Below are 57,671 nucleotides of genomic sequence, written 5' to 3' on the forward strand. Positions count from 1 at the left end.
CCAGGCCTGGTACTTCTCGAACACGTTGCCCAGCTCGCCGGCCAGCGCCCAAGGCTTGAGCGCATCGCCATCGGACAGATACCCGGCCAACGGCGCCAATGCCGCATCGCTGCCCAGATCGGCCTGCAAGGCGTCATACAGGCGCCACTGCGTGGTCGCCATGTCCAGATCGTCGTCGGCCGGGCCGAGATTGCACTCCAGCGCGCGCGCGACGAACTCGCCGGGAGTGAGGAATTCCAGATTCGCTGCAACACCGTGCTCGGCCGCCAGCGTGGACTGCAACCAGCGCCGCATCGCCACCTGCGGAATCAGCACCACCTCCGGCTGCAGCAGCGGTTGTTCGGGCACCGGCCGGCGCAGCTCCTGTGCGAGCAAGGCGGCCAGCGTATCCAGCGCGTTTGACGGATAGAGGCGAAAATCTGGCGCGGAAGTGGCGTGCATGCGTACGTGCATTGTGCCGGATGCAGGCGCACTGCGTTGTTTGCGCATGCGCTCGGCGACCGCACGATGGCGATCGGCGCGGCAGACAAACGCGATGGGCCGAGCGTTTCCGCCCGGCCCATCGCATTGCCTCATTGCATGACGCTCGCCGCGATCAGTATTTCTTTTCCAGATTGATCATCCAGGTCTGATCGTCGTTGTTGTCGCCATCGGTAATGCCGCGGTATTCCAGCCGCGTCGACAGGCCCTGCTCGGTCAACAACGCCGCACCGATGCCCACCATCAACCGGTTGCGATCGAACGCGCTTTGCCCGGCGCGATAGAACGGCCCGCCGTTCAAATCGGCGTAGCTCAGCGTCGCATCGCCACGGCCCTGGAAGTCGCGCTGATATTCCACACGCAACTGCGGGGTCAGCCGGCCCCAGGCGACGTCGCGGCGCCATTCCAGCCGCAGGCCCAGGTTGCCGGTGGTGGTGGCCACGTCCATGTCGTCATAGCGCAGTGCGAACGGCGCCACGCCGTCTTCCACATAGCCATCCAGCGTGGCACGCGCCACATCCACACGCGCATACGGGGTGATCTGCAGATCGCCACGCTGCAGGTCCGCACCGGTGGACACCGACGCGATCCACTGCTTGCCGTCGCGGTTGCCCTCGGCCATCGAGCTATCGTCGGTGACGAAGCGACGCAGGTCGTAGGACAGCAGCTGGTAGCCGACCAGGGTGTCGAAGAAGAACGCCTTGCCCGGATGGAAGCTGGCATACAACGCCATGGTGTAGGCGGTGGCCTTGGAGTGGCTGCCGTTCCTGCCCACATCGCTGTCGTCGCGACCCCAACCCAGGCCCGCACCGATCGCCAGCGACTGCGCCACCCGGTAATCGGCGCCCACGCTCAGGCCGTCGGTCTGGAAGTCCACCCCGGTGCTGTTGGACTGCTTGTCCAGGCTGCCCGAGCGGATCGCACCGCCTACCCACAGACCCAGGTCGCCCTGACCCTGCGCAGTGCTGTTGCCGCTGCTCGCCACTGCCGGCGCATCGCGGAAGTCGTTGTCGGCCTCCTGCGTGTCCGGGCTGCACGGCTGCGCACTGATGCCGCGGTCGGCCTGACGGCAATGCGAGGTCGGCTGGAAGCTCACCGCGTTGCTGAAGGTGCTGCCGCCGCGATGGGTGGCTTCCAGACGGCGCTGGAAGTTGTCGATCTGCGCCCGCGCAAAGCGCCGCGTGGACTCGGACTGCGCATCGATCAGGCCGCGCACTTCCGCATCCACGCTCGGGTCGCGGCGCGGCGCGATGGTGAACACCACGCTGGCCGGCACCGACGTGGCGAACGCATTGGACAAGGTGAACTGCACCGTGGCCTGGCCGACGAACGCCGGGTTCGGGGTGAAGGTCAGCATGAACGTGGGCGTCTCGGCCATCGCAGCCGCCGCCGGCGATGGGCCGGAGGCACGCGCCGCCGCCGCAGTGGCGGTACCGCCAGTCCGGGTGATGGTGGCGGTACCGGCCGAGGCCGGCAGCACCGCGACCACGGCCGCAGCCACGAACGGCCCGCCGGTGGCATTGCGGGTCAGATCGACCTGCTGCGCCTCGCCCGGCACTGCCGCGGCAGTCACCGACACCGCCACCGGCCGCGCGTTGACCGTAATGGTCAACGTGACCGGGGCCGAGGTGCCGCCGCTACCGGTGACCGTGTAGCTCACCACATCGGTGCCGACGAAACCGGCAGCCGGCGTATAGACCAGCTCCAGCCCGTTGACCACGGCGGTGCCGTTGGTTGGCGCAGTGGCAATGGCGATCGATGCGATGTTGCCGGTGTCGTTGGCGGTCACCGCCACCGTCACCGCGGTGTCGGACATGGTCGCCGCCACATCGGCCACGGCCACCGGCGCCGCATCGCTCACCGTGAAGCTGTAGGCCTGCGTGGCGCTGGCATTGCCGGCATCGGCCACCGCGATGGTGAAGGACGAAATGCCCTGCGTGGTTGGCGTGCCCGACAGCGTGCCGTCGCTGGCCAGCGTCAGGCCAGCCGGCAAGGTGCCGCTGGCGATGCTGTAGCGATAGGGCGCAACGCCGCCACCGGCCGTGAGCACCTGGTTGTACGCGCTGCCGCGCGTCGCCGGTGGCAGGGTGGGCTGCGCCAGCACCAGCGTCGCCGCTGCAATGGTGACCGCATAGCTGCGGCTGGCCTGGGCGGCCGGGCTGGGCGTGCTGTCGGTCGCGGTCAGGGTGAAGTTGAAGGTGCCCGACAAAGTCGGCGTGCCGCTGAGGCCGCCGGTTGCCGCATCCAGGACAACCCCCGTCGGCAATGCACCAGCGCTCAGTGCATAGCTGTAGGGCGCAGTGCCACCGGTGGCCGGAGCAATCGTCGCCGCATACGCCTGCCCGGCCGTACCTGCCGGCAAGCTGCTTGCGGGCAACGCCAGGTTCGGGCCGGCCACCGTCAGCGCATAGGCCTGCGCAGCGGTGAAATTGTTCGCGTCAGTCGCCGTCACGGTGAAGTTGAAGCTGCCTTCCACCGTCGGGTTGCCCGACAACGTACCGTTGCTGGCCAGGGTCAAGCCAGCCGGCACGTTGCCCGCGCTGATTGCATACGTGTATGGCGCGGTGCCGCCGCTGGCGCTCAAGGCCTGGCTGTAGGCCGTGCCACGCATGGCGGCCGGCAACGCGGTGGGCGCGATCACGACCACAGGTGCCGCGATGGTCAGCGTGTAGCTGCGGCTGGCCTGCGCCGCCGGGCTGGGCGTGCTGTCGGTCGCGGTCAGGGTGAAGTTGAACGTACCCGCCACGGTCGGCGTGCCGCTCAGTGCACCGGTCGCCACGTCCACGACAACACCCGTCGGCAACGCACCGGCGGTCACTGCATAGCTGTAGGGCGCGGTGCCGCCGGTAGCCGGCGTAATCGCCGCGGAGTACGCCTGCCCGGCCGTACCTGCCGGCAAGGTGCTTGCCGGCAACGCCAGGTTCGGGCTCGCCACCGTCAGCGCATAGGCCTGCGCAGCAGTGAAGGTGTTCGCGTCGGTCGCCGTCACGGTGAAGTTGAAGTTGCCTTCCACCGTCGGGTTGCCGGACAGCGTGCCGTTGCCGGCCAGGGTCAGGCCGGCCGGCACGTTGCCCACGCTGACTGCATACGTGTATGGCGCGGTGCCGCCGCTGGCGGTCAGCACCTGGCTGTAGGCCGTGCCGCGAGTCGCAGCTGGGAGCGCGGTGGGCGCGACCACGATGACAGGTGCCGCGATGGTCAGCGTGTAGCTGCGGCTGGCCTGCGCCGCCGGGCTGGGCGTGCTGTCGGACACGGTCAGGGTGAAGTTGAACGTACCCGCCACGGTCGGCGTGCCGCTCAGTGCACCGGTCGCCACGTCCACGACAACACCCGTCGGCAACGCACCGGCGGTCAGTGCATAGCTGTAGGGCGCAGTGCCGCCGGTGGCCGGAGCAATCGTCGCCGCATACGCCTGCCCGGCCGTGCCTGCCGGCAAGGTGCTTGCCGGCAACGCCAGGTTCGGGCTCGCCACCGTCAGCGCATAGGCCTGCGCAGCGGTGAAATTGTTCGCGTCGGTCGCCGTCACGGTGAAGTTGAAGCTGCCTTCCACCGTGGCGGTACCGGACAGCGTGCCGTTGCTGGCCAGGGTCAAGCCAGCCGGCACGTTGCCCGCGCTGATTGCATACGTGTAAGGCGCGCTGCCGCCGCTGGCGCTCAGCGTCTGGCTGTAGGCAGTGCCACGCGTGGCGGCCGGCAGCGTGGAGGGCGCGACCACGATCGGCGGCGCGGCGATGTTCAAGGTGTAACCGCGTGTGCCCTGCGAGGGCGTGCCGCTGGTGCTGTCGGTGGCGGTCACGCTGAAGGCAAAGCTGCCCACGCTGCCGGGGGTGCCGGTCAGGGCGCCGCTGCTGCCATTGAGCGTGATGCCCGCCGGCAGGGCGCCGGCGGTGACGGCGTAGGTATACGGCGCAATGCCGCCCGTGGCCGGATTGAGCGCGCTCGAATAGGCCTGGCCTGCAGTGCCGGCCGGCAAGCTGGTCGCCGGCAAGGTCACCGTCGCGCCGGCCACGGTCAACGTGTAGGCACGGTTGCCGCTGGTGGGGCTGCCGCCGCTATCGGTGGCGGTGGCGGTGAAGTTGAAGCTGCCGGTGGCGGTGGGCGTGCCGGACAGCACGCCGGCAGCGCTCAGGGTCAGCCCGGCCGGCAACGCACCGGCAGTGACGGCGAAGCTGTACGGCGCGGTGCCGCCGCTGGCGCTCAGGTTCTGGCTGTAGGCGCTGCCCGCGGTCGCCGCCGGCAGCGATGCCGGCCCGACCGTCACCACCACGTCGTCGTTGAGGATGGTGCCGGCGCCGGTGGCGCGCGCGATGCTGGCATTGCTGGCACCGGACAGGCCGACGCTGAAGGTCTCGTTGGGTTCGACCGCGGTGTCGCCATTGACGGTGATCGCCACGCCCTGCGCGGTGGTGCCCGGCGCGAACGTCAGCGTGCCCGAGCGCGCGACGTAGTCGCTACCTGCGGTGGCAGTGCCGTCGGCAGTGGCGTAATTGACCGACACGGTCTGGCCGCTGGCCGCGCTCAGGCTCACCGTGAAGGTGGCCGTGGTGGTGCCGCTGTTGCCTTCGTTGACGCTGACGTCGTCGATCGACAACGCCGGCTGCGCATCGTCGTTGACGATCGTGCCCTGGCCCTGAACGTCGCCGGCGCTGGCGCCGCTGACGTTGCTGACGTTGACGAAGAAGGTCTCGTTGGGTTCGCTGAGCGTGTCGCCGTTGACCAGCACGGTGAAGGTGGCGCTGCTGCTGCCGGCGGGAATGGTCTGCCCGGTCAGGCTGGAGGCGACGTAGTCCACGCCCGCGGTGGCGGTGCCATCGGCGGTGGCGATATCGAAGCTGACGCCGCCGGCGCCGGCAGGCTGGCTCAGCGAGACAGTGAAGGTGGCATTGCTGGTACCGGCATTGCCTTCATTCACGGACACGTCGTTGATCGACAGCGTCGGCTGGTCGTCGTTGGCAATGGTGCCGATGGCGCTGTTGGGCGAGCCCACGCTATAGCCGCTGCCCGCAGCGAGACTGATCACCACGGTCTCGTCCGGTTCGATGGTGGCATCGGCGGTGGGATTGATGGTGATGGTGCCGCTGATCTGGCCGGCGGCAATCGTCAGCGGCGAACTCACGGCCGCGTAGTCGCTGCCCGAGGTCGCGCTGCCGCCGACATTGAAGGCGACCGACACCGCGCTCTGCGCGGCCTGGTCGAGCGTGACGGTATAGATCAGATTGCCTGCGCCGTCCTCGGGCACGCTGGCCGGAGACACCGTGATCGATGCGGTCGGAAAGTCGTCGTTGACGATGGTGGCGGTGGCGCTGGACGGGCTGCCGATGGCATAGCCGCTGCCGCTGGCCACGCTGATCACCACCGTCTCGTTGGCCTCCACCGTGGTGTCGGCGACCGGGGTGACGGAGAAGGTGGCCGTGGTGGCGTTGGCGGGCACCACCACGCTGTTCGGCGCACCCGTGTAGTCGGTGCCGCTGGTGGCGGTGCCGCTGCGGCTGAGGTTCACCGTGGTCGCCGAACTGCTGCTCTGGCTCAGCGTCACCGTGTAGGTGAAGGCGGCGCCGCTGTCTTCGTTGCGGCTGGCCGGGCTCACCGCGATGCTGGCCGACAGCGACGGGGTGATGGTGATGTTGACGGTGATGGTGTCGCCCCGGCCATCTTCCAGGGGGAACGTGTCGCTGGTGGCGCCGTCACCGTTGTGGGTGTAGGTGACGATCTGCGTGCCCTGCGCGCCGCTCGGATTGGGCACCACGATCGTGCCGTGCGCGGGTTGCACACCGTTCCAGCCAACGCCGATATCGTCTGCTCCCGTGCCATCGCAGGTCGTCACGTCGATCTGTACCGAACCGCCCTGCACCACGGTGGCGTTCAGCGTCGGGCAGTAGGTCGAGGCTTGCGCCATCGCCCAACCTGGCGCCAGGAGCGTCATCGCGAACAGGACAAACATCACGGCCAAACGTGCGCGGCCGCCGGTGGCGTCCGCTAGAAACCTACGTTGCTTATTCACTGTCCACACCCCTGGAGAGCGCCATCCCCGGCGCCGGCAACGATCCTCGTGCCTGAAGACAACGTCGCCCTAGTGGGATTGCTCCCTTCGACATTGCGAGGGTATTTGAACAGGAACTGACTAACGAATAAAGAACAAAAACTTAATACTTCATTCCAATTCTGAATAGTTGAGACTTGCTCTATTCAAAAATGACATGTATCTGTGCAAATTATTCCGACACGCAGTCGGCGTTGCACTTACGGGAAGGAAGTCCGCATGAGTGAGTTCTTCTTGGGTCAGATCATGATGACCGGCTTTGCGTTTGCGCCCAAGTATTTTGCGCAGTGCAATGGCCAACTGCTGCCGGTCAATCAGAACCAGGCACTCTTCAGCCTGCTTGGTACGCGTTTCGGCGGCAATGGCAGTACCACTTTCGCGCTGCCGGACATGCGCGGGCGCACGCCGCTCGGCTTTTCGCCTTCGGCCGATGCAAACTGGCAGCCCGCACCGCTGACGATCGGCCAAAGCTCCGGCGCTGAGAACGTGTCGCTGCTGCCCAGCAACCTCCCGGCGCACAATCATTTGCTGGAGTGTTCCAGCACTGCCGGCAACAACCGGGGTCCCAGCGGTCGCTCTTTCGGCACCAATGCCAGCACGAGCGGTCCGGCCACCGCGCTGTATGCGGCGCCGGGGACACTGGTGGCGATGAATCCGGCAACCGTGGCTCAGGCCGGTGGCAGCCAGCCGCATCCGAATCTGCAGCCGTACACCACGCTCAATTTCTGCATCGCGCTGTCCGGCATCTTTCCTTCGCGCAGCTAAGACGGCGCCTGCACCTCATAAGCAGCGCGCCACCGGCGGCGCGCAGCGCACCCATCGACCAGATAAGGACACCATGGCCACTCCATTCATCGGTGAGATCCGCATGTTCGGCTTCGGCCGTACTCCGCAAGGCTGGCAGGCCTGCGACGGCAGCCTGTTATCGATCTCCGAATACGAAGTGCTGTTCATGCTGATCGGCACCACCTACGGCGGCGATGGGCAGAGCACCTTCGCGGTACCGGATCTGCGCGGGCGCGTACCGCTGCATCAGGGCCAGGGCCCGGGCCTGAGCAACTACGTGATCGCCCAGAAGGCTGGCGCCGAGACGGTTACCCTGACCGGGCTGCAGTTGCCGGCGCACACGCACACGCTGGTCGCTACAACCACCACCGCGACGGCCACCGCGCCATCCGGACTGTTGCCTGGCACGGTCGTCGGCGACGTGTTCTACGCGACCGACACCACCGGCGCCACGGCGACGCCGATGGCCACCGAGTCCACCACGATCACCGGCGGTGGCCAGCCGCACGAGAACACCATGCCGACCTTGACGGTGCAGTACTGCATCTCCACTGCCGGTATTTTCCCGCAGCAGAGCTGAGCCCATTCGCCGCGCCGCGCTCGGTGCGGTGCCTGCACGTTCTACAGAAGGACCGCGTTCATGACCGAACCCTATATTGGCGAAATCCAGCTGTTCGGCTTTGATTTCAATCCCGTCGGCTGGGCGCTGTGCAACGGCGCCACGCTGCCGATGCAGCAGAACATCACGCTTTACTCGCTGCTCGGCATCGCCTATGGCGGTAACGGCTCGACCACGTTTCAACTGCCGAACTTCTGCGGACGCGCCGGCTGCGAGCAGGGGCCGGGCCCGGGATTGACCAGCCGGCAGTTGGGCAATAGCTTCGGCTCGGCCACAGTGAGCCTGTTGCCCACGCAGATCCCGCCGCACCAGCACGGCATCAACGCGTTCACGCAACCGGATTCGACCAAGAAAAGCGGCACGCCCGCCAACGGCGCAGCGCTTTCAGCGCTAGGCAGCAGCACGGCACGACCGTTCGTGACAGTGGCGCAACCCGACACCCAGTTCTCGCCCACGGCGCTGCTGCCGACCGGCAACGGCTTGGCGCACGATAACCAGCAACCGTATCTGGCGGTGAATTTCTGCATTGCGTTGTCCGGCACCTATCCACAGTTCGATTGACGCCATGCAACACGATGCCTGCGTTGCGCTGGCGAGCGAGCAGCCCGGCATAGTCCGTCCGCGTGCGCTGATCGCACGCGGCATCTCGTTGCGACCTGAGCGTGACGACGATCTGCCCTGGCTGCGGGATCTCTATGCCGACACACGCAGCGACGAACTGGCGCACGTACCCTGGCCGGAGACGACCAAGCGCGCGTTTGTGGATCAGCAGTTCACCCTGCAGCGCACGCATTATCGGCAGCACTATCCGGACGCCGACTTTCTGATCGTGCAGACGCCGGACGAACGCATCGGCCGGCTGTATCTTCAGCGCGCAGCGCTGCGGCACGTGCTGGTCGATATCAGTCTGTTACGGGGTTGGCGCGGCAAGGGCGTGGGCACCGCATTGATCGTGCATGCGCAAACCCTGGCGCAGGCCGCAGGCTGTGGCGTGGCGTTGCACGTCTTGCATGCCAATCCTGCGGCGCGCCGGCTTTATGCGCGCCTGGGCTTTCTCGCGGGCGACGCCAGCAGTACCCACCTCGCGATGCACTGGCAGCCCGCCGAGATGGCGGCCACGCCGCTCAGTTGAAGATGGCCTGATACAGAAAGCCATCGCGCTCGCGTGCCACCGGCACCAGAAACACCCCGACCTCGCCCAGCCGCGTGTGGCGCAACTGATAGATCTGCTGCGGAAACAGGAATGCCGAGCTGTTGCGGAACAGCAGCGAGAATGGCGCGCGATGGACTGCGTGCTTGGTGGGCAACGGCCGTGCCTCCACCAGCACGAATGGAACCTCGCCTTCGTTCAATGCGGCAGAGAACGTTTCGTTGACGCTGCCTGCGAAGTGCTCCAGGGTCAGTAAGTCCATTTTGTGCTCATGGTCGGCAGAGAGTTCGATCATCCACATCGGGCATACCTGCCACAACAGCTGTGCGCTCGAACGCTGCATTGGGTCATGCATGAGACGGCTTGTTGCATTCGCATTAGCCGCAATCCGTCTGCTGCGGTACAGGCGTCATGCGACAATACTGCACGCGCCGGTTCGGTTATGTTCAGCCGTGTGACGGTTACTCTATCGCGTTGGAATTCTGTTAAAGGCTTCGATGACGGCGTCCGCATCTCCTGTCGTGCAGTTGTCCGGTGTCCGCATCGATCGCGGCGGTCGCACGATCCTGCGCGACGTCTCGCTCGACGTGCCACGCGGCAGCATCACTGCCGTGCTCGGTCCCTCCGGTAGCGGCAAGTCCACCTTGTTGGCCGCGCTGACCGGCGAGCTGCGTCCGGTCGCCGGCACCGTCACCCTGTTTGGTGAAGAGATCCCGCGCGGCAACCGTGCGCTGCTGGAGATGCGCCGCAATGTCGGCGTGCTGCTACAGGGCAATGGTTTGCTGACCGACCTGAGCGTGGCCGACAACGTCGCACTGCCGCTACGCACGCATACCCGCCTGCCGGCACCGGTGCTGCAACGCCTGGTGCAGATGAAGCTGCATGCAGTGGGGCTGCTCGCCGCCGCCGATGCCTGGCCGCGCGAGTTGTCCGGTGGCATGGCGCGGCGGGTGGCGCTGGCGCGTGCGCTGGCACTGGACCCGCCACTGATGATCTACGACGAACCGCTGACCGGCCTGGACCCGATCGCCTCGGGCGTGATCATGAGCCTGATTCAGCGCCTCAACGACAGCCTGGGCCTGACCAGCATCATCGTCAGCCACCACGTGCACGAAACCTTGCCGATCAGCGATCAGGCCGTGGTCATCGCCAATGGCGGCATCGTGTTCGCCGGCACGCCCGCGCAATTGCAGGACAGCACCGACCCGCTGGTGCAGCAGTTCCTGCATGGCCAGCCGGACGGCCCGATCGCCTTCGATGCGGCGCCGCGGCGCGACCGGAGTGCTGCCTGATGGCCATGGTCGAATCGATCCGCGCCTTCGGTCGCGCCGGGCTGTTCTCGCTGACCGTGCTGCGCGGCTCGGTGCCCACGCGCGACTTCATCGCCGAGTTGGTGCGCGAGATCTACAAGGTCGGCGCGCGCTCGCTACCGATCATCGCCGTCGGCGGCGCCTTCGTCGGCCTGGTGCTGACGCTGCAGGGCTACCGCACGCTGACCACCTACGGTGCCTCCGATGCGCTGTCCACCCTGCTCGGCCTGTCGCTGTACCGCGAGCTGGCGCCGGTGCTGACCGCGCTGCTGTTCATCGGCCGCGCCGGCAGTTCGATCGCCGCCGAGCTCGGCCTGATGCGCGCTACCGACCAGATCAAGGCGCTGGAGCTGATGGCCATCGACCCGATCGCCAAGGCCGTGGCGCCGCGCTTCTGGGCGGCGGTGCTGACGGTGCCGTTGCTGACCGGCGTGTTCTGCTCGCTGGCGATCACCGGCGGCTACTTCGAGGCCGTACACGTGTTGGGCATCGACAACGGCACATTCTGGTCGGGGTTGAGCAACAGCGTGGACTTCTGGGACGACTTTGGCGTGGCAATGCTCAAATCGGCGATCTTCGGCGGCACTGCCGCACTGGTCGCCGCCTACGTGGGCTTCCACGCCGAGCCGACCATCGAAGGCACCTCGATCGCCACCACCCGCGCGGTGGTGAACGCCTCGCTGCTGGTGCTGATGTTCAACTTCGTCCTTTCTGCAATGTTGTTTAGGTGAGTGGAATAACTATGGCCATGCGTGGACCACGACTCGAATTCGCCGTCGGCGCCTTTTTGCTGCTGACCCTGGCCTCGCTGCTGGTGCTGGCGGTGGCCTCGACCAACCAGCGCTGGGGCTTCGGGTCCAGCCAGTACACGCTGACCGCGCGCTTCAGCCAGATCGGCCAGCTGCGTGCGCAGGCGCCGGTGAAGATCGGTGGCGTGACCATCGGCAAGGTCTCCGACATCAGCCTGGATCCGACCAAGTTCGATTCGGTGGTGACCTTGTCGCTGGACAACAAATACAAGGATCTGCCCGCCGACACCTCGGCCGGCATTTTCACCAGCGGCCTGCTGGGCGAGAGCTACATCGGGCTGCAGCCGGGCGGCGACCCGGAAACGCTCAAGCCGGGCGAAGAAATCGGCTTCACCCAGCCGGCGGTGGATCTGCTGCAGCTGGTCGGCAAGTACATGTTCAGTGGTGGCGGTAGTGGTGGCAGCAATGCCCCGGCCGCCACCGATGGCCAGGCCCCGCCGCCTGCCCCGCCCGCTTCTCCCTCTACGGAACCTCACCACCAATGAAAACCACCCTGCTCTCCGCCCTCCTGGCCTCGACCCTGCTGGTGTGCGCACCGGCCACCGTGCTGGCACAGCCGGCCGCCGCCAGTGCGCCTGCACAGGGCGCGGCGACCAAGACCGTCATCGATAGCAGCACGCGCATCCTGAGCACGCTGGACCAGCGCCGCGCCGAGTTCCGTGGCAACCCGGCCGCGCTGCGTCAGTACATCGATGGCGAATTGAACAAGGCCTTCGACCGCGACTACTCGGCTCGTCTGGTGCTGGGCGTGAACGGCCGTGGCGCCTCCGATGCGGACGTCAAGCTGTTTGCCGATGCGCTGGCCGACAACCTGATGCAGCGTTACGGCACCGCGTTGCTGAACTTCGAAGGCAAGCCGACCTTCCGCGCCAAGTCCGAGAGCGCGCTGCCGGGCAACCGCGGCGTCAAGGTCTCCACCGACCTGCTGCGCGCCGGCAACGACCCGACCCCGGTCGATTACATGATGCGTAACGTCGGCGGCCAGTGGAAAATCTTCGACGTGATGATCGAAGGCATCTCCTACGTGCAGACGTTCAAGACCCAGTTCGACGGCCCGTTGCGCGAGAAGGGCATCGCCAAGGTCGCTGCAGAGTTGCGCAGCGGCAATCTGCAGGTCGGTGCGGCACCGGCCAATGGCAAGTAACAGCTCCGTGCAACGCAACGGCGACACGCTGGCACTCACCGGCGTGCTCGACCGGGCGGCGGTCACTGCGGCCTGGCCGCAGGCGGTCGCGCAGCTGGACGGCATTCGCACGCTCGACCTGTCCGGTGTACAACGCCTGGACAGTGCCGGCGTAGCGATGCTGGCCGAACTGGCTGCACGCGTGCGCAGCACTGGTACCGTTACGGTGGTGGGTGAGGCGTCCGGTCTGGACGAATTGCGCGCCGCTTATCGCTTGTCCCCTACTTTCGATTTTCAGGCGTGAGCGCCACCCCATGACCCAGTTACGCCCCCTCTCTTTGTTGGCCGCCTGCCTGCTGCTTGGTGCATGCGCCAGCCAGACGCCGAAGTCCGCCCCGCCCGCAACTGCGACCAGCATCGCGCCAAGCGCTGAAACACCGGTCCGCGACGATGCTGGAGTGACCGCGCAGCCGGCCGCTGCCGGAGTCCCTGCACCGGACGCGTTGCCGGCCACTGCCGTCACTGCCGCTGCGCCTAGCGACCAGGCCAGCGCCGATGCCAGCGGCAGCAGCTCTGGGGCGCCTACCGCCGCTGAAGACGACTTCGACGCGCTGTATGGCCCCACCACGCCGCAAGCCGGCGGCAACGGTGCCCCGGCACAGCCTGGCGCGCCGACCTACGACCCGTGGGAGCGCTACAACCGCGGCATGCACCGCTTCAACATGGCGGTCGACCGCGGTGTGGCGCGTCCGCTGGCGACCGCCTACACCAAGGTGGTGCCGAGTCCGGCGCGCCTGGGCGTGACCAACTTCTTCGACAACCTCGGCACGCCGCTGACCATGGTCAACCAGCTGCTGCAGGGCCACCCGGTGTATGCGGTGCAGTCGCTGGGCCGCTTCGTGATGAACTCCACGTTGGGCGTGGCCGGTCTGTTCGACCCTGCCTCCGCAGCCGGCATTCCGCGCCGCAGCGAAGACTTCGGTCAGACCCTGGGTGCCTGGGGCTGGCGTAACTCGCGTTACTTCGAGCTGCCGCTGTTCGGCCCACGCACCGTGCGCGATACGGTTGGCTTGGGCGGCGATATTCCACTGTCGTGGGTGCGCCAGGTCGACGATGGCGGTGCGCGCTTTGCCCTGCAGGGCTTGCAGCTGGTGGATACGCGTTCGCAGCTGATGTCGCTGGATTCGCTGCGCGACCAGGCACCGGACGAGTACGCCTTGACCCGCGATGCCTGGATGCAACGCCGCAACTACCAGATCGTGCGCGATCTGCGCAGCCATCGCGAAAAGAACACCGAGCTGCCCGACTATCTGCGCGAAGACAAGGACAGCACTGTGCCGGTGGACGCGATGCCGATTCCGCAATGGATTCGTTGATCGGTTGAGTTTGCGGTTTGAAGTCACTACGAAAGCCCGGGAGCGATCCCGGGCTTTTTGTTTTTAGAGCGGCTCTGAGTGCGACAGCTCTGGCGAAACTACCGAGCATTTCAAAAGCGCCCTCTACCGCATTCAATACCGACCCCAACCTGGGCCATTACCAGGGCCGTAGCACGCAGTCGGTAATTGATCGGGAAACAGCGTAGGGTGACGCGGCTTGAGCGCAGCAACCTTGTGGCCTCGCCTGGTCGGCTCACCTCCGGTATCTCGGCATGTCGAGGCCGTCACCGAGATACGTCTTCATGGCCGTCACCGCTTTGGACCAACAACTCATCCGATTCGAACCGAGTGCCGATGCGCGAGCGGCCTGGTCCGAGGTCATGCTTGAGCGGCATGGTTTGTATTGTGCGTTCGACGCATCGAAGTCGCTACATTCCACGGCGCAACACTGGAATCTTGGGAATGTGGTGTTGACCCTGGCAGACCTGAGCGCCATGGCCCTGGCACCGGCTGGCGAAAAGCAGGCCGCGTGGCAGGGGGAATGGCTGTATCTGAAACTCATGACCGGCGGTGAAGTCGATATTGAAATGGCCGGCGTGCAGCAGCGCTTTGCGGCCGGCAGCATGTTCATGCTCGATCCGAGTGGTGCGTTCAGCGAGTCATTTGCCTTACGCAGCCAAATGACGGTGTTGCGGATTCCAAAGTCGGGTTTACGCGATCGTGGCCTGCGCCACACGTTGAACGGTTTGCTGGTGCCGGATATGGAGTCGGCGGACATGCGTGCCACGCGTGATCTGATTCATTGCATCGCCGCGCAGCACGTTTCGCCAAGCACGCACATGCGGTATCTGATGGAGCAGCAGTTGCTCAATCTGGTGGACGCGATACTTGCCACCCCCACCGAGACGGTGAAGCAGCGCAGTAGCGCGGCGGTGGTGTTTCGTGCAAAGCGCTACATTCGTCAGCATCTGGGCGATCAGCAGCTCGATAGCGCCGCAGTTGCCGCAGCGGCGCACGTGTCGGTCAAACATTTGCAGCGCCTGTTCCGGGCCGAAGACAGCGGTGTGATGCGGTATGTCTGGCAGGTGCGCCTGCAGCACGCGCACCGCCTGTTGAGCGAGAGTAATGGGCAGGCGGCGAGCGTCCAGGAAATCGCCTGGCGTTGCGGGTTTGCCACTGCCGCACATTTCAGCCGTGCGTTTCGGGCCTGCTATGCCATGTCTCCTTCGAATGCGCAGGTACAGCGCCTACGTTGAGCAGGCATGCTTTAAACAGACGCGTTTGCCTCGTTTCAGAAACGCGCCTTGCGGACATGTACCACGCGCCTTGCAGATAAAAGAATCCGACGGTACGCGGCATAGAATCGATCCGTTGTTGAACAACTGATTCATGCCCGGAGCGCGCAATCGGATTGCGCCCATTCCTTTTTTTTTCATCGCCGACTTATCGGCACGTATCGTCGCGCCTGGCGCTTGGCGATGCTGCCCGCACACGTTTCAAGGATTTCTGCATGCAAGCGCACCGCACTGAACTCTATACCGCCGAGTTTGCTCGGCGGGTCGACGATAATCAACGTCACCTAAGAAACAATCTGGCCGCCGAGTACGATTACATTATCTGTGGCTCGGGCACGTCGGGCTCGGTTGTCGCACGCCGCCTGGCGCAAAACCCTGACATCACCGTATTGCTGCTGGAGGCGGGCGGCAGCGACGATGTGGCCAGCGTCAGCGACGCTTCGGTCTGGTTTACCAATTTGGGCAGCGAGCGTGACTGGCAATTTCAGGCGCAACCCAATCCGCATTTGAATGACCGTGCGATCCCGCTCTCCATGGGCAAGGTGCTCGGCGGCGGTTCGTCGATCAACGTCATGGTCTGGGCACGCGGGCACCGCAGTGATTGGGATTACTTTGCCAGCGAGTCGGGTGATGCTGCCTGGAATTATGAGGCGACGCTGGCGACCTACCGGCGTATCGAAGACTGGCGCGGCGAGCCGGATGCCGAGCGCCGGGGTACCGGCGGTCTGGTGCTGGTGCAACCGGCGCCCGACCCGAATCCGGTGGCGCCGGCCATGTTGTCTGCCGCGGCGCAACTGGGGATACCGACATTCGACGACCAGAACGGTGCCTTGATGGAAGCCGGCAGTGGTGCCGCCATCGCCAATCTTTGCATCGAAAACGGGCACCGCCGCTCGATCTTCAGACGCTACGTCTATCCACTCATGGCACAGCCGAACCTGACGGTGCTGACCCATGCCCATGTCTTGCGTGTGGTGCTGGAAGGCAAGCGGGCCGTCGGTGTTGAAGTGCTTCATGCAGGCAAAGTTGGTCGCATCAAAGCCAGGCAGGAAGTCGTGCTTTCGGCTGGTGCGCTCCACACCCCGAAGATCCTGATGCATTCGGGTATTGGCGAGGCCGGTCATTTGCTCGAACACGGGATCGAGGTGGTACAGGACCTGCCGGGCGTCGGCCAGAATTATCAGGACCACATGATGGTGTCGGGGTGCATCTGGGAATATGAGCAAGCGTATGCGCCGCGCAACAATGCCGGCGAATCGACCTTTTTCTGCAAGAGTCATCCAGACATGGACACGCCGGATCTGCAGACATTCCTTGCGGAAATCCCGATCGCCAGTGCCGAGGCGCAGGCGATGTTCAACCCGCCTGCTGCTGCATGGTCATTGCTGCCGGGGCTGGTGCGCCCCAAGAGCCGTGGATCGATCACCTTGAGCGGATCCGACCCGATGGACCCGTTGAAGATCAATACCGGCGCATTGTCGGCACCGGAAGACGTGCAGGCGCTGGTTCGCGGTGTGGAGATCTGTCGCGACATCGGCAACAGCGCATCCATGCGTCCCTTCGTGAAGCGTGAGGTCATGCCGGGTGCCTTGCACGGGAAGGGGCTCGAAAACTTCGTGCGCAATACCGCCTCCACCGTGTGGCACCAGTCTTGCACGGCGAAGATGGGCCGCGATGCGATGTCGGTGGTGGACGCGCAACTGCGGGTCTATGGCATCGACGGGTTGCGAATCGCAGATGCCTCCATCATGCCGCGAGTGACGACCGGCAATACCATGGCGCCGTGCGTGATCATCGGCGAACGCCTGGGCAGGCTGTTGACCTGTTGATCGACGCATCGCGCCGTGTGTGCAACGCTTCGATCATTCGATCAAGAACGGCGATCTATTAGGTCGCCGTTCTTTTGAGCGTGCAGCTGCGTGACCAGTCGATCAGCGTGGCAGATGCGCCATCGCGTAGCCGCAATGTCATTTGCCAGAACGCAACGCAGGTTCGGGCCTGATCGACGGCGTGCGGTCGACATAGGTGAGATAGTGTTTCCATAGATCGTGCGACCGCTGATCGTTGAGGTCGACGATGCAGCTTGCTGCCTTTGCCGGCCCAACCGTCGCATTGCCCCACTGTTTGCGTACGTTGCCGCATTGAAGATCTTTGTACCTTGTCCAAGCCGCTTGTGCGTTGTCGAACGCGTCGGCTGGAACATTCAAGACCGTCATCGCCCTTTCGCGTGCGGCGGTCAGATAGTCAGTCAGACGATCCTGCGATAGGCCGACTTCGTCATTCCAGCATGCGTTGCTTTCCGCTGTTGTGGCTGGGTTGAAGCATCGGGGTGCCGCCTGCAATGCCGGGCAGCCGAGGAGCGTCAGGATGACAAGGATGTAACGCATCGACATAGGCCATTGGAGTCTGTTCTTGCGCAATGATTGGGCTTGCGTGCTGCATCTGTGTTCCGCCTCCGCCGTACCCTCACCCCAACCCCTCTCCCGGGGGGAGAGGGGCTCAAGCAGTCGCTAATGCTGCATCGACTGCCTGCCGCAGGCGTGCGTCGTCTGCGGGGACGTCGGGGGCGAAGCGGGCGATGACCTGGCCATCGCGGGCGATCAGGAATTTTTCGAAGTTCCACAGCACGCCGGGTGCCGGGTTGGGCTGGATGCCATAGCCGGCCAGTTTTTCGCGCATCGGGCCGTCGCCGGTGGCCTGCGGGTGTGCGCTGGTCAGCTGCTGATACAGCGGATGCGTGTCGGTGCCGGTGACTGCAATCTTGGAGAACATCGGAAAGGTCACGTCATAGGTGAGCTGGCAGAACTGGGCGATCTCCGCCTCGCTGCCGGGCTCCTGGCCTTTGAAGTCGTTGGCTGGGAAACCGAGCACTTCCAGACCCGCTGCCTGCTTGTCGCGATACAGCGCTTCCAGGCCTTCGTACTGCTGGGTCAGGCCACACTTGGAGGCGACGTTGACCACCAGCAGCACCTTGCCGCGATAGTCGGCCAGCGTGGCGGGCTCACCGTCGATACGGGCCACGGGAATGTCGTAAAGCGTCTGGCTCATCGGTATGTCCTGGGCAGGGAGAGCCGAGAGCATAAACCGCTGAAGCCGAGCGAGCGATGCGGGTGTCTGACGGTGCTTGCGGTTGGCTGTTGCTTACAACTTTCTGTTGCTGCAGTTGGCTTTGCTGCAGCCGGCTGTTGCGACAGCTGGCGACCACTGCGTGCACTGGCGGATCAGCTGATCCGCCAGTGCTAACGCTTAAGCACATGCAATGCCATCAATCGATGCACAACGCGGCCTGGCCCATGCCGCCGACCACTTCCTGGCGGCAACCGAAGCGGTCGCTGTCGCGCTGGCAGGTACCCGAGGTGGCGGTGCCGGCGGGCACGATGCTGGTGGCCAGGCAATCGCCACTGCAGTCGGAGTTGTCAGTGCAGGTCTTGCCGGCATCGGCGTACGGCACCACGCAGCGCACCGTCTGCATGCGACCGACCGGGCGTAGTTGCCCACCTTTTGCGGTGCATTCGGCAGCATCAGCAGAGACTGCGCGCGGTGGTGGTTGGGCGCCCGCTGCAGCGCCCGGCTTGGCAGCCGGAGTATTGCTGCATGCGGTCAGCAGCAGGGCGCAGACCACTGCATAGATCCATCGACGCGACATGGCACTCTCTTTTTGAACAAGGTGCGTGCAAGCATCGCGGTGGCGATGTCTGCGTGGTGTGCTTGGCGTCTGGCGCAGGAATGCCACGTTGCAGGCCTGCCGTTGCAGGAGCGGCCCTGGCCGCGATGAGGCGTTATCGATAACGCCTCGTCGCGCCCGGGTGCGCTCCTACGTTGTCCTCTCCTGTGGTGCCGCTGGCCTGCCGGAATGGCAGCGCCGTGTCGCGGCATGCGGCCGGATTACTCCTGGTCGTCGCCTGCGTCGTCTTCGCCGCTGCTGACGGTGTCATCGCTACCGGCATCGTCCAGCAGTGCCTGCGAGTGTTCGTTGGAGAGCGTTTCCACGCCACGCAGACGCCGTTCGATGGTGCGGGTCTTGCGGCCGGCATCGCCCAGGGTCTTGCCGACGGTGTTGATCTGGCGTTCGGCCTTTTCCAGGATGCCGGCGAACTTGCCGAACTCGCTCTTGACCGCACCGAGCAGCCCCCATACTTCGCTGGAGCGCTTTTCGATGGCGAGGGTGCGAAAGCCCATCTGCAAGCTGTTGAGCAGCGCAGTAAACGTGGTGGGCCCGGCGATCACCACGCGGTGTTCGCGCTGCAACACATCGACCAGGCCGGGGCGGCGGATGGTTTCGGCGTACAGGCCTTCGGTGGGCAGGAACATCACGGCGAAATCGGTGGTGTGCGGCGGGCAGATGTATTTGTCGCTGATCGATTTGGCCTGGATGCGGATCGCGCGTTCCAGCTGATTGCCGAGCAGGCGGATCTGCTCGATGTCGCCGGCTTCCTGCGCGTCGAGCAGGCGTTCGTAATCTTCGCGCGGGAATTTGGAATCGATCGGCAGCCACACCGGGGTGTCTTCGTGCCCACGACCGGGCAGGCGCACGGCGAAATCCACTGCTTCGCTGGTGTCCGGGCGCACGCGCACGCTGCGCGAATACTGCTCGGCGGTGAGGGTCTGTTCGAGGATGTTCTCCAGCTGTACTTCGCCCCAGCCGCCGCGGTTCTTGACGTTGGTGAGCACGCGCTTGAGATCGCCCACGCCGGTGGCCAGCTGCTGCATCTCGCCCAGGCCGCGCTGCACTTGTTCCAGCCGCTCGGAGACGATTTTGAAGGAGGCATCCAGGCGCGTGTTGAGCGTGGTCTGCAGTTTCTCGTCGACGGTGGCGCGCATCTGTTCGAGCTTGCTGGCGTTGTCGTTCTGCAGATTGGCCAGCTGCTGTTCCAGGGTGGCGCGCATCTCGCCGATGCGCAGTTCGTTGCGCTGAGTGAGCTCGTTCAAGCGCTGGCTCAAGGCCTCGGTGAAGCGCTGCTGCGACTCGCCGGCTTCTTGCCGGCCCTTGCGTGCGTCTTCGGCCAGTGCCTCGCGCAAGGTGGCCATGTGCGTGTCGGTGCGTGCGATCAACTCGGTCAGTTGCTGGCCGAACACCTGGATGCGGGTTTCCTGCTGCTGGCCGAAACCTTCGAGCTGGGTGCGCAATTCGGTCAGCCGCAAGGTGAGCAGTTCGCCGGTGCGCTGCTGCGCCTGGCCGCTTTCTTCGCGCGCCTTGCGTGCGTCTTCGCCAAGTGCGTCGCGCAGCAGGTCCAGCCGTTGATCGGTGCGCGTGGAGAGCTCGGTGAGATTGCGCGCGAAGGTTTCCAGGCGGCCGTCCTGCTGCCGTGCCAGGCCTTCGAGTTGCTCGCGCAGTTCGCCGCGCCCGTCGCGTTGCTCGGCGCGCAGCGCCAGCTCCAGGCCGCTGGTAGAGGGGCGCCGCAGCAACGCGAGCAGCTGCAACACGAGGACTACGACGAGCAGTCCGAGAAGGATCAGGGATTCGGATGACATGCGTGCAGTGTAACGGGCGCCGTCGCAAGGGCTGCGTCGGGAGTGGACGCAGTGCACAGGATGACGGGCGTGTCGGGTTGCGCCGTGGCGCAGTTCTCATCTTGATTCACTGCCTGTGTTGCTTGGCATGCCAGCGCAGAGTGCGTTGAAGCGCCTATCACCGACGTGGTTCCAACCTGCATGCAGGCACCACGCAGCTCCCTGTAAAGGCAACGCTACGGCAGGGGCGACCACTCGGGCGTGGTGGCATGTACGTTGGCAGGCATGGATGCAGAATTGCAGCGTCTGCTTCCACACGGTGCGCGCATTGCCCGCCGTCATCGCCCTATGTCGCCATTGGTTATTGAGGATCACATGCTCGAAATCTACGGAAAGCCGACCTCCATCAATGTGCGCAAGGTGCTGTGGCTGTGCGAGGAGTTGGCGCTGGACTACACGCTGCACGCGTATGGCAGCGGGTTTGCCTCGGTGGACACGCCGGCGTTTCGCGCGCTCAATCCCAACGCGCTGGTGCCGGTGCTGCGCGATGGCAATCTGGTGCTGTGGGAATCGAACACCATCTGCCGGTATCTGGCCGCGCGCAGCCACCGCGACGATCTGCTGCCGAGTGCGCCCGCTGCACGTGCACTGGTCGAGCAATGGATGGATTGGCAGGCCACCGAGCTCAACAACGCCTGGCGTTACGCGTTCATGGCGACGGTGCGCGGCAGTGCGGCGCATACCGATGTGCAGGCGATTGCAGCCAGCGTGCGCGAGTGGAATCGGCACATGACCATCCTCGACGCACAGCTGCAACGCGGCGGCCCGTTCGTGCTCGGAGCGGATTTCACCCTGGCCGATATCGTGTTGGGGGTATCGACGCAGCGCTGGTTTGCCAGCCCGATCGATCGGCCGGTGTTGCCTGCGGTGGAGGCGTATTACGCGCAGCTCGGGATGCGTGCCGGGTTTCAGCGGCATGGGTGTAATGGGGTGGCTTAGGGGTGCTGGACCTGGCCGGATCGCATCATGTTGTGGGGGGGGAATACGCATCGATCAGGCAGCGATCGAGCTGATGCTGCGTCGCCTGTCCGTACCCTCATCCGGCGCTGCGCGCCACCTTCTCCCGATGGGAGAAGGAATCAAACGCCCCTCTCCCATCGGGAGAGGGGTTGGGGTGAAGGTACGGCTTCACGGAATCCTTTCAGAGGCCGTCAAACCCCGTCCATAAAAGTAGCAACCGCTCCGCGCCACTCCAAACAACATCACCACCGATAGCATTGCTGCAGCGCGTTGGGCGACACTCGCGCATTCTTTTGGTTCCTTCGAGGTCCGCATGTCGTCTTGGCTCAGGCGCAAATCCATCGATCAGGTCACCGTGCACGAGGCCGGCCGGCAACTGGTCCGCAGCCTGAGTTGGCCGCATCTGATCGCACTCGGCATCGGCGCGATCGTGGGCACCGGCATCTATACGCTGATCGGCGTGGGTGCGGACAAGGCCGGCCCGGCGGTGCTGTTGTCGTTCGTGGCCGCCGGCATCGTGTGCGCCTGCGCGGCGCTGGCGTATGCGGAAATGGCCACGATGATGCCGGCCGCCGGCAGTGCCTACACCTACAGCTACACCGCGCTCGGCGAGAGCATCGCCTGGGTGGTGGGCTGGAGCCTGGTGCTGGAATACTCGCTGGTGGTGAGCACGGTGGCGGTGGGCTGGTCCGGCTATTTCGTCGGCTTCCTGCAATGGCTGGGGGTGGAGCTGCCGCACGCGTTGGTGGCCGGGCCGCATGCCGGCGGCATCGTCAACCTGCCGGCGGTGGTGATCACCTTCCTGGTGGCCGGCATGCTGATGGCCGGCACCAAGGAAAGCGCCACGCTCAACGCGATGCTGGTGGTGTTGAAGATCATCGCGCTGGGCGTGTTCGTGGCGATCGCGCTGCCGGCCTTCAATAGCGCCAACCTGCAGCCGTTCATGCCGTACGGCTTCTCCAAGGCGATGGGGCCCGATGGCGTAGAGCGCGGGGTGATGGCAGCGGCGGCGATCATCTTCTTTGCGTTCTACGGGTTCGATGCGATCTCCACGGCGGCCGAAGAGACCAAGAACCCGGGGCGCGATCTGTCGATCGGCATCGTCGGTTCGATGATCGGCTGCACGCTGATCTACGTGCTGGTGGCGTTGTCGGCGGTGGGTGCGATGAGCTTTACCGTGTTCGGCAAGAGCCCGGAGCCGTTGGCGCTGATCCTGCGTGAGCTCGGCCATGGCAAGGCGGCGTTGGTGATCGGTGCGGTGGCGATCATCGCGCTGCCGACGGTGTTGCTGGCGTTTCTGTACGGGCAGAGCCGCATCTTCTTTGTGATGTCGCGCGATGGCCTGCTGCCGCGTGGCTTGTCCAAGGTCAGCGCGCGCACCGGTACGCCGGTGGCGACGACGCTGTTTACGGCGGTGCTGGTGGCGGCGTTGGCGGGTGTGGCGCGGCTGGATGAAATTGCGGCACTGGCCAATGCCGGCACGTTGGCCGCGTTTACGGCGGTGGCGGCGTGTCTGCTGGTGCTGCGTGTGCGTGAGCCGACCCGTGCGCGTGCGTTCCGCACGCCGGTGGCGTGGGTGGTGGGGCCGGTGGCGATCCTGGGCTGTCTGTATCTGTTCTGGAGTCTGCCGAGCACGACGCAGCTGTGGTTCCTGGTCTGGAACGTGCTGGGTGTGGTGGTGTATGTGGCGTATGGGCGGCGGAATAGTCGCTTGGGGAAGGTTGGTTAGTCCCTTCTCCCACCGGGAGAAGGTGCCCGTAGGGCGGATGAGGGTACTGGCGAAGCCTTGTGCCATCCAACTTGGTAAGTGGCTTTGCCCCGTACCCTCACCCCAACCTCTCTCCCGCAGGGAGAGGGGCTTTTATCCGTCGGCCTGATGCTTGCGGTTACTGCGCGGCTGCAGGCGTGGCGCAGAACGAGATTGGTAATGCGTCCGCTTGCGTGCCCCAGCCTTGGGTCGGCGCCTGCCTGGTGAGCGCAAACGACAGCGTGCCGCCCTGCTGCAACTGGGCCCAATCCAGAAACACCTGGCGCTGCGGTGTGCCGTTGAAACGCACGCCCTCCACATATTGCAGCGCGCGGCCATCCGCGCCGGGGGCGTCGATGCGCAGGCGCTTGCCGTTACCCAGGTCCAGCGTCGCGCGCTTGAAGCGCGGGGCGTGCAGCAGGAACTGCCCGCTGCCCGGCACCGCCGGATACAGGCCCAGGGCGCTGAACAGATACCAGGCCGACATCGTGCCTAGATCGTCGTTGCCGGTGACGCCGTTGGGGGCGTTGGTGAACAACTGCTGCGCGGCACGCACCACGGTGGCGGTCTTCCACGGCTGGCCGATCAACGTGTACATCCACGGGGCGTGCAGGTCGGGTTCGTTGTTGGGGTTGTAGCGGTACTGGTTGTAGTAGCTGTAGGGGCCGACTACCCAGTGCGTACGCGCAGCAGTGAGCGGGTCTTTGAGCAAGTCGTCGTAGGCGAAGAAGGCGTCCAGCCGCTTGCCGGCCTGTTCGCTGCCGTGCATGGCCTGCAGCATGCCGGGGATGTCCTGCTGCAACAGCCACTGGTATTGCCAGGCGGTGCCTTCGTGGAAGCCGTGCTGCGAGCGCGGGCTGTAGTGATCGTCCGAGGGCGCGTACCAGTTGCCGTCTTCCAGACGGGGGCGCGGAAACCCGCTGAAGCCGGTGTCGGCATCGCGCACGCTGGCGTCCCAGACGCGGTGCCAGTTGCCGCCGCGTTTGCGTAGTTGCGCGCTGTCCTCACTGTGGCCGAGCGCTTGTGCCATCTGCGCCAGCGCGCAGTCGGCCAATGCGTATTCCAGCGTGGCCGAGCCGCCGTGGTGCGGGTCCACGTCCATGCCCTTGGAGGGGAAGGCGCGGTCGTACTGCACGAAGCCGTTGGCCAGGTAACTGGCATTGCCGGAGCGGCCGGAGTGGCGCGAGTTGGTCGGCGGTTGTTCGAAGGCGTTCTGGCGCAGCGCTGCGTAGGCCTCGGCCTCGTTGCCCTGCAGCGCGCCGAAGCGCCACAGGTCGACCAGGAACGGGGTGACCGGGTCGCCGGTCATGATGTTGGTGTCGTAATTGGCGTAGCCCCAGCGCGGTAACCAGCCGCCTTGCTGGTGGATGGCCAGCAGCGAGCGGCCGATATCGCGCGCGCGCGCCGGTTGCAGCAGGGCAAGCAGCTGGTTCTGCGAGCGGTAGGTGTCCCACAGCGAGAAATATTCGTAGTAGGTCCAGCCGTCGGCGCGGTGGATGGCATCGTCATAACCACGATAACGGCCATCGGCGTCGCTGCCGGTCAGCGGCTGCAGCAGGGCGTGATACAGCGCGGTGTAGGCCACGGTGCGGTCGTCGGCGCTGGCGCCGTCCAGCTGCAGGCTGGCCAGTTGCTTGCGCCAGGCCTGTTGCGCGCGTTGGCGCATCTGCTCCAGGCCCAGCAGCTTGCCGCCCTGCCTGCCGTCGGCGCGCAGGTTGTTGCGTGCACCTTCGGCGTCCACGTGCGAGATGGCACTGACCACCGTCACTGCACGTGCGTCCTTGCCCTTGCCCAGCGGGAAGCTGAGCCAGGCGCCGTTGGGTTTGAGTTCGCCGCCCATGCTGTGGCGCGCATCGGGCACGCCGCCGTCTTCGCCCCAGACCCCGTGGGCGGTGAACGAGCGGTCGAATTCCAGCCGGAACCAGGTGGTGTATTCGTGGCCGCCGCAGAAGCTTTGCGTGGTCAGTTTGCCTTCGACCACGCGGTCGCCGATCACTTGCACCTGGCTGCCGATCACCACATGGCGGTCGTTGGCCTGGCCCAGGTTGACCAGCACATGGCCGGTGTCGGCGCCGGGCGCGAAGGTGTAACGCTCGGCGGCGGCGCGGGTGAGCGCGGTGGCTTCGGCGTCGATGCCGCCGTAGTCGGTCAGGCGCACCTTGTAGTAGCCGGCCTGGCCGACCTCGCCATCATGCGTGTAGCGGGCGGCGTAGCGGGTCTGGTCGAAGGCCTTGGCGTCGCCGGTATCGAAGTCGCCACCCGGGCCGATGCGGCCGGTGACCGGCAGCACCGAGACCTGGCCGCCCTGCTCCCAGCAACCGGCGCCGGACAGGAACGAATGGCCGAAGCCGCGGATGCTGGGGTCGTCGTAGCGCCAGCCGGCGTAGTGCGCGCCGATCGGGCTGACCTGGACCAGGCCGAACGGGGCCGAGGCACCCGGGAAAGTGTTGCCGTCGTCCTTGCTGCCGATGAAGGTGTTGACCTGCGCCGGATCCTGCGCGGCCAGCGGCGCGGACACCACCATGCCGAGCAGACATAGGCCGGCGGCGGCGCGGCGCCAGAATGGCGCCGGAGCACCCTGCGAGACGGAACGATTGGACGGGACTGCAGAGAGCATGCAAGACACCTCGGGGGAAAGGGCGACCGGAGCCGCAGGTGGAGGATCCATGTCGACCGCGGCATCACCCAGCGATCGAGACACAACGACTGCGTTCGAGCAACGACCTTCACGCGATCGCGATCTCGCGCCCGACTGGCTTACTTGGATCGATCTAAATTCAATGCGGTCACAGCCATGTGTTGGCAAAGATTAAGCATTCTCAACCATCTGCCGCACACCGCGGCGCAGCAAAGTGTGCGGGCTCTTGCAGTTTTGCGGGTGCTTCAGACGTGTTGAAGCGGTCTGTTGCGCGCGCTCGGGGGGCTGCCGTTCTGAGGCGTGCCAGCTGTGCTGACGGGTAAGCCCGGCTTGGGGATCGATTTGGCTGCGCTGTGAACGTGTGGTTGAGGCGTCCCTTGGGCGTGTTGCGCGTCGGGGGCCGGACCCTCACCCCAACCCCTCTCCCGGGGGGAGAGGGGCGGTTCCTGCAGGGGTTCGGTTCCTGAGGAAGCTTGGTGCCTGGGGGCTTGGTCGCTGGGAGGGCTATGTCTCTGGGAATGGCTCGGTTTCTGGGTGAGCGCACGGCGTAGCCGCGTGCGCTCCAGCTTGCCCACAAAAAAGCCCGGTCAGTGACCGGGCCGGGCGACGCTGGCGTGGCGGCGGGAGGGGCCGACGCGCCGGTGACGCAGTTGCTCAGATCCAGCGCATGCCTTCGAACGGGTTCCAGCTGGTGCTGCCCTTGACCTTGTCCAGGTAATAGGCGTAGTTGGCGATCATGCCGGTCAACAACGACAGCGGCAGCCACAGCACATTCTGAAACGCGGCCGGCAGGAACGAGGCCACGATGCTCAGCACGAGGCTGATGCCGATTAGGCTCAACGCCTTGCGCCACAGGCCGATGATGAAGAAATAGATGACGCCGAAGAAGAAGGCATAGAAGTTCATGCCGATCTTGAGCTTTTCGCCAAACGGCAGGGTCTTCAGCGCCTCCTTGTAGGCCGGCTCCTTGGGGCCGCCGTGACGGTCGAAGAAATCGAAACGGAACTGCCACTTGGGACTGAGCTGGGTGCGATCGAAGGTGTCCATTCCAAACCATGTAGTTGAAAACGGTTACATGATAGGCGATCGCGTATTCATCGGCACGCGTTTCAGCCCTCCAGGCCTTGATCTGGTGGCGGATCAGTCAGCTTGGCCGCGCGGGCCAGCGCGGCCGCTGATCGACGCTAGCGCTGGTCGCTCAGGCCGCTGCCGCGGCGTGACCGGCGCAACGCATACAGCGAGCGGTCGGCGCGGTCGACCACCGCCGCCAGCGCTTCGCCGTCATGCCGCAAGGCGGTGCCCAGGGTGAACTGGATCGGTGCGTCGGCGCTGGCCCCGACGTAGTCGCGCGCCAGGGCGTCCAGTTGCGGCTGGGTGGGCTGGTGCAGCAGCACCAGGAATTCATCGCCGCCCAGCCGGACCAGACGGTCCTGGGTGCGTAGCGGCTGGTTGAGGAACCACGCCATCTGCACCAGCACCTCGTCGCCGCGCTGGTGGCCATGGGTGTCGTTGACCAGTTTGAACTTGTCCAGATCCACCACGATGCAGCCCCAGCGCACGCTAGGGTCGCGCTTGTCCAGTTCGTCCAGGAAGCGGCGGTTGTAGCAGTTGGTAAGCGGGTCGGTGAACGACCATTCCAGCAGCTGTTTTTCCTGCTGGTACTGGTTGGTGATGTCCTGGGCATGCGCCAGCACGATGGTGGCCTCGGAGTCGATATCCAGCACGTTGCGGTACTGCCAGTGGCGCAGGCTGCCATCGCTGGCCACCAGCTCGATCACCCCGGCATCCTGGCCGTCGAGCACCATGCGCGACAGATAGCCCTGCAAGGCAGCATGCCGCTCGGGGCGCACGAACTCCTGCAACGCGCGGCCTTCCATGCCCTCCACCTGGCGACCGAGCGAGCGCGCCGCGGCCGGGTTGATGCTGATCAGGCGGCCGTCCATGTCATGGGTGCAGATCAGGCCCAGGCTGTACTGGAACATGTTGCGAAACTTGCGTTCGCTGGCGGCCAGCGCATCCACTGCGCGATGGCGGTCGGTCACGTCCTGCACTGCGCCGATCAGGCGGGTGCGTCCGTCCACATGCTCCACCGAGCCGGTGCTGTGCACCCACAGGCGCCGGCCGGTGGCGCTGATCAGCGGCAGCTCCAGATCCCAGGGCGTGCCGTCGCGCACGCAGGCGTCGACCGCCTCGGTGATCACCGCGCGTGCCTCCAGCGGGTAGAAGCCGATGCCCTCGTTCAAGGTCGGTTTGTAGCCCGGAGGCAGATCGTGCAGGCGGCAGGTCTGATCCGACCAGGTCAGCGTGCCGCTGGCCACATCCACTTCCCAGCCACCCACCCCGGCGACCCGGCCGGTACGTTCCAGAAACGCCTCGCTCTCGCGCACACGCTGTTGCAGTTGTTCGTTGGCGGCCTGGCGTTCCAGCATCACGCGGCGCTGCTCCAGGCCTTCGGCGGCGACCCTGGCCAACTGCTGCAAGGCCTGCAGCTGCGCCGGCTCCAGCGCGCGCGGGCGCTGGTCGATCACGCACACGGTGCCCATGCGCAAGCCGTCGGGCAGCACGATCGGCGCGCCGGCGTAGTAGCGGATGGCGGGCGATTCGGTGACCAGGGCGTTGTCGCAGAAGCGCGGATCGGCCGGCGCATCGCGCACTTCCATCACCGCATCGCCCTGGATGGTGTAGGCGCAGAACGCCAGTTCGCGAGGGGTTTCGGAGACGCCGGGCAGGCCGATATTGGCCTTCCACCATTGCCGGCGCTCGTCCACCAGCGACACCAGCGCGATCGGGGTGCCGGCGATCGCCTGCGCGGCCGCGGCCAGCGCATCGAAGAAAGGTTCGGCGTCGGTGTCGACCACCTGCAACAACGCCAGACGCGCAAGGCGCTCGGCCTCGCTGGCGGTGGATGACACGGCGGTGTCGCACTGATTCAACGGAGAGCTCGCTCGTGCCCCGGGCAATGCGTTCAGTCTAGCTGAGTGGGCATACCTGGCAGGGACTGGCGATGCGGGGTTCCGTGCGCTATCGCACAGGTACGCGCGTGTGCGCCGACGCTGCGGCCGTTGCGCCACCTCAGCCGGTGGCACTGGCGTCCGTCTTCGCCTCGGTGGCGGCGCTGTCGTCGCGCATCTGCAAGGCCAGATACAGGCGCATGCAATCGTCGGTAGTGCTCAGGTCCACCGCACACAGTTGCTGGATGCGCTGCATGCGGTAATCCAGGGTGTTGCGATGGATGCCCAGCACCTTGGCGGTGGGCGCCATGCGCATGCCGGCGCCGAACCAGGCCGACAGGGTCTTCAACAACTGGCTGCGACGTTCCTGTGCCAGCAGGGCCTGCAGCGGCTTGCGCAGTTCATCGGCCTGCCAGGCCTGACGCAGGTCGTCCACCAGCACTGGCAGGCGATAGTCGTCGTAGAAAAACGCATCTGCCTGCGGCGCGCGCGCCTTGCCGATGCGCATGGTGGTGCGCGCGACCTGGTGCGACAACGCCAGCCCGTTGGGCTGTGGAAAATACTGGCCCAGGGCGAGACGGATCCGCAGCGGGCTGCTGGCGCGCATGCGCTCGAGCAAGGTGTGCGCGCGGCGGCGTTGTTCGCCCACGTCCCAGTGGCCGCGGCGGTCCAGCGCCGGCTTGAGCACCACCAGTTCGTTGAGCGCGGTGGCGGCGATCAGGTTGCCGCGTTCGGGCGTGGACAGCAGCGTGTGCAGGCGCTGCAGCTCCACCAGCATGGCGTCCAGATCCAGGGTGTCGCTTTCCACTTCGATCACGGCGGCCACGCGCGGCAGGTCGAGCGCGATGCCGAGCCGCTCGGCCCAGCCAGCCAGTGCCGGGGTCGGGCCGTCGGCGCGGATCAGGCCAAGCGTGACTTCTTCGCGCAGGCGCGCGTCGCGGGCCAGCAGGCGCAACAGGCCGGCCTGTTCCAGCATGGCTTCGGCGGCCATGCGCACGAGTTCGGCCTGTTGCCCGATCCGCTGCGGGTCGCCGGTGAGCCCGACGCAGCCGACGATGCGGCCATCCACGATCAGCGGCAGATTCACGCCCGGCCGCACTGCATCCAGTTGCTGCGCCAGCGCCGCATCGATCTCCACCCGGCCCTGTCGGGACAGCACCAGCAGCGCGCCCTCGTGTAACTGGCCGATGCGCGCCGGCTCGCCGCTGGCGATGATGACGCCGGTGTGGTCCATCACATTGACGTTGCCGTCGATGATGGTCATCGCGCGGTCGACGATGGACTGCGCCAGGGTGCGGTCGAGCGTAAGCATGGGCTGGGGTCTGTTGACGCGGTCGAGGGAGGTCACGGTGCCATGGTCGGCGCGTACATGTTCGACACGGGTGTGACTGTGCAGGGTGCGGCGGCGGCGGGTGCTTCTACCGCCGTTGCTGACAGCCTGTGCCGCACGGGGTTCGATTCAGATGCGTCAGGCGAAGATGCGGCGCGCTGCGCACCCGTCGTGAGTGAGCAGCCAACTTCCCGGAATCGGTGGCAGTCACGCCGGCAACGCGCCGCGTCGCGCCGTCACCCTGCAGGCGCCAGGCATGTCGCGCGCGCCGATGGGCTGCAGTGGGGCAGGCACGAGGAGGGCCGGCGTGAGGCATCCGTGCGCTGCCGTCAGCGGCCTTCTTCGACTGCAGGCACCTGCGCCAACGCCCTGCCCACCTGCAGCGCCGCCGCCACATTGCGCGCGGCAATGCGTACGTTGCTGGCAGCTTCGGCCAGCGCCTGTTCCACCGTGCAGGCGCGATGCACCACCGCGAACATGGCATCGATGCCGTGGCCATGCAGCAGCGCGGCGCCGTTGCCCAGGCAGCCGGCAATGGCGATCACCGGCTTGCCATACCGCTGCGCCACCCGCGCCACGCCCACCGGGGTCTTGCCGTGCAGGCTCTGGCTGTCCAGGCGGCCTTCGCCGGTGATGACCAGATCGGCCTGGGCGACCAGCGCATCCAGCCCGAGCGCCTGCGCGACGATCTCCACGCCGGGCCGCAGCTGCGCGCCCAGATACGCCACCAACGCCGCGCCCAGGCCGCCGGCCGCACCGCCGCCGGGCAGATCGTGCAGCTGCACGCCCAGGTCGCGCTGCAGGAGGTTGGCGTAGTGCTGCAGGTTGCTATCGAGCTGACGCACCATGCTGGGAGTGGCACCCTTCTGCGGGCCGAACACCGCCGAGGCGCCGGTGGGGCCGATCAGCGGGTTGTCCACATCGCAGGCCACCTCGAACTGGCAGTCCTGCAGGCGCACGTCCAGGCCTTCGGTCTCGATGCGCGCCAGGGCGGCCAGCGCGCCGCCGCCCGGGCCGATCGGCGCGCCTTGCGCATCCAGCAGCCGCACGCCCAGCGCCTGCGCCAGGCCGGCGCCGCCGTCGTTGGTGGCGCTGCCGCCGATGCCGATGATGAAGCGCCGCGCGCCGGCATCCAGCGCGGCCAGGATCAATTCGCCCACCCCCGCGGTGCTGGTACGCAGCGGCGCGCGTTCGGCCGGTGGCAGCAGCGCCAGGCCGCTGGCGGCGGCCATCTCGATCACGGCGGTGCGGCCGTCGCCGGTCAGGCCGAAGAATGCCGGCACCGGGGTGCCGAGCGGGCCGCTGACCGTGCAGGCGATCACCCGCCCGCCGGTGGCGGCCACCAGCGCGTCGACCGTGCCTTCGCCGCCATCGGCGACCGGCACCTTGCGGTACTGCCAGTCGGGGAACACCTCGCGGAAGCCGGCCTCGATCTGGGTGGCCACCTCCAGCGCGGACAGGCTTTCCTTGTAGGAATCGGGGGCGATGACGATCTTCATGAGGGCACTCGCTTGAATGGACGCATCACTGGTTCACCGCGCGTGCCGGCACCCGCAGCACCAGCGCGGCGCCCAGCAGCATGGCGCCGGCCAGCACGTACAGCGCCAGCTCGGTGCTGTGGGTGGTGTCCTTGATCCAGCCCACCAGATACGGGCTGACGAAGCCGGCAACCTGGCCGGTGGAGTTGATCAGCGCCAGCCCGCCGGCCGCGGCGGCGGCGGTAAGAAAGCCGTTGGTCAGCGGCCAGAACAGCGGCAGCCCGCTGACCGCGCCCATCGTGGCCAGGGTCATGCCGAACAGGGCCAGGCCCAGGTTGTCGGTGACGCTGGCGGCGATGCACAGCCCTGCTGCGCCCATCAGCAACGGGATCACCAGATGCCAGCGGCGCTCGCCGCGGCGGTCGGCCGAGCGGCCCATCAGCACCATGAACACCGCTGCGGCCAGATACGGGATGGCGCTCATCAGGCCGATCCGGGTCGGGTCGGTGACGCCGCTGCCCTGGATGATCGAGGGCAGCCAGAAGTTGATCGCATACACCCCGCTCTGGATGCAGAAGTACACCGTGCCCAACATCCACACCGCCGGGTTGCGCAGCACCGCGCCCAGCGAGGTGGAGGCGCCGGCCGGTTTGCGTGCTTCGTCGTCCTGCAGCGCGCGGGTCAGTGCCTGTTTCTCCTGCGCATCCAGCCAGGTCGCCTGCTGCACGCCATCGCTGAGCAGGAACCACACCCCGATGCCCAGCAGCACGGTCGGCAGGCCCTGCAGCAGGAACATCCACTGCCAGCCAGCCAAACCGCCCTGCCCGGCCGAAAAGTGGCTGAGGATCCAGCCCGACAACGGCCCGCCCAGCACGCCGGAGATCGGAATGGCCGACATGAAGACGGTCATGACCCGGCCATGCTGGGCGCGCGGAAACCAGCGCGTCAGATACAACACGATGCCCGGGAAGAAGCCGGCCTCGGCCGCGCCGGTGAGCAGGCGCAGGGTGTAGAAGCCGGCCGGGGTGCGCACGAACATCAGGCAGGTGGAGAGCAGGCCCCAGCTGACCATCATGATCGCCACCCAGCGGCGCGCGCCGATGCGCTGCAGGATCAGATTGCTCGGCACCCCGCAGGCCAGGTAGCCGATGAAGAAGATGCCCGCACCCAACCCGTACACGGTCTCGCTCATGCCTAGGTCGCCGAGCATCTGCAACTTGGCGAAGCCGACGTTGACCCGGTCCAGGTAATTGAACAGGTAGCAGACGAACAGGAACGGGATCAGCCGCCACAGGATCTTGCGGTAGGTCGGGCCCATACCGTCGGGGGGCGGCAGGGGCCGGGTGGCTTGGGTCATCGCACGCTCCAGCAGTCGGTGGGCCAACCAGTGCGCGGCGCAGCGGTGCCGGCACCACACAGGGGGTCGGCGCATTCTAGTTGGAGCTTTTTCCCGGAAGCATCGTCAGGATGCTGCCTGTCTATGGGCAGCTGGGCGCTGATTTTTGTGCAAATGCCCAAATCCGCATCAAGCATCTCGGCATGTGCCGGGCTCGGAGTGCCACGGCGACCATGCTGCTGGTGCAGGGCTGGCCGCCCCGATTCGGGCGCGGCCAGCCGCTTATGCGACTACCTGCATGACAGCTAGCGCTGACGGTCCTCGCGCGCCCCGATCAGCCAATCCGGCGGGAAAGCCGCAGCAGCAACGCGTCTTTACCCCAGCGCTGCACCACGGCCAAGCCGGCACCCCACCGCCAGGCCCGACGCAGCACCCAGCAGCCCCCGCACGATGGATCGCTTCGGCTTTGCGAATCCCGACTCCCCAATCCCAAATCCCAAATCCCGGCCCTAGTTCCCCACTCCCGCTGCCCGATTCCCCGCCGCATACGCCTGCGCCTGGCCCATCACCCGCAACAGGTTGCCGCCCCAGATGCCGGCGATCTGCTGTTCGGTGTAGCCCTTGCGCAGCAGCCAGGCGGTGATGCGCGGGAGCTTGGAGACGTCTTCCAGGCCGACCACGCCACCGCCGCCGTCCCAGTCCATGCCGATGCCGACGTGCTCCGGCCCGACCAGCTTGAGCACATGCTCCAGATGGGCGAAGAAATCCTCTTCGGTGGCACGCTTGATCGGGTAGCGCGCGTCCAGCTCCTTGAGTGCGGCGCTCAGGGCGGTGCCGTCGGCGATCTTGACGTGTTCCCAACCGCCGTACTGATCGGTCAGCGCCTTTTCGGCGGCCTTGCGCTCGGGGCTGGCGCCGCTGTCGACCAGATAGCCGCCGTAGGAGTTCACCTGGATCACGCCGCCGTGCTGGGCCAGCACCTTCAGCCGTGCGTCGTCGATATTGCGCGGATGGTTGAAGACCGCACGCGCGCCGCTGTGCGAGAGCACGATCGGCACCGGCGATAGCGCGATCAACTGATCGAACACCGCATCGGAGGCGTGCGATTGATCGATCACGATGCCCAGCGCCTGCGCCTGCTGCACCAGTTGCTTGCCGGCCGGGCTCAAGCCCTTCCACTCCGGGCCCTTGGAATCGGTGGCCGAGTCGGCGAACTCGTTGTTGAGAAAATGCACGGTGCTCATCAGGCGCAGGCCCTGCGCGTAATAGAAGCTCAGCAGCGTAGGGTCGGCCACCAGCGGGCTGGCGTTTTCCATGCTGATGTACACCACCCGCTTGCCATCGGCCTTGATGCGCGCGGCATCGACAGGCGTGGTGGCGAAGGCAAAGCGCTGCGGTTGCGCGGCCAGCAGCGTGTGGATCTTCAACAGCCGCTGCAGGCCGGCATCGCGATCGCGCAAATGCGCCGCCGCGCTACGATCGCCTTGCCCGGTGTAGACCGCCCAGAAGCCGCCATCGAGCGCGCCTGCGAGCATGCGCGGGTAGTCCACCTGCGACAAGCGATTGCCGGCATGCGCCTGCAACACGTCGAAGTCGGGGCGCTCCAGATTGGCCGGCGTGTCCAGATGCGAATCCAGCGTGACCAGCCGCTGTTGCAACGCAGTGGCGCGCGCCAGCTCGGCCTTGGAAAACTCCAACGCGTGGCTGGGTGCGGCCACGGCCAGACTCAGGAAGATGGCGGTGCACAGGCGGTGCAGGGTCATGGCGGCTCGCAGAAGGTGGGGGGAATCGATCATAGCCGCGCAGGGATCGGCCGATCTCTGCGCAGAACGCGTGGCGCGGGGCGCCGCGATGCGCAGTCGCAGACATCAGCGCCTGCGACCACGCACCAACGCGTCACTTGCGCTCGAAGAACTCGTGATAGGCCTTGGATTTGCCTTCCGGCGACTTGCCCACGCCATTGCGGATCAGCGTCTTGCCGTCGGCAGAAAACGTCCAGAACTCGCCCACGATCACGTCGTCGTCCTTCATCTTGAGGATCTGGTAAGTGTCGGCACCGGTCTTGCTCACCGCGATCTGGTTGAAGCGCGCCTGCTCGTTGAGTGGGCTGGGTTTGCCATCGAGCGTGGTGACGTAATCGACCTTGTACGGGGTGGCCGGACGGGTGGTGTTGATGGAGTGGTACTCGATGCGGTTGTCGGAGAACTGCACGTTGATGGTCAGGCGCATGCCCTTGGGAAACTTGCCGTCGCTCCAGTTGGATTTGGATTCCACCAACGTCCAGGCGCCATCGTGCGGATCGGCCGCGAATGCGGTGGAGGTGGCGGTCAGCGTTGCGATGGCGAACAAGGCGGTGGTCAGAAAGGTGCGCATGGGCAGTGTCCTTGGATGCTGGGATGTCAGGCAGTGATGCCGGGTGGCGGCTTCAGGTGTTGCCATCGTCGGAAGGCGATGATCAGAAATCGGTGCGCGATTCCAGGTGCTGTTCGACCTGCTCGCGGGTGGTCCACAAGGTGCGGAACTCGCCCTTGGATAGCAGTTGTAGCTGGTCGCTGATGTGCGCCGAGCCGGGCTGGCTGGCGTTGCCGTAACTCATCAAGCCCTTGGCCTTGATGGGCGTGGAGAACTCCACCAGCGACACCCAGGTTTCGCCGTGCTGCGGCAGGCGTTGGCCCTGTTTATTGGGTGGGTTCCAGGTGATCACATCGAACGCGCCCAGATTGCCGAAACCGCCGCGGCCAGGCACATCGACCTCGCCCAGATGGAAGCGCGACACCTCGCCGTAGGGCCGATCAATCGCGCCATAGGTCTTCTTGGTGCTGGCGACGGCCTGCTTGAGTTGACGCAGCGCCAGCGCCGGGTCCTTCAAACCGCTGGGTGTGGTCAATGGCGCGGCCAGCGACCACGGCGTGGCGTAGCCGGCTTGCGAGAGGTAACGCGCATCGCCGGTGAACAAGCGCGCCCATTCCTCGAACAACAACGCGCCGCGGCTATCGGTTTCGAAGTGGCGGTCCCAGGCCTTGAGCACGTTGATCGCAGCGAGGATGTCCGGGTCGGTACTGTCTGCGGCCGCGGCATACAGCTGCGGCAATGTGCGATCGGCCGCCAGCGCCTGCGCGGTGCGCTTGAGCGCGACGAACTGGTCGAAGTCGATGTTGTCGTGCTCGGCCAGCATCTTTACCGAGTTCTGCGCACGCAACGACATCGGCCCGACCGGTGCGACATACGCGGGAAATGCGCTCGGTTCCAGCACGCGCGGCCAGCTCGCCAGCCACGGCGGGTCGTTGGTGTTCTGCACGAAACCGCCGGCCGGGTTGATCACCTTGGGCAACTCGTCGTAGCCGTGCACCTCGTTCCATAGCGTGGACGCGGTATCGCCCGGCACCAGCCCGCTCCAATACTTCAAATCGCCCTGCGCATGCTTGGGCAGGATGCCGTTGTCCAGGAACAGTACGTTGCCGGCCTTGTCGGCATAGACGATGTTGAACATCGGCACCTGCAGCTGTTTCAGCGCGCGCTGAAACTGCGCAAAGTCCTGCGCCTTGCCCATGTCCCAGTACTGCTTGAGCATGTCGGAGCGATCCAGCCCTGCCACGCGCAGCGCCACGGTGGCTCCGTCGTAACGCTCGAACACCGGGCCGTGCACGCTCTGGCGAACTTGCAGCGCCTCTTCCTTCAGCGCGCCATCGGCCTGACGGATCTTCAAGGTCCTGGTCTCACGCTTGAACGGCAGCACCTTGCCGTCCAACACATAGCCCTCGCCCGACAAGCTGAGTTTGTAGGTGGTCTGGCCCAGCAGCGTGTTCACCGTATTGGTGAAACCCAGTTGCTTGTTGAAACCGAAACGCAGGATCGGCAGGCCCACCTGGGTGGCGCCGTACAGATCCACGCCGGGCCCGTTGAGATGCGCTTCGTAATAGGTAAAAAAGCCGCTGCCCCACGGCAGATGCGGGTTGGCCAGCAGCATGGCGTGGCCGTCGCGGGTCTTCTTGGGCATCACCGCCCAGGCGTTGGAGCCGTCGCGCGCCTGGCCGTCCTTGGGCGGCTCGCCCAGCACTTTCGCAGGCGAGGCGATGTAGACGTAATTCATCAACCGGTGTGCATGCGCCACCACGTCCACGCCGGTGATCGGCAGCACCACTTTGACCTCGGCATCCAGCGCTTCCGGGTGTGCGGCGGCGTAGTCGTTGATGCCTTGCGCGAATGCATCCAGATCGGCGCGAAAGCCCGGATCCTGCTGCCGGTACCACTGCTGCGCGCGCGCGTAGACATCGTTGGTGGCCAGCCAGCGATCCTGTTCGGCGTATTTGTCGCCCCAGTATTCGGCGGCGCGGCCGCGCGCTTCGCCGTAGAGATGCAGCAGCAAATTGCCGTGGCTGTGCGTTTGCGCCCAACCGAAGCCGTAGAAGGTGCCGGCCTCGGTCTTGGCGTAGACATGCGGCACGCCGTAGCGATCCCACAGGATCTCGCCGGTATCTTTACCGCTGCTGGCGAGCACCGCCGGCGGCGCGCATGCCAGCGCGATCAACAGCAACCCTGCGTAGGTGAAAGCGCTGCGCGAACGCGCCCGCATCAAAGACAATTGCGGCACTGGATCACTCCTCAAAAGGTGTACGTCAACTTGGTGTAGTAGGACCCGCCGGTGAAGCCATACGGCACGCTGGTGACGTAGAAACCGCTGCCGGTGCTGGCGACCGCGCCGATGTTTTTCGGGTATTGGTTGAACAAGTTGTTGGCGCCGAGCGTCCAGGTGATGCGATCGGACAGTGCATAGGACGCCTCCAGATCGGTGATCCATTTGGCCGGCACGTGCTCGTCGTTGGCCGGGTTGTTTTCCAGCACGTCGAAACTGCCGAAGCGGTTCACGCGCACGTTGAGCGCGAAGTCGCCGATCACCCAATTTCCGCCCAGCAGCAACTTGCTGCGCGGGGTGCGCGACAGATAGCCGCGCGAGGCGCGGTCGAACAGCTCGTAGCCGGCGCCCAGCGAGTCCAGCGCGGCCGGGTTGTCGGCGATGCGGGTGATCTCGGTTTTGTTGTAGTTGTAGCCCAGGTTCCAGTTGACCCGGCCCCAGTCGCCGGCCTCCATGCGCCAGGTCGCCACCACGTCCACGCCTTCGGTGCGGGTGTCGATGGCGTTGGTGAAGTACTGCGCGCTGTCGACCCCGGACACGCCGGCGCGGGTGAGCAGGTCGGTGATCGCCGCACCGGTGATGTAGCCGGTCATGCCGATGCGGTCGTCCAGATCGATGCGGTAGGCGTCCACGGTGAGGCTGAGCGCGCGGCTGGGGTTGTAGGTGAAGCCGATGCTGGCGTTGGTGGATTCTTCCGGCTTCAGCGGTTCGGCGCCGAGTGCGAGCGCGGCGGGGGAATCCACCGGCAGCGTCTTGGCCAGGAACAGTTCGCGATCGCCGTTATCCAGCGTGCGCCAGCTGCTGTTGGTGGCCGCGTACAAGGCCTGCGCCAAGGCCGGCGCGCGGAAGCCGGTGCTGGCCGCGCCTCGCAATGCGAAGGTAGGGGTGATGGCCCAGCGCGCGGTGAACTTGCCCACTGCGGTGTCGCCGGCCGAATCGTCGAAGCGTTCGTAGCGGCCGGCCAGACCCAGCGACACGCTGTCGGCCACGTCCCAGGTCAGGTCGACATAGGCTGCGCCGCTGTTGCGATGCAGGCTGCCGGCTTCGTCGGGCTGGAAGGTGATCGCGCCCTGCGCGCCAGGGGGCGGCGCCTGCCCGGCACGCGGATGGCCGGCCGGAAACACGTAGCTGCCGGCCGCATACGCCGCCTGCTCGCCGGCCTGGATCTCGTATTTTTCGTAGCGGTGCTGCACGCCCAGCGACACCTGCAACGGGCGCTCGGCCAGCTGCAGGCCGCGGGTGATGTCCAGGCTGGTGGTCCAGTCGGTGGAGGTCAGCTGGCCTAGATAGAACTCGGTGGGGCTGGTTGGCCCCAGGCTGGCATTGAGCGTGTGCAGCCCGTCGCGTTCGGAGGCGTTGCTGCCGTAGCTGGTGGCCAGGTCCCAATCCCACTCGCCCCACAGGCCCTTGATGCCGGCGGTGAACTCGTAATCGGTCTCGTCGATGCGCAGGCGCGGGCTGTACCCGTCCGGGTAAATTTCCTGCAGGGTGTTGTTGGCATTGGGATTGCGGAACGACCATTCCAGATCGCTCAGGCGGCGGCTGTAGGTGGCGTAGGAATAGCCGCGCAGGTCGCCGCCCAGACCGAGTTCGGCGTTGTAGGACAGGTTGGCGCCCTTCTGCCAGGGCTGGCCGAAGTTGCGTGTGATCAGCCGGTCGGCAGTGGCCTCACGCGGGTCCGGCTGGTCGTTGACCGGGTAGTACAGCCGGTAGTTGTCGGCCACCGGCACTGCGCGGTTGGAGGTCTGTTGATAGCGGGCGTCGGCGGCCAGATAGACGAAGCCGTCGCTGCCCAGCGCCAGGCCCTTGCCGATGCTGGCGCTGCTGCTGTCGCCATCGGCGCGGTCGATGTTCTGGCCCCACAGGATGTCGGCCTTGCCGCCGTCGGCATCGGATTTGAGAAGGATGTTGATGACACCGGCGATCGCATCCGAGCCGTATTGCGCGGCGGCGCCGTCGCGCAGCACTTCGATATGGTCCACCGCCGAGACCGGGATCAGGCTCATGTCCACCGGCACCGAACCGCGGCCGACGATACCGGCGATATTGATGCTGGCAGTGCGGTGGCGGCGCTTGCCGTTGACCAGCACCAGGGTGTGATCCGGATTGAGCCCGCGCAGCCCGCCGGTGGCGATCACATACGAGGTGCCGTTGCCGGATTTGGCCGGCGCATTGAACGAAGGCACCAGATCGTTGAGCGCCGAGAGCAGACCCGGGCGCCCGGTCTTTTCCAGTTCCGCCGCGCCGATCACATCGATCGGGGTAGGACTTTCGGTGACGGTGCGCTGCACGCCGCGCGCGCCGGTGACCACCACCGCGTCAAGATTGCCGACTGCGGCGTCTGCGGGCGGCGCGGCGGCGGGTGCGTCCACTTGTGCATAGCCCACGCCGGGATGGCCGTGCAAGGCGGCGGTCATCGGCTGCGCCGAGGCCAGCGTGATGCGCTCGCCGTCGTCTTCGACCACGCTCAATCCGGTGCCGGTCAGTAATTGCCGTAGTGCCGCGCGCGATTCCAGCGTGCCCTGCACTGCCGGCGTGCGCACCTGCTGCAGATACTCGCCCGGCGCCACGATCTGCACGCCGGCCTGCCGTGCGAACTCCGGCAATGCCACCACGGCATTGCTCTCCGGCAGCGAGAACGTGCGCCCCTGCGGTGAGGCGGCCAACGCATGGCCCGCTGCCATCATCGCCACGGCCGTGCCGATGGCCTTGCTCAAACGCCTTGTTGCTGCCTGCATCACTGTTCTCCGCGGGCGCGCGTGCGCCGCTGTTTGATCGCTGTCACCGTTGCTGTCTGGCTCCCCTTTGTGTTCGATGCGTCGCCGCCGCTTTTCCGCCATGGACATCGCATCAGGTGACGCACGGCCATGCACATCACTGCGCGATTGCCCCGCGCAGATGGATGCCGCCACGGGTGTGTTCGATCTGCAGGCCCATGCTCAGTGCGACAGAGCGTGCGAAGCCTTCCGGATCGTTGGCCGAGTACAGGCCGACCACGGTGCGTCGCGCCACAGCGGGGTCGTCGATCAGGATGCGCATGTCGTTGTAGCGGGCGAATTCGGCAGCGGCCTGCGCCAGCGTGTCGCCATCGAAGGCGATCATGCCGTCGCGCCAGACCAACAGCTGCTGCACGCGTTGCGCATCCAGCGGCTGCAGCTGCACTGCCCGCGTCGGGCTGACCATCGCCAACATGTTGGCTGCCACCCGTTGCGGTGCGCGCTGGTCGGCATCCACTTCGACGGTGCCTTCGCGCACGAGGACCTTGACTGCATCGTCCTGCCGGCGGCGCACGCTGAAGCTGGTGCCGACCGCACGCACTTCCGAGCCGGCCGCCATCACCACGAACGGGCGATGGCGATCCTTGGCCACATCGAACAAGGCCTCGCCACGCAGCAGCTGGATCTGACGCCGGTCGGCGCGGTACTCCACCACCACTTCCGAGCCGGAGTTGAGCGTCACTGCCGAGCCGTCTGCCAGTGGCAGCCGCAGCACCTCGCCGATGCGGGTGAGGTGATGGCCGCTGCCGGGCGTGCCGCTGCCCGCCACGGCCTCACTGGGCATGCGATTCATGCGCATGGGTTGCTGCAGCACCAGCATGCCGCTGGCTGCGGCGACCACGCTGGCCGCAAGCGCGGCCAACCAGGCACCGCGTCGGCGCGCACGCACGCGCCTGGCCTGGCTCTGTACTGCAAAGCCCTGCCCCAACGCACGCGCGCGATCGAAATGCAGATGCACCGCATGCGCACGCGCATACGCCCCGCGATGGCGCACGTCTGCGGCCAGCCAACGGTCGCGCTGCGCGCACTCGGCCGGCGTGAGCCGGTCGCCGTCCTCGCGTCCCACCCAGGCGGCGGCAATGTCGTCGATGGTGCGCATGCTCAGGTGCCACGCTGCGGGTCGGCCAGGCGTGTGGCCTGCGCGTCGTGAACGGCGGCCGGTGCGGAGACGCGGGTGCGGCCCATGCGGGCCATCAGCAAACGCAATCCCTTCACGATGTGTTTTTCCACGGTGTTCTCGCTGATTCCGAGCCGCGTGGCGATCTCGCGCTGCGACAGTCCATCGACCTTGCGCAGCAGAAATACCTGGCGGCATTTGTCCGGCAGTGCCGACAGCGCTTCGCCGATGCGGCGCAGCTCCTGACCGGCAATGGCGTGGCGCTCGGGTGAGCGCTCGTCCTGTGTGATGTCCAGGCGCTCGATTTCCGCCACGCTTTCGATCGAAACGATCCTGGCGCGCCGCACCTGCTGCAACAGCACCGACTGCGCGGCGGTGAACAGATAGGCGCGCGGGTTGGCGATATGGCCCACCTCGCCCAGCCCGGCCAGGATGGCGTAGGTCTCCTGGATCACATCGTCGCAATCGACGGTGCCAGGCGCGTGCTTGCGCAGCCAGCGCCGCAGCGCCGGCTCATGCGGCAGGATCTGCGTCGCCAGCCAGGCCGCGCGCTCGGAAGTGATGGCCGGCATCTAGGACGCGGCCGCTGACGTGCCCGCACGTCGAGGTGAGGAAGTCATTGCATTCTCCGGGGGATTCGAGCGAATGACCTGCTCTCATGAAGTCACGATGCGTCAGCGACGCAACTCCGCCATGCCATTGGACGGGTGGGGCGAAGTGATCGCGCTACCCGGCCAGGGGCCGACGCTGCACATCCATCTGTGCAGCGTCGGCCCCTGGCCGGTTGCTCGCCAACGCGTGTGCCCAGTGCCACCGATATGGCAGCGCGCTATCTACAACTCGCCCAGCCCCGGCGGATTGGTCTGCGAGCGCGGCACCGCTTCTTCGGCCAGGTTCCAGCGTGCCAGCGCCTTGGCATACAGACCGCTGTCGATCTGCGCGTTGATTGCCTGGGTGATCGCCTCGGCCAGGCCGCTGCCCTTGCGCGTGGTCACCGAAATGGCCGCCGCCTGCGGCCACCCACCGGGGAACAGCCCTACCCGGCGCACCTTGCCGTCGCGCGCGGCATACGCGCCGGTGGCATTGGGCTCGAACGAGACATCGGCGCGCCCAGTGATCACCGCCAACCGCCCCACCACCGCATCGTCGAAATACTGAAACTCCACCGGTTTCAGTCCCGCCGCGACATTGCGCGCATCCCAGTGGCGCAGGATCTGGTCCTGGTTGGTGCTGGCGCCCACCACCACCTTCAAGCCGGCCACATCGCTGGGTTGGGTGATCTGTTTGATCGGCCCATCGCTGCGCGTGTAGATGCCAAGCAGGTCATAGCGGTAGCTGGAAAAATCGAACTTCTGCTTGCGCAGCTCGGTGACGGTGACATTGGCGATCACCGCGTCGTACTTGCCCGATTCCAGCCCCAGCGGCCAGTCCGCCCACGCCACCGGCACCAGATTCAATTGCAGCCCCAGCGCGGTTGCGACCAGACGCGCGATGTCCGGCTCCACGCCGATCACCTGCTTGCCATCCGCGGCGTAGTCGCCCAGCGGCAACGCTGCCGCCACGGTGGCCACGGTCAGCGCGCCGGGTTTGACGAAGCGATGGCCGGCCGGCAGCAGGGCGATGGCGGCCTGGTCCGGCGGTGCCTGCAGCGGCGGCAGTTCTGTGGCGGCGGGTTTGCGCGTGGTGGCCTGCGCCTCATTGGCCGGCTTGCGCGTCAACAGGATCGCAGCGATGCCGATCGCCAGCAGCACCACGATGGCGGCGATGTTGAACAGGCGGCGGCGGGACGCGGGGGGCTGGGTCATGCGGACATCCTTGAGAAGGTACTGCTTGGAAAAGTCGCGCTTGAACAGGTGGTGCCCGCAAACGCGATGTGCGGAAAGGCGTTGCTTGAACGGCCCGTCATCAGCGCGCGATGGCCCGGCACGCAAGCTGCAGCGCTGCGCGCACTCACAGCACCTTGGCCAGGAACTCGGCGGTACGCGGATGCGCCGGCGCGCTGAACAGCCGCTCCGGCGGCGCGGCTTCGACCACCCGGCCGTGTTCCATGAACACCACGCTGTCGGCCACGCGGCGCGCAAAGCCGATCTCATGGGTGACGATCACCAGCGTGGTACCCGAGCGCGCCAGTTCTTCGATCACTTCCAGCACTTCGTTGACCAGCTCCGGGTCCAGCGCCGAGGTGGGTTCGTCGAACAGCAGCACCTTCGGCCGCAGCGCCAAGGCACGCGCGATCGCCACGCGTTGCTGCTGCCCACCGGAGAGCTGACGTGGGTACGCATCCAGCTTGTCGGCCAGGTCAACACGGGCCAGCAATGCCTGCGCCTGCAGGTGCGCCTGTTCGGGCGCGATACCGCGCACCGCGATCGGCGCTTCCATCACGTTCTCCAGCGCGGTCAGATGCGGGAACAGGTTGAAGTTCTGGAACACCATGCCGATGTCGGCGCGGCGGCGGCGGATCTCCGCTTCGCGCAGTTCGTGCAGGCTGTCGCCGACGCGGCGATAGCCGATCAACTCGCCATCGACGGTGACATGCCCGGCATCCACGCGTTCCAGATGATTGATGGTGCGCAGCAACGTGGACTTGCCCGCGCCGGACGGGCCGATGATGGCGGTGACGCTGCCGGCGGGGAGCTCCAGGTCCACCGCATCGAGCACGCGCTGCTCGCCGTAATGCTTGGTCACGCCCTGGATCCTGACCACCGCACCGCGGCCCACCGCCACCGCATCGGCAACGGCATCGACGGCTGCCACCGGCTGCGTGGCTGCAATGGCTGAACGCTGCCACCAGCCGCGGCGGCGCGAGGGCAATTCACGCAATGCACCGCGTGCGAAGCGACGTTCCACCTGCGCCTGCAGCAACGACAGCAAGGTGAGAATCACCAGGTACCAGACCGTCGCCACCATCAGCAGCGGCACCACATCCAGGTTGCGCCGATAGATCACCTGGATGGTGTAGAACAACTCCGGCAACGCCAGGATGTAGACCACCGAGGTGCCCTTGGCGAGGTTGATCACATCGTTGAAGGCGCCCGGCAAGATGGTGCGCATCGCCTGCGGCAATACGATGCGGCGGATCTGCCGCACGCGCGGCAAGCCCAATGCCGCAGAGGCTTCGAACTGGCCCTGGTCGACCGACAAAATGCCACCGCGAATGATCTCCGCCGAAAACGCGGCCTGGTTCAACGATAAGCCCAGCACCGCTGCGGCGAACTGGCTGATCAACGCGGTGGTGGGATACGAAAACAGCGTAATGCCGGTGAACGGCACATCGAGGCTGATGGTGGCGTAGAGATAGCCCAGGTTGTTGAGCAACAGCAACAGCACCAGCAGCGGGATCGAGCGGAACAACCACACATAGCCCCACGACACGCCGGCCAGCAACGGCGACCCGGACACGCGCGCCAGGGCAAGCAAGGTGCCCAGCGCAAAGCCGAACAGCGCGCCGAGTGCGGTCAGCAAGAGCGTGCGGCCCAGCCCGGCCAGCACGGGTTCGGCGAAGAACCATTCGGCAAACACGTCCCAGCCCCAGCGCGGGTTGCCGAGCACCGATTGCAGCACCACCAGGATCAACAGGATCGCCACCAGCGTGCCGCCGGTCTGCAACGGATGCCGGGCCGGCACGATGCGCGGTGCGCTGCGTTGCTCGCGCGTGGCTGCGGCGGTGCGGCGGTCGAGTTCGGGAAGGGTCTGGCTGCTCATGGCGTCTGCGTCGAAAGGGAAGAAGGCCGCAGCGCGCGCACCGGCAGCGGCACCGGCAAGTGCTTTTCGAACGGCAGGTGCAGCACGGTTTCCGGATCGGCCTGCTGGTCGTACAGCGCGGCGTAGCCGTGGGTCAGATACAGGTGCACCGCCTCGGGTTGGCGGAAGCCGGTGGTGAGATACACGCGCCGGTACCCTTGTCGTATCGCCTGGGCTTCCAGCTCTTCCAGCACCCGCCGCGCAATGCCCTGGCGACGCAGATCATCGCGCGTCCAGATGCGTTTGAACTCGGCTGTATCGACGTCGTGGTGGCGCATGAACGCGCCGCCGCCGATGGTCTGACCATCGCGCAGCAACAGCACAAAGGCACCGTGCGGCGAGGCGAAGGCTTCGGCCGGATAACGCAGCAACTCATCGCGCGCACTGCCGCCGATGCGGCCGATCACATCGCGATAGCGGTTGCTGTATTCGCGCTCCAGGCCATCGAACAGCGGCTGCGCGCGCGGGTCGTGCACGGAGGTGTAGAGGAACTGCTCGCTCATGCCGATGCCCGCTTTGCATCGATGTCGGACTCTGCACTGAGAAAGCGCTCGGTCAGCCGCGCCCAGTAGCTGGCAGCCGGTGCGATCACCGCATCGTTGAACACGTAGCGCGGGCTGTGCAGCGAGGCGCTATCGCCATTGCCGACGAACAAGAAACTGCCCGGGCGCTGCTGCAGCAAGAACGCGAAGTCCTCGCTCGCAGTGCGCGGCGCCAGCCCGGCTACCACGCCATCGGCGCCGAACAATTCCACGGCGGTGTCGCGTGCGAATGCGGTCTCCGTTGTGTGGTTGATCACGCTGGGAAATCCCAACGGGAAGTCGATCTGCACCTGCGCGCCGAAACTGGCCGCGATCGCTTCGGCCAACGCCGGAATGCGTTGGCGCAGGGTCTCGCGCACCTGCGGCAGGAATGCGCGCACGGTGAGCTTCAAGTCCACGCTGTCGGGGATCACATTGGCGGCTTTGCCACCGTGGATCGAGCCGACCGTGATCACCGCCATCTCGCGCGGGTCGACATTGCGCGAGACGATGCTTTGCAGGGCGGTGATCAGATGCGCGGCCACCAGCACCGAATCCACCCCGGTATGCGGCTCGGCACCGTGGCCGCCCTTGCCGAGTACGCGGATCGACGCCCAATCCACCGACGCCATCGCCGGGCCATCGACAAAGCCCAGCCGCCCGGCCGGCACGCCGGGCCAGTTGTGCAAGCCGAAGATCGCATCGACCGGAAAACGCTCGAACAGGCCATCGGCCAGCATCCGCGTGGCGCCCGAGCCGGTCTCTTCGGCCGGCTGAAAGATCAGCTGCAAGGTGCCGTCGAAGCGGCCGTGTTTGACGAGGTAATGCGCCGCCGCCAGCAGGATCGCGGTGTGGCCGTCATGCCCGCAGGCATGCATCAAACCGTGCGTGCCGCTGGCGTAGTCCAGGCCGGAATCTTCGGTGATCGGCAAGGCATCGATATCGGCGCGCAGTCCGAGCCGACGTGTACCGCTGCCGCGCACCAGCGTGCCGACCACCCCGGTGCCACCGACGCCGGTGGTGACGGTGTAGCCCCAATCCGACAACAGCCCGGCAATGCGCGCACTGGTGCGGTGTTCTTCGAACGCCAGCTCCGGATGACGATGGAAGTCATGCCGCAGCGCGATCGCTTCTTCGGCGAACGCGGCGATGCGGATGGACGGATGCGGATGGGTGCTTGCCGACAACACGGACATGGCCTGCTCCCTCAACCGGCTTTGCGCGCGGCATCGGCCACTGGCGCGTAACGGCTGGCCTTGTATGGCAACCCAAGGTGATCGCGCAGCGTCACACCGGGCGGCGTGCGTTGGAAATAGCCGCGCGCTTCCAGCACCGGCAACACCTGCGCCACGAAATCGTCCAGGCCCTGCGTCTGCACCGGGAACCCAAGGATGAAACCGTCGCTGGCGCCGGCATCGAACCAGCGGATCAACGCGTCGGCCACCTGCTCGCCGGTGCCGATGAACTGCGGCCGCGGGCTCACCGCTTCCAGCGCCACCTGACGCAGCGTCAATCCCTGCGTGCGCGCATCGTGTTTGATCTTGTCTGTGGTGGAACGGAAGCTGTTGGCACCGATATCGCCCAGCTCCGGGAACGGCGCATCCAGGGCGTACTGGCTGAAATCGTGGTGGTCAAAAAAGCGCCCCAGATACGCCAGCGCCTCGTCGATATCGGCCAGTGCGGCGATCTGCTGGTACTTGGCTTCGGCTTCTTCGGCCGTGTTGCCGACGATGGGCCCGATGCCGGGGAAGATCTTCACGTCAGCCGCGCTACGGCCATGCGCGATCGCCGCATTCTTGACCCGCTGGGTGAACGCACGCGTGTCGTCCAGCGACGGCGCATGGGTAAACACCGCATCGGCATATTTGCCGGCCAACCCAATCCCATCATCGGAAGCGCCAGCCTGAAAGATCACCGGCTGCCCCTGCGGCGAGCGCTGGATGTTCAACGGCCCTTCGACCTGGAAGAAACGTCCCTTGTGGTCGAGGCGACGGAATTTGTCTGCATCGAAAAACGCACCGCCCACGCGGTCGCGCACGAACGCATCGTCGTCCCACGAATCCCACAAACCCTGCACCACCTCCAGGTATTCGTCGGCGATCTGATAGCGCAGCGCATGCTCGGGATGGGCGCGGCTGTAGTTGCGTGCCGAGCCTTCCAGCGGCGAGGTCACCACGTTCCAGCCGGCACGTCCGCCACTGATCAGATCCAGCGAAGCGAACTGGCGCGCCACCGTGAACGGATCACTGTAGGAGGTGGACAAGGTGCCGGCCAGACCAATCGTGGTGGTGGCGGTGGCCAGCGCCGACAGGATGGTGATCGGCTCGAAACGATTGAGAAAATGCGGAATCGATTTCTCGTTGATGTACAGCCCGTCGGCGACGAAGGCGAACGCGATCCCGCTGGCTTCGGCCTTGCGTGCGGTGGCGATGTAATACGCCAGATTGACGCTGGCATCGGCCGGCACCGACGGATGCTTCCAGGCATTCATATGGCCACCGGCGCCATGCAACATGATGCCGAACGGGATGGGACGTGGCGTAGTGCTCATCGCGGTAATCCTTGTGGAAAGAAGAACGTCGGTAGTGCGATAGATCGCGGTGCGGCACTGGCCGCAGGCTTCGGCATCACGACAACGCGTGTTCGGCAATGGGCTGCGCCACCGTGCGGGCCGGTGCATCGCGCCCGCTGCGTGCAGCCGCGTGTGGTGCGGTGCGTGCGAGCAATTCCAGCGAGGTGCGACGTGCCTGTGCATCGGCCACCGGTGCATCGATGACGAACTCGCCCACGCCGAAGCGGCGATGCAGCAGTTCCAGTTGCGCATGCACGCACTCCGCAGTGCCGGACAGCACGCTGGGGCGCAGTTCTTCCAGGCGGTAATCGCTCACCCCAACCTGGCGCGCATACTCGGCAGCGGCTTCCGCATTGGGCAGATTGACGCTCTGCCCGGCACCGAGCTGCACGCGATACAGCCGCAGCGCACCGACCTGCTGCGTAGCGGCTTCGGCGGTGTGTGCAGCAAAGGCGACCACCGCCAACAACGGCTGCAGACTGCTGCCACGCCGATACGCGTCGAACGCGCGCTCGATATGCGCGTGGTCGCCATCGAAGTGACCGGCATAGACGAACCGCCACCCCAACTGCGCTGCCAGTTGTGCGCTTTCCGGGCTGGCACCAAGCAGAAACCGCTGCGGCCCCTGTGCAGGTTGCGGTGTGGCGATGGCGCTCACATGTGGATGCTCGGCCGGCAGCGTGTTCGACAGAAACCCTTCCAGATCGGTCAATTGCCTCGCGAAATCGGCAGTGCCCAGACGGCCATCGGCCAACGCGCGGGTGGAGGCCGGCAAGCCTCCCGGTGCCTTGCCCACGCCCAGGTCCACACGGTCCGGCGCCAGCGTGGCCAGCAGGTTGAACAGTTCGGCCACCTTGTACGGCGCGTAGTGGCGCAGCATCACCCCACCGGTCCCGACACGGATGCGCGCGGTCTGTGCCAGCACATAGGCCGCCAGCACTTCCGGTGCGGGGCTGGCCAGTTGCGTGGTGGCGTGGTGCTCGGCAAACCAGTAACGGTGATAGCCCAGCGCTTCGGCCAGCTGCGCCAATGCCACGCTGTCGCGCAGCGCCTGCGCCGCCGTACCGCCGTCGGGGATGTAGCTCTTGTCGAGAATGCTGAGGAGATAGCTCATTGCCCTGCCACATTGGAAGAAGAGGACCGCCGCCAGCGCGACGTGTCGGTGATTGCGTGAGCGCGCGCGTTGCGATCGAGGCGATTGACGCGCCAGGTGTTGGCGCCGGTTGTCAGGGATGCAGCTGAGGAATGGCGTACAACTCCGCCAACGTGGCGAGGATCGGCTCGCTGCCGGAGACGTATTGCCGTGTGGCGTGCTCGCCGCTTGCGTGGCTGCTGTGCACACCCGAAGGCAACACCAGCTTGGGTAGCGATTGATCGCTCTCACCCACCAGCCCGATCACGTCGCGACGCGGCCGCGGGAAGCCGACCCGGCGCACTTCCAGCCGGTCGCGCAATCCATCGATGCCCGACAGCGCGCCTTCCAGCAACAAGCCGTGCCGACAGAAAAAACGCTGCCCGGCAAAACTGGGATCTTCGAACTCATGTTCCAGCAACAACAGAATCGGTTTGGAGGCGGACACAGGGGAGGCGGACAAATCGGACATGGGGGGTGGCGTCCTCGCTACGTGGAAGCATCGGCACCAAGGCGATGCGTGGTGTTTCCAGCCTAGTGACCGCCGCCGCGCAGATCGCGCCAGAAATCGACAATGTCCGGTCAGATGCGGCCAGCGAAATGGCCGTTGGCAATGACCTGACTGCTTTGGGTTATGCAGGCGCGCCACGCACAAAAGCGCACTGCCGCGCGAATGGCATCGCACGCTCACCGTCAACGCGCGCCGACTCAGCGCACGCACGCGCTTGCTGCCCTGCAATCGTGCCGGCCACATATCCATCGGCGATGTGGTCACAACCACTCGTCACCACCGCAGGCGCCTTGCAGCGTCGTCAGGCGCTGCAAACGCGGCTTAATGCGCACCATGAGCGAAATCAGCGAACGCGCGTCCCCCCACGTCACCGCCGCGCCCCTGGTCGCGATCCTGGCTTATCAGCAACTGGGCTTGTTCGAGTTCGGCTGTGCAGTCGGCCTGTTCGCACCGCAGCGCCCGGAGCTGGAGGTGGAGTGGTATCGCAGCCTGGTGTGCGCGTGCGAACCGGGTGCGCTGAAAACGCTGGGGGGCTGCCTGCTGCAACCACCAGCCACGCTGGACCAGCTCGACGATGCGGACGTGATCGTGATCCCCGGCTGGCGCAATCCCGACGAATGCCCGCCGGCTGCATTGCTGGACAAACTGCGCGCCGCCCATGCACGCGGCGCGCGTCTGGCCTCGATCTGCTCGGGCGCCTTCGTGCTCGCCTATGCCGGCCTGCTGGATGGCCGCAGCGCCACCACCCACTGGCGGCTCACCGATCTGCTCGCCAGCCGCTTCCCCGCCATCGAGGTGCGCGCCAACGTGCTGTATGTCGACACCGGCAGCATTCTCACCTCGGCCGGTTCGGCCACCGGCATGGACATGCTGCTGCACATGGTGCGCAAGGACTACGGCACGCATGTGGCCAACCTGGTCGCGCAGCGGCTGGTGCTGGCGCCGTGGCGCGATGGCGAGCGCAGCCAGCTGGTCAACCGCTCGATCCCGCTCGGCGAACCGAACCGGCTTGCGGTGCTCACCGAATGGATCCGCAGCCATCTCGATCAACCGCACACGCTGGCTAGCCTGGCCGAACGCGCCGCACTGAGCCAACGCACCTTGCAGCGACAGTTTCTCGAAGCCACCGGGCTGTCGCCGATCGACTGGGTGATCCGCGAACGCGTGGCACTGGCACGCGAACTGCTGGAAACCACCGACCGGCCGCTGCACTGGATCGCCGAACGCGCCGGCTTCGGCTCGCTGGAATCGTTCCGCAGGCATTTTCGCGTGCTCGCCCAGGCCAGCCCGGCCGCGTATCGGCGCCAGTTGCAGATCCGCTAGCGCGCTGGGCTGCACCAGTGCAACGCCAGCTCATCTGCCAGCCTGCGCGATGGTGCGCAGCGCTCCAGGCATCTGGCGCCTGGATGCGACGGTGCGCAGTCGGTCTGCCGGTCGCTTAGTCGCCCAGCTCGGCCAAACGCGCGCGCACGCTCTCGACATCGATGTGCTCGCGCACATGCGGCCACTGCCGCGCCCACACCGAGCGGAACACGATCCACGCACCGAACACACCCAGACAGGTCGAGCCCAGCGCCAGCAGCAACGGATGCAACGGCGAGCCGCTGCCGGTCTGGAACAGATACATGAAGGCCCCGGAAAACAGCAGCCACACGCCGAATACCGGCCAGTTGCTGGCAAGCAGACTGGGGTTGGGGCGTTCAATCTGGCGCAATAGCCCAATTAACACCTTGCGCTCGTCGTGCTCGTATTTCATCGCCAGCCCTCCTGCCAGGAGTCATTTTGTTGATGCAGGCACGCTAATGCCCTGCAATTTTCCTGTTCAACGGACCCATGCCGATGCGTGATCGCATCAAACTGTTTAGTGAAATAGGTCCCATGACCAGGAATGCCACATTCACCACCGGCATATCCCCGGGCTCAAAGTATCAGCACACGTCAGCTCACCACGCGGCAGAAAACAGCCTTCAAATAGCGCGATTCCTGCACGTGCGCCATGAACGGATGGTCCGGGCCGGCGCCGGCCACCTTCAGGATCTGGATGGTGCGCCCGGAGAAATACGAGGCGCGGCGCAGCATGTCCAGAAACTCCTGCTCGGCCACCAGCCCGGTGCACGAGAAGGTGGCGAACAGGCCACCGGGCTTGACCACGCCCAACGCCAATTTGTTCATGTCCAGGTACTTCTTCAACGCGGGAATCACCTGCTCGCGGTCGCGCGTCATCTTGGCCGGGTCCAGGATCACCACATCGAACTGGTCGCCGCGATTGGACGCATCACGCAGCCACGGAAAGATGTCGGCCTGCACGAACTTGGGACGTACGTTGTTGAGCTTCGCATTGCTCTTGGCCAACGCGATCACATCCTCGTCGATGTCCACGCCCAGCACCTCCGAGGCGCCACGCGCGGCCGCATACACCGCAAAGCCGCCGGTGTTGCAGCACAGGTCCAGCACGCTCTTGCCTTCGACCTGCTCGCTCAGCCACTGACGGTTTTCGCGCTGATCGGCAAAAAACCCGGTCTTGTGCGCCCCCGCCGGATCGGCGCGGAACTTGATGCCGTATTCGGTGATCACCGCCGCTTCGGTGGTGGTGTTGCTGTGGAAATCGAAGCTTTCCTGCTTTTGCACATGTTCGTCGGCAAAACTGTGGAAGCGGCAGCCCGGGAACTGCTCGCGCAGCGCCTCGTAGATCCATTCGCGATGGCGGAACATGCCGGCGGCGAAGAACTCCACCACCACCAGATCGCCGTAGCGGTCCACCACCAGCCCGGACAGGCCGTCGCCTTCGCTGTGCACCACGCGCCAGGCGTCGGACACGCCATCGAGCTTGAGCCAGTCGCGGCGCAGGCTCACCGCCGCGGCGATCTTGCGCGAGAACCAGCCCGCATCCACCGGCACCGATTGATCGGTTTCCAGGATGCGCACGGCAATGCGCGAGTGGCCGTTGTAGAAGCCGCGGCCGATCCACTCCCCATCCACGCCGACCACATCGACGATGGTGCCGGGTTTGGGCTTGGCGGCGGGCTTTTCCACCAGCTTCTGGAAGATCCACGGGTGGCTGGAGCGCCAGGCATTCTTGAGTCGGACGACGGGGACTGGAGTATTCATCCGCCCATTGTATCCGGCTGGATTGACGTGCCTGAGCCCGCAACGCAGAATCGGGCTCAGAAGGGGAGTAGCTCCCAGGAACGGCCAACAGAACGTCGCAGCGGTCATGCCATCGTTCGGGAAGTCGCTCCAGCGTTGTCGCCGTCATTACGAGCCCTGTCATCAGGCGCTCCGGTGCAACGGCAACCGGCCCACACCGGTTGCGAGCGAGACCTTCGCCGCGCAGGCGAAGGTCCGTCACCCGGAATCCACGATTTCCGTGTCACAAGGCCTCAGCCCACCGGCTGTCCAGGTCGTTTCACTTTTCGGGATTCTTTTATGCAAACCATTGGCAATGTCTGGTTATGGGGTGGCTTCGCGATCGTGGTGATCGTGGCGCTGATGGTCGATCTGGTGCTGATGCGCCACGGCGGCGCGCACAAGGTGACCTTCAAGGAAGCCACCTGGTGGAGCATCGGCTGGGTGCTGCTGGCGCTGGCCTTCAACGCCGGGCTGTGGTGGTACCTGCAGGGCAGCATGGGCGACGCGGCGGCCGACCGGATCGGGCTGGAGTTCCTGACCGGCTATCTGGTCGAGAAATCGCTGGCGGTCGACAACATCTTCGTGTTCCTGATGGTCATGACCTACTTCGGCGTGCCCGAAGAACAGCGCCAGCGCGTGCTGATCATCGGCGTGCTGGGGGCCATCGTGCTGCGCGCGATCATGATCTTTGCAGGCTCGGTACTGCTGACCAAGTTCCATTGGCTGCTGTACGTGTTCGGCGCGTTCCTGCTGCTGACCGGTATCAAGATGTGGTTCTCCGCCGGCAAGGAGCCGGATCTGGAAGCCAACCCGGTGTTGCGCTGGATGCGCGGCCATCTGCGGCTTAGCCCGCAGTACGACGGCAACCTGCTAAGCGTGATCAAGGACGGCAAGCGCTGGTTCACGCCGCTGTTCGTGGTGCTGATCCTGATTGCGGTGATCGATGTGATCTTCGCGGTGGACAGCATTCCGGCGATCTTCGCCATCACCACCGACCCGTTCATCGTGCTGACCTCCAACGTGTTCGCAGTGCTGGGCCTGCGCGCGATGTTCTTCCTGCTGGCCGGCATGGCCGACCGCTTCCACCTGTTGCCGTACGGCCTGGCAGTGATTTTGGTGTTCATCGGCACCAAGATGATGATCATCGATCTGTACAAGATCCCGGTGCTGGTCTCGCTGGCGGCTGTGGTGCTGATCCTGATCTTCACCATCGTGCTGAGCCTGCTGCGTCCGCCCAAGCCGGCGCGGCACTGACGGGCCGGGATTGGGGATTGGGGATTCGTGAATGGCAGCGCCGCGTGCGCTGCTCGCATCTAGCGCACCGACCGTCTCCACTGGTGCTTGCCCGCCCACCGTCGCGGGACCTTACGCGGCATGGATGCCGCGTAAGAGCCTACACGGACGTACTTGCGGCGTGTCCCGCGAGGGTGGGCGGGCAAGGGCCCTGCAGCCAAGCTGCGGGGCATCCGTGATGCGGCGCAGGCCGATGCACCAAGGACCGGCCCCAGGAGTGGATTATCCCGTCGCCGGGCCTGCTTATCCCGCGCCGGATAGGCTTGTAAAAAAACCCGGGTGACGCCATCCGTGAAGGCATGACACAGCATCCTGTTGCCGCCGCCGACGCCACCACCCAAGACCGCCTGGATCGCTCCCGGGTCTTGCGTGCCTTCAACTTCAGCCTGGCCGCGGTGTTGCTGCTGGTGGCGGTATTCACCGCCCAGGGCATGTTCGATTGGCGCGCCTGGGCCGTGGCACCGCTACAGGCCGACGGCCTGCTCGGCATTCTCACCGCACCGCTGCTGCATGGCTCGCTCGCGCATCTGGGCGCCAACGCGGCCGCCCTGCTGATCCTGGGCACGCTGGCCGGTAGCGTGTATCCGCGCGCCACCGCCATGGCGCTGCCGTTGTTGTGGCTGGGCTCGGGCCTGGGCGCCTGGCTGCTGGGCGAACCCGGCAGCCGCCACCTGGGCGCCAGCGGCGTCACCCACGGGCTGATGTTTCTGGTGTTCGTGCTCGGCCTGCTGCGCCGCGACCGCCCGGCAATCGCCACCAGCATGATCGCCTTCCTGTTTTACGGCGGCATGCTGCTGACCATCCTGCCGCACGAGGCCGGCGTGTCCTGGCAGTCGCACCTGGGCGGCGCCGTGGCCGGCCTGATCGCCGCACTGCTGCTGCGCCTGCGCGACCCGCAACAAGCCAAGCCGCGCTATAGCTGGGACGACGAGGACGAAGACGCCGCCTGGGAAGTCAGCACCGCCGAGCGCGACGTGCTGGAACCGCCACCGCCGCGCCAGGTGCCGGTGCTATGGCAACGCCAGGAAGACGGCTCGCACAACGTGGTGCTGCATTTCCCCCCACGCGAGCGACCGCCGGGAGCGTAGGAGCGCGCTTGCGCGCGATGGGGCGTTATCGGTAACGCCTCATCGCGCGCAGGCACGCTCCTACAACGGCTGATTGCGAGGACGCGCCGTTACTGACGCTCGTTCAACGCACGCCGCGCCAGTCCCGGATCGTCGGCAAAGAACGCATCGATACCGGCATCCAGATACGCCTTCAGCTCGGCCAAAGCGCCCGCCTCGTTACGCTCGGTCACCGCGCCAGCACTGCGATTGTTGATCGCCAGAAAATAATTCTCCGGACGGAACGTATACGGCTGCACCTGCAATCCGGCCGCATGCGCATCGTGCACAAGGCTGGTCGGCGTACCCAGGCGTTGCTGCGCATCCAACGGAATGATGCTGCGGATATCCGGGCCGATCGCATCGGCATAGCTGGCGATCTGCTTCAGCCCTTCGGGCGTGATCATCTGCCCGTAGGTGCGCGGCGCACTGCCCACACCCGTATCGGGCAGCGCCATTTGCGCGCCACCCAGCAACTGCAGTAGACGGATGTTGCTGGTGCGTCCGATCTTGCCGCGCAGGTAGCGCAAATTGCCGGTCTCGAATGACTGGATCACCACCGGCGCCGTCTGCGTGTAGGCATGCGCACGCAAGCTCGCCAGCACCTTGTCTTCCATCGGCAACTTCAGCGCACTGAAATAGCTCGGGTGCTTGATCTCCGGAATCAGCCCGATGGTGCGCCCGGTCGCTGCCGATTCGGCTGCGACAAAATCGATGATCTCGTCGAAGGTCACGATCTGAAACTGCCCATCCCAACGCGTGCCACGCAATTGCGGCAGCCGCTCGCGCGCGCGCAACGTCTTCAATTCGGCAAGACTGAAGTCTTCGGTGAACCAGCCTTCCATCGGCTGGCCATCGATGGTCTTGCGCGTCTTGCGCGCGGCGAACTCCGGATGGCTGGCCACATCGGTGGTGCCGCCGATCTCGTTCTCATGCCGGGCCACCAGCACGCCGTCCTTGGTCGACACCAGATCCGGCTCGACGAAATCGGCGCCATCGACAATGGCCTTGGCGTAGGAGGCCAACGTGTGTTCCGGGCGCAACGCGCTGGCACCACGGTGCGCAAAGATCTGCACCGTTTTCGCCAACGGCGCTTCTGCCACTGCGGGGCCGCTCATGCCGACCATCATCGCTCCCAACACTAGAACACGGTGGAACTGCATCATGCATTTCTCCAACGAAAAAGCAGCCATCAAAACCAAGGCGTGATCGCCAGACGAACGCGGCCGATTGGCGGTGCGGGATATGCGACGCGTACATCCCGCTTTCTCCGCATCGTCCGCACCCGCCTGACAACCACGCGCTAAGTCTTGTCAGCCACTTTAAAACTATCTATGTCGATCAACATCGGGAATCCGTAAGCAGCAGCAAGACCCGCCGTTACGAATCCCCAATCCCGATTCCCCAATCCCTGACTCAGAACTTCGCATCCAACGTCAAAAACACCTGCCGCGGCGCGCTGGCATGGAACGCCAGCTGACGCCCATTCGGATCGCTGTTGGCGAACGCGGTGAGGTTGGACGCGTAACGCTTGTCGGTGAGGTTGGTCACGTTGAGCGAGAGCTTGAGGCCCTGCAGCACGCCAGCCTGGCCGAAGTCGTACCCGGCGCCCGCGTCGAACGAGGTGTAACCACCAAAGCCCTGGTCGTTGGTGTAGGTGTAATAGCGCTGCCCGGTGTACTTGCCGCGTAGATTGACGTTCCAGTTGGCGTAGTTGAAGGCGATTTCGCTGGCGAACATGCGCTTGGGCGTATCCACCGTGGTCTTGCCGGCAGTGGCGATGGTCACACCGTTCTGCACGTAGTTGTCGTCGTAGGTCGAACGGTTGATCGAGGCCGAGTTGTACCACTGCAGGTAGCTGGTGGGCTTCCAGATCACGGTCAGTTCGCCACCGCGGCTGCTCACCGAGCCCACGTTGAAGAAGCGCGTGGTGCACGCAGGCGTGGTGCCCTGCTGGATGCTGGCGCAGGGATTGAGCGAGAGCAGACGGTTGTCGAAGGTGACGTCATAACCGACCAGCGATGCCTCGAAGTGATCGCGCACGAAGCGATAACCGGCTTCCATGGTGCGCGACTTTTCCGGCTCCAGCGCACCAATGCTGGCATCGAACGAGGCCTGCGTCACCAGCAACGGACCGCCGGCACCGCCACCCTGGAACGCGGCGATGTTTTCCGCATACGAGGCGAACACTTCCTGCCCT

47 protein-coding genes and 1 other RNA gene (2 of these 48 only partly in view) are annotated in these 57,671 nt (G+C 65.8%); 18 read left to right on the forward strand and 30 right to left on the reverse strand.

Translation table 11 applies throughout. The annotated features are described in order from the left end of the window. Both recC and AC1PLU_RS22500 read right to left on the reverse strand, forming a co-directional pair. Window positions 1-441, reverse strand: the 5' end (the start) of a protein-coding gene (recC, locus tag AC1PLU_RS22495) for an exodeoxyribonuclease V subunit gamma (protein ID WP_481107288.1). It extends 2,964 nt beyond the left edge of the window; the window shows 441 of its 3,405 coding nt (coding positions 1-441); it begins with the start codon at window positions 439-441; its stop codon lies off the left edge, out of view. A 154-nt stretch (window positions 442-595) separates the two neighbouring features. After that, complete coding sequence (locus tag AC1PLU_RS22500; RefSeq protein WP_481107289.1) at window positions 596-6,421, reverse strand: putative Ig domain-containing protein; 5,826 nt, start codon at window positions 6,419-6,421, stop codon at window positions 596-598. A 318-nt stretch (window positions 6,422-6,739) separates the two neighbouring features. Here AC1PLU_RS22500 and AC1PLU_RS22505 point away from each other — a divergent pair, with 318 nt between their 5' ends. The 4 genes from AC1PLU_RS22505 (at window position 6,740) to AC1PLU_RS22520 (ending at window position 9,057) form a co-directional block, all read left to right on the forward strand. Next, window positions 6,740-7,285: a phage tail protein gene (locus tag AC1PLU_RS22505; RefSeq protein WP_481094728.1), complete on the forward strand. Its 546-nt coding sequence runs from the start codon at window positions 6,740-6,742 to the stop codon at window positions 7,283-7,285. A gap of 73 nt (window positions 7,286-7,358) precedes the next feature. After that, window positions 7,359-7,886, forward strand: coding sequence for a tail fiber protein (locus tag AC1PLU_RS22510; RefSeq protein ID WP_115041053.1), 528 nt, complete (start codon window positions 7,359-7,361; stop codon window positions 7,884-7,886). A gap of 60 nt (window positions 7,887-7,946) precedes the next feature. Then, a complete protein-coding gene (locus tag AC1PLU_RS22515) occupies window positions 7,947-8,486 on the forward strand; it encodes a phage tail protein (RefSeq protein ID WP_481094727.1) in 540 nt (179 codons plus the stop codon). Window positions 8,487-8,490: 4 nt separating this feature from the next. Next, the gene (locus tag AC1PLU_RS22520; protein ID WP_481107290.1) at window positions 8,491-9,057 is read left to right on the forward strand and encodes an N-acetyltransferase family protein; all 567 of its coding nucleotides are present in this window, start codon (window positions 8,491-8,493) and stop codon (window positions 9,055-9,057) included. Here AC1PLU_RS22520 and AC1PLU_RS22525 read toward each other — a convergent pair. Then, a complete protein-coding gene (locus AC1PLU_RS22525; protein WP_115041099.1) occupies window positions 9,050-9,337 on the reverse strand; it encodes a DUF6916 family protein in 288 nt (95 codons plus the stop codon). The two genes, AC1PLU_RS22520 and AC1PLU_RS22525, sit on opposite strands and share 8 nt — an antisense overlap. A gap of 235 nt (window positions 9,338-9,572) precedes the next feature. Here AC1PLU_RS22525 and AC1PLU_RS22530 point away from each other — a divergent pair, with 235 nt between their 5' ends. The 8 genes from AC1PLU_RS22530 (at window position 9,573) to AC1PLU_RS22565 (ending at window position 16,817) form a co-directional block, all read left to right on the forward strand. Next, window positions 9,573-10,367 (forward strand): ABC transporter ATP-binding protein, encoded by a 795-nt coding sequence (locus tag AC1PLU_RS22530; protein ID WP_006451570.1) that lies wholly within the window; start codon window positions 9,573-9,575, stop codon window positions 10,365-10,367. Further along, a complete protein-coding gene (locus tag AC1PLU_RS22535; RefSeq protein ID WP_006451569.1) occupies window positions 10,367-11,116 on the forward strand; it encodes an MlaE family lipid ABC transporter permease subunit in 750 nt (249 codons plus the stop codon). The genes AC1PLU_RS22530 and AC1PLU_RS22535 overlap by 1 nt, the downstream gene beginning before the upstream one ends. Window positions 11,117-11,127: 11 nt before the next feature. After that, window positions 11,128-11,679, forward strand: a complete 552-nt coding sequence (mlaD, locus tag AC1PLU_RS22540; RefSeq protein ID WP_023905821.1) for an outer membrane lipid asymmetry maintenance protein MlaD — start codon at window positions 11,128-11,130, stop codon at window positions 11,677-11,679. Beyond that, on the forward strand, window positions 11,676-12,338 hold the full coding sequence (locus tag AC1PLU_RS22545; RefSeq protein WP_255086503.1) for an MlaC/ttg2D family ABC transporter substrate-binding protein: 663 nt from the start codon (window positions 11,676-11,678) through the stop codon (window positions 12,336-12,338). Before mlaD ends, AC1PLU_RS22545 begins: the two co-directional genes overlap by 4 nt. Then, window positions 12,328-12,621 (forward strand): STAS domain-containing protein, encoded by a 294-nt coding sequence (locus AC1PLU_RS22550; RefSeq protein ID WP_168959031.1) that lies wholly within the window; start codon window positions 12,328-12,330, stop codon window positions 12,619-12,621. Before AC1PLU_RS22545 ends, AC1PLU_RS22550 begins: the two co-directional genes overlap by 11 nt. A 10-nt stretch (window positions 12,622-12,631) precedes the next feature. Then, a complete protein-coding gene (locus tag AC1PLU_RS22555) occupies window positions 12,632-13,693 on the forward strand; it encodes an MlaA family lipoprotein (RefSeq protein ID WP_481107291.1) in 1,062 nt (353 codons plus the stop codon). Window positions 13,694-14,160: 467 nt separating this feature from the next. Further along, window positions 14,161-14,949 carry an AraC family transcriptional regulator gene (locus AC1PLU_RS22560; RefSeq protein WP_481107292.1) on the forward strand — a complete coding sequence of 263 codons (789 nt, stop codon included), beginning with the start codon at window positions 14,161-14,163 and terminating at the stop codon, window positions 14,947-14,949. Between the two features lie 254 nt (window positions 14,950-15,203). After that, complete coding sequence (locus AC1PLU_RS22565; protein WP_481107293.1) at window positions 15,204-16,817, forward strand: GMC family oxidoreductase; 1,614 nt, start codon at window positions 15,204-15,206, stop codon at window positions 16,815-16,817. Window positions 16,818-16,955: 138 nt separating this feature from the next. On the opposite strand, the gene AC1PLU_RS22570 is transcribed toward AC1PLU_RS22565, so the two are convergent. The 4 genes from AC1PLU_RS22570 to AC1PLU_RS22585 all read right to left on the reverse strand — a co-directional run bounded on the left by AC1PLU_RS22570 (window position 16,956) and on the right by AC1PLU_RS22585 (window position 20,460). Then, window positions 16,956-17,375: a lysozyme inhibitor LprI family protein gene (locus AC1PLU_RS22570; RefSeq protein ID WP_255086499.1), complete on the reverse strand. Its 420-nt coding sequence runs from the start codon at window positions 17,373-17,375 to the stop codon at window positions 16,956-16,958. A gap of 112 nt (window positions 17,376-17,487) precedes the next feature. Then, window positions 17,488-18,036 (reverse strand): glutathione peroxidase, encoded by a 549-nt coding sequence (locus AC1PLU_RS22575; RefSeq protein ID WP_481094721.1) that lies wholly within the window; start codon window positions 18,034-18,036, stop codon window positions 17,488-17,490. Between the two features lie 217 nt (window positions 18,037-18,253). Next, complete coding sequence (locus AC1PLU_RS22580) at window positions 18,254-18,634, reverse strand: hypothetical protein (RefSeq protein ID WP_481107294.1); 381 nt, start codon at window positions 18,632-18,634, stop codon at window positions 18,254-18,256. Between the two features lie 239 nt (window positions 18,635-18,873). Then, window positions 18,874-20,460 (reverse strand): DNA recombination protein RmuC, encoded by a 1,587-nt coding sequence (locus AC1PLU_RS22585; RefSeq protein WP_481107295.1) that lies wholly within the window; start codon window positions 20,458-20,460, stop codon window positions 18,874-18,876. Between the two features lie 354 nt (window positions 20,461-20,814). Between AC1PLU_RS22585 and AC1PLU_RS22590 the strand changes: the two genes are divergently transcribed. Together AC1PLU_RS22590 and AC1PLU_RS22595 are read left to right on the forward strand one after the other, a co-directional pair. Continuing rightward, a complete protein-coding gene (locus AC1PLU_RS22590) occupies window positions 20,815-21,438 on the forward strand; it encodes a glutathione S-transferase family protein (RefSeq protein ID WP_481107296.1) in 624 nt (207 codons plus the stop codon). Window positions 21,439-21,772: 334 nt separating this feature from the next. Then, complete coding sequence (locus AC1PLU_RS22595) at window positions 21,773-23,188, forward strand: amino acid permease (protein ID WP_481107297.1); 1,416 nt, start codon at window positions 21,773-21,775, stop codon at window positions 23,186-23,188. 157 nt (window positions 23,189-23,345) lie between these two features. Here the strand turns inward: AC1PLU_RS22595 and AC1PLU_RS22600 are convergent, their stop codons facing one another. The 19 genes from AC1PLU_RS22600 to AC1PLU_RS22690 all read right to left on the reverse strand — a co-directional run bounded on the left by AC1PLU_RS22600 (window position 23,346) and on the right by AC1PLU_RS22690 (window position 49,904). Further along, the gene (locus AC1PLU_RS22600) at window positions 23,346-25,823 is read right to left on the reverse strand and encodes a GH92 family glycosyl hydrolase (RefSeq protein ID WP_481107298.1); all 2,478 of its coding nucleotides are present in this window, start codon (window positions 25,821-25,823) and stop codon (window positions 23,346-23,348) included. Between the two features lie 675 nt (window positions 25,824-26,498). Next, window positions 26,499-26,891 (reverse strand): DUF2628 domain-containing protein, encoded by a 393-nt coding sequence (locus AC1PLU_RS22605; RefSeq protein ID WP_481107299.1) that lies wholly within the window; start codon window positions 26,889-26,891, stop codon window positions 26,499-26,501. 137 nt (window positions 26,892-27,028) lie between these two features. After that, window positions 27,029-28,777, reverse strand: a complete 1,749-nt coding sequence (locus tag AC1PLU_RS22610) for a sensor domain-containing diguanylate cyclase (protein WP_176340373.1) — start codon at window positions 28,775-28,777, stop codon at window positions 27,029-27,031. A gap of 139 nt (window positions 28,778-28,916) precedes the next feature. Then, entirely contained in the window at window positions 28,917-30,107 is a 1,191-nt protein-coding gene (locus AC1PLU_RS22615) for a sugar diacid recognition domain-containing protein (RefSeq protein WP_481107300.1), read from the reverse strand. Between the two features lie 347 nt (window positions 30,108-30,454). Then, entirely contained in the window at window positions 30,455-31,624 is a 1,170-nt protein-coding gene (locus AC1PLU_RS22620; protein WP_481107301.1) for a glycerate kinase, read from the reverse strand. A gap of 25 nt (window positions 31,625-31,649) precedes the next feature. After that, window positions 31,650-32,960 (reverse strand): MFS transporter, encoded by a 1,311-nt coding sequence (locus tag AC1PLU_RS22625; protein WP_481107302.1) that lies wholly within the window; start codon window positions 32,958-32,960, stop codon window positions 31,650-31,652. 488 nt (window positions 32,961-33,448) lie between these two features. Continuing rightward, complete coding sequence (locus AC1PLU_RS22630) at window positions 33,449-34,702, reverse strand: dipeptidase (RefSeq protein WP_481107303.1); 1,254 nt, start codon at window positions 34,700-34,702, stop codon at window positions 33,449-33,451. Window positions 34,703-34,835: 133 nt separating this feature from the next. After that, the gene (locus AC1PLU_RS22635) at window positions 34,836-35,312 is read right to left on the reverse strand and encodes a hypothetical protein (protein WP_023905845.1); all 477 of its coding nucleotides are present in this window, start codon (window positions 35,310-35,312) and stop codon (window positions 34,836-34,838) included. A gap of 82 nt (window positions 35,313-35,394) precedes the next feature. Further along, window positions 35,395-37,530 (reverse strand): acylase, encoded by a 2,136-nt coding sequence (locus AC1PLU_RS22640; protein ID WP_481107304.1) that lies wholly within the window; start codon window positions 37,528-37,530, stop codon window positions 35,395-35,397. A gap of 11 nt (window positions 37,531-37,541) precedes the next feature. After that, window positions 37,542-40,289, reverse strand: coding sequence for a TonB-dependent receptor domain-containing protein (locus AC1PLU_RS22645; RefSeq protein ID WP_481107305.1), 2,748 nt, complete (start codon window positions 40,287-40,289; stop codon window positions 37,542-37,544). A gap of 157 nt (window positions 40,290-40,446) precedes the next feature. Then, window positions 40,447-41,448, reverse strand: a complete 1,002-nt coding sequence (locus AC1PLU_RS22650) for a FecR family protein (RefSeq protein ID WP_481107306.1) — start codon at window positions 41,446-41,448, stop codon at window positions 40,447-40,449. A gap of 2 nt (window positions 41,449-41,450) precedes the next feature. After that, complete coding sequence (locus AC1PLU_RS22655; protein WP_481107307.1) at window positions 41,451-42,038, reverse strand: RNA polymerase sigma factor; 588 nt, start codon at window positions 42,036-42,038, stop codon at window positions 41,451-41,453. Window positions 42,039-42,299: 261 nt separating this feature from the next. Then, window positions 42,300-43,271 (reverse strand): ABC transporter substrate-binding protein, encoded by a 972-nt coding sequence (locus AC1PLU_RS22660; protein WP_481107308.1) that lies wholly within the window; start codon window positions 43,269-43,271, stop codon window positions 42,300-42,302. 145 nt (window positions 43,272-43,416) lie between these two features. Next, a complete protein-coding gene (locus AC1PLU_RS22665; protein WP_481107309.1) occupies window positions 43,417-45,168 on the reverse strand; it encodes an amino acid ABC transporter permease/ATP-binding protein in 1,752 nt (583 codons plus the stop codon). Further along, window positions 45,165-45,716 (reverse strand): GNAT family N-acetyltransferase, encoded by a 552-nt coding sequence (locus AC1PLU_RS22670; RefSeq protein ID WP_481108575.1) that lies wholly within the window; start codon window positions 45,714-45,716, stop codon window positions 45,165-45,167. The genes AC1PLU_RS22665 and AC1PLU_RS22670 overlap by 4 nt, the downstream gene beginning before the upstream one ends. Further along, a complete protein-coding gene (locus tag AC1PLU_RS22675) occupies window positions 45,707-46,924 on the reverse strand; it encodes a M20 aminoacylase family protein (protein WP_481107310.1) in 1,218 nt (405 codons plus the stop codon). The genes AC1PLU_RS22670 and AC1PLU_RS22675 overlap by 10 nt, the downstream gene beginning before the upstream one ends. A gap of 11 nt (window positions 46,925-46,935) precedes the next feature. Then, window positions 46,936-48,279: an LLM class flavin-dependent oxidoreductase gene (locus AC1PLU_RS22680; protein WP_481107311.1), complete on the reverse strand. Its 1,344-nt coding sequence runs from the start codon at window positions 48,277-48,279 to the stop codon at window positions 46,936-46,938. Window positions 48,280-48,355: 76 nt separating this feature from the next. Next, window positions 48,356-49,414 carry an MsnO8 family LLM class oxidoreductase gene (locus tag AC1PLU_RS22685; protein WP_481094702.1) on the reverse strand — a complete coding sequence of 353 codons (1,059 nt, stop codon included), beginning with the start codon at window positions 49,412-49,414 and terminating at the stop codon, window positions 48,356-48,358. Between the two features lie 112 nt (window positions 49,415-49,526). Continuing rightward, window positions 49,527-49,904: a DUF3088 family protein gene (locus tag AC1PLU_RS22690; protein WP_115041081.1), complete on the reverse strand. Its 378-nt coding sequence runs from the start codon at window positions 49,902-49,904 to the stop codon at window positions 49,527-49,529. 372 nt (window positions 49,905-50,276) lie between these two features. On the opposite strand from AC1PLU_RS22690, the gene ftrA reads away from it, so the two are divergent. Then, the gene (gene ftrA, locus AC1PLU_RS22695) at window positions 50,277-51,266 is read left to right on the forward strand and encodes a transcriptional regulator FtrA (RefSeq protein WP_481107312.1); all 990 of its coding nucleotides are present in this window, start codon (window positions 50,277-50,279) and stop codon (window positions 51,264-51,266) included. Between the two features lie 115 nt (window positions 51,267-51,381). On the opposite strand, the gene AC1PLU_RS22700 is transcribed toward ftrA, so the two are convergent. After that, window positions 51,382-51,699, reverse strand: coding sequence for a hypothetical protein (locus AC1PLU_RS22700; RefSeq protein ID WP_481107313.1), 318 nt, complete (start codon window positions 51,697-51,699; stop codon window positions 51,382-51,384). Window positions 51,700-51,881: 182 nt separating this feature from the next. Beyond that, a complete protein-coding gene (locus AC1PLU_RS22705; protein WP_481107314.1) occupies window positions 51,882-53,051 on the reverse strand; it encodes a class I SAM-dependent rRNA methyltransferase in 1,170 nt (389 codons plus the stop codon). A gap of 318 nt (window positions 53,052-53,369) precedes the next feature. Here AC1PLU_RS22705 and AC1PLU_RS22710 point away from each other — a divergent pair, with 318 nt between their 5' ends. Together AC1PLU_RS22710 and AC1PLU_RS22715 are read left to right on the forward strand one after the other, a co-directional pair. Continuing rightward, complete coding sequence (locus AC1PLU_RS22710) at window positions 53,370-54,326, forward strand: TerC family protein (protein WP_006449013.1); 957 nt, start codon at window positions 53,370-53,372, stop codon at window positions 54,324-54,326. Between the two features lie 338 nt (window positions 54,327-54,664). Then, on the forward strand, window positions 54,665-55,453 hold the full coding sequence (locus AC1PLU_RS22715) for a rhomboid family intramembrane serine protease (RefSeq protein ID WP_481094700.1): 789 nt from the start codon (window positions 54,665-54,667) through the stop codon (window positions 55,451-55,453). A gap of 89 nt (window positions 55,454-55,542) precedes the next feature. Here AC1PLU_RS22715 and AC1PLU_RS22720 read toward each other — a convergent pair whose 3' ends face one another. Continuing rightward, entirely contained in the window at window positions 55,543-56,637 is a 1,095-nt protein-coding gene (locus AC1PLU_RS22720) for a glycerophosphodiester phosphodiesterase (RefSeq protein ID WP_481107315.1), read from the reverse strand. 77 nt (window positions 56,638-56,714) lie between these two features. On the opposite strand from AC1PLU_RS22720, the gene AC1PLU_RS22725 reads away from it, so the two are divergent. Continuing rightward, a non-coding RNA gene (locus tag AC1PLU_RS22725) (sX9 sRNA) lies at window positions 56,715-56,790 on the forward strand. A gap of 97 nt (window positions 56,791-56,887) precedes the next feature. Here AC1PLU_RS22725 and AC1PLU_RS22730 read toward each other — a convergent pair. After that, window positions 56,888-57,671, reverse strand: partial view of a TonB-dependent receptor gene (locus AC1PLU_RS22730; RefSeq protein WP_481107316.1) — the final stretch only. It continues 1,517 nt past the right edge of the window; the window shows 784 of its 2,301 coding nt (coding positions 1,518-2,301); the start codon falls outside the window, past its right edge; it ends in the stop codon at window positions 56,888-56,890.

It is taken from the genome of Xanthomonas sp. NCPPB 2933 (genome assembly GCF_056725225.1).

Excerpts from the sequence above, each read along its gene's own strand:
- AC1PLU_RS22500 (WP_481107289.1), bottom strand. The coding sequence starts at position 6,421 with ATGTTTGTCCTGTTCGCGATGACGCTCCTGGCGCCAGGTTGGGCGATG.
- AC1PLU_RS22505 (WP_481094728.1), top strand. The coding sequence starts at position 6,740 with ATGAGTGAGTTCTTCTTGGGTCAGATCATGATGACCGGCTTTGCGTTT.
- AC1PLU_RS22510 (WP_115041053.1), top strand. The coding sequence starts at position 7,359 with ATGGCCACTCCATTCATCGGTGAGATCCGCATGTTCGGCTTCGGCCGT.
- AC1PLU_RS22515 (WP_481094727.1), top strand. The coding sequence starts at position 7,947 with ATGACCGAACCCTATATTGGCGAAATCCAGCTGTTCGGCTTTGATTTC.
- AC1PLU_RS22520 (WP_481107290.1), top strand. The coding sequence starts at position 8,491 with ATGCAACACGATGCCTGCGTTGCGCTGGCGAGCGAGCAGCCCGGCATA.
- AC1PLU_RS22525 (WP_115041099.1), bottom strand. The coding sequence starts at position 9,337 with ATGGACTTACTGACCCTGGAGCACTTCGCAGGCAGCGTCAACGAAACG.
- AC1PLU_RS22530 (WP_006451570.1), top strand. The coding sequence starts at position 9,573 with ATGACGGCGTCCGCATCTCCTGTCGTGCAGTTGTCCGGTGTCCGCATC.
- AC1PLU_RS22535 (WP_006451569.1), top strand. The coding sequence starts at position 10,367 with ATGGCCATGGTCGAATCGATCCGCGCCTTCGGTCGCGCCGGGCTGTTC.
- mlaD (WP_023905821.1), top strand. The coding sequence starts at position 11,128 with ATGGCCATGCGTGGACCACGACTCGAATTCGCCGTCGGCGCCTTTTTG.
- AC1PLU_RS22545 (WP_255086503.1), top strand. The coding sequence starts at position 11,676 with ATGAAAACCACCCTGCTCTCCGCCCTCCTGGCCTCGACCCTGCTGGTG.
- AC1PLU_RS22550 (WP_168959031.1), top strand. The coding sequence starts at position 12,328 with ATGGCAAGTAACAGCTCCGTGCAACGCAACGGCGACACGCTGGCACTC.
- AC1PLU_RS22555 (WP_481107291.1), top strand. The coding sequence starts at position 12,632 with ATGACCCAGTTACGCCCCCTCTCTTTGTTGGCCGCCTGCCTGCTGCTT.
- AC1PLU_RS22565 (WP_481107293.1), top strand. The coding sequence starts at position 15,204 with ATGCAAGCGCACCGCACTGAACTCTATACCGCCGAGTTTGCTCGGCGG.
- AC1PLU_RS22570 (WP_255086499.1), bottom strand. The coding sequence starts at position 17,375 with ATGCGTTACATCCTTGTCATCCTGACGCTCCTCGGCTGCCCGGCATTG.
- AC1PLU_RS22575 (WP_481094721.1), bottom strand. The coding sequence starts at position 18,036 with ATGAGCCAGACGCTTTACGACATTCCCGTGGCCCGTATCGACGGTGAG.
- AC1PLU_RS22580 (WP_481107294.1), bottom strand. The coding sequence starts at position 18,634 with ATGTCGCGTCGATGGATCTATGCAGTGGTCTGCGCCCTGCTGCTGACC.
- AC1PLU_RS22585 (WP_481107295.1), bottom strand. The coding sequence starts at position 20,460 with ATGTCATCCGAATCCCTGATCCTTCTCGGACTGCTCGTCGTAGTCCTC.
- AC1PLU_RS22590 (WP_481107296.1), top strand. The coding sequence starts at position 20,815 with ATGCTCGAAATCTACGGAAAGCCGACCTCCATCAATGTGCGCAAGGTG.
- AC1PLU_RS22595 (WP_481107297.1), top strand. The coding sequence starts at position 21,773 with ATGTCGTCTTGGCTCAGGCGCAAATCCATCGATCAGGTCACCGTGCAC.
- AC1PLU_RS22600 (WP_481107298.1), bottom strand. The coding sequence starts at position 25,823 with ATGCTCTCTGCAGTCCCGTCCAATCGTTCCGTCTCGCAGGGTGCTCCG.
- AC1PLU_RS22605 (WP_481107299.1), bottom strand. The coding sequence starts at position 26,891 with ATGGACACCTTCGATCGCACCCAGCTCAGTCCCAAGTGGCAGTTCCGT.
- AC1PLU_RS22615 (WP_481107300.1), bottom strand. The coding sequence starts at position 30,107 with ATGCTTACGCTCGACCGCACCCTGGCGCAGTCCATCGTCGACCGCGCG.
- AC1PLU_RS22620 (WP_481107301.1), bottom strand. The coding sequence starts at position 31,624 with ATGAAGATCGTCATCGCCCCCGATTCCTACAAGGAAAGCCTGTCCGCG.
- AC1PLU_RS22625 (WP_481107302.1), bottom strand. The coding sequence starts at position 32,960 with ATGACCCAAGCCACCCGGCCCCTGCCGCCCCCCGACGGTATGGGCCCG.
- AC1PLU_RS22630 (WP_481107303.1), bottom strand. The coding sequence starts at position 34,702 with ATGACCCTGCACCGCCTGTGCACCGCCATCTTCCTGAGTCTGGCCGTG.
- AC1PLU_RS22635 (WP_023905845.1), bottom strand. The coding sequence starts at position 35,312 with ATGCGCACCTTTCTGACCACCGCCTTGTTCGCCATCGCAACGCTGACC.
- AC1PLU_RS22650 (WP_481107306.1), bottom strand. The coding sequence starts at position 41,448 with ATGCGCACCATCGACGACATTGCCGCCGCCTGGGTGGGACGCGAGGAC.
- AC1PLU_RS22655 (WP_481107307.1), bottom strand. The coding sequence starts at position 42,038 with ATGCCGGCCATCACTTCCGAGCGCGCGGCCTGGCTGGCGACGCAGATC.
- AC1PLU_RS22660 (WP_481107308.1), bottom strand. The coding sequence starts at position 43,271 with ATGACCCAGCCCCCCGCGTCCCGCCGCCGCCTGTTCAACATCGCCGCC.
- AC1PLU_RS22665 (WP_481107309.1), bottom strand. The coding sequence starts at position 45,168 with ATGAGCAGCCAGACCCTTCCCGAACTCGACCGCCGCACCGCCGCAGCC.
- AC1PLU_RS22675 (WP_481107310.1), bottom strand. The coding sequence starts at position 46,924 with ATGTCCGTGTTGTCGGCAAGCACCCATCCGCATCCGTCCATCCGCATC.
- AC1PLU_RS22680 (WP_481107311.1), bottom strand. The coding sequence starts at position 48,279 with ATGAGCACTACGCCACGTCCCATCCCGTTCGGCATCATGTTGCATGGC.
- AC1PLU_RS22685 (WP_481094702.1), bottom strand. The coding sequence starts at position 49,414 with ATGAGCTATCTCCTCAGCATTCTCGACAAGAGCTACATCCCCGACGGC.
- AC1PLU_RS22690 (WP_115041081.1), bottom strand. The coding sequence starts at position 49,904 with ATGTCCGATTTGTCCGCCTCCCCTGTGTCCGCCTCCAAACCGATTCTG.
- ftrA (WP_481107312.1), top strand. The coding sequence starts at position 50,277 with ATGAGCGAAATCAGCGAACGCGCGTCCCCCCACGTCACCGCCGCGCCC.
- AC1PLU_RS22700 (WP_481107313.1), bottom strand. The coding sequence starts at position 51,699 with ATGAAATACGAGCACGACGAGCGCAAGGTGTTAATTGGGCTATTGCGC.
- AC1PLU_RS22705 (WP_481107314.1), bottom strand. The coding sequence starts at position 53,051 with ATGAATACTCCAGTCCCCGTCGTCCGACTCAAGAATGCCTGGCGCTCC.
- AC1PLU_RS22710 (WP_006449013.1), top strand. The coding sequence starts at position 53,370 with ATGCAAACCATTGGCAATGTCTGGTTATGGGGTGGCTTCGCGATCGTG.
- AC1PLU_RS22715 (WP_481094700.1), top strand. The coding sequence starts at position 54,665 with ATGACACAGCATCCTGTTGCCGCCGCCGACGCCACCACCCAAGACCGC.
- AC1PLU_RS22720 (WP_481107315.1), bottom strand. The coding sequence starts at position 56,637 with ATGATGCAGTTCCACCGTGTTCTAGTGTTGGGAGCGATGATGGTCGGC.